Annotated in this window: 57 protein-coding genes, 2 tRNA genes, 2 rRNA genes and 2 riboswitches (1 of these 63 only partly in view); of the genes, 3 read left to right on the top strand and 58 right to left on the bottom strand. The window is 47.7% G+C overall.

The window, feature by feature from the left end:
* Positions 1–68: 68 nt before the first annotated feature.
* The 44 genes from ACSQ8P_RS00350 to ACSQ8P_RS00135 form a co-directional block, all read right to left on the bottom strand.
* Entirely contained in the window at positions 69–290 is a 222-nt protein-coding gene (locus ACSQ8P_RS00350) for a DNA-directed RNA polymerase subunit beta (protein WP_436233412.1), read from the bottom strand.
* Between the two features lie 23 nt (positions 291–313).
* Positions 314–1,180: a flagellar hook-basal body protein gene (locus ACSQ8P_RS00345; RefSeq protein WP_436233411.1), complete on the bottom strand. Its 867-nt coding sequence runs from the start codon at positions 1,178–1,180 to the stop codon at positions 314–316.
* 24 nt (positions 1,181–1,204) lie between these two features.
* On the bottom strand, positions 1,205–2,098 hold the full coding sequence (locus ACSQ8P_RS00340; protein ID WP_436233410.1) for a flagellar hook-basal body protein: 894 nt from the start codon (positions 2,096–2,098) through the stop codon (positions 1,205–1,207).
* Positions 2,099–2,126: 28 nt separating this feature from the next.
* Positions 2,127–3,125, bottom strand: coding sequence for a rod shape-determining protein (locus ACSQ8P_RS00335; RefSeq protein WP_436233409.1), 999 nt, complete (start codon positions 3,123–3,125; stop codon positions 2,127–2,129).
* A gap of 173 nt (positions 3,126–3,298) precedes the next feature.
* The gene (spoIIID, locus tag ACSQ8P_RS00330) at positions 3,299–3,589 is read right to left on the bottom strand and encodes a sporulation transcriptional regulator SpoIIID (RefSeq protein ID WP_056611628.1); all 291 of its coding nucleotides are present in this window, start codon (positions 3,587–3,589) and stop codon (positions 3,299–3,301) included.
* Between the two features lie 247 nt (positions 3,590–3,836).
* Entirely contained in the window at positions 3,837–4,574 is a 738-nt protein-coding gene (locus tag ACSQ8P_RS00325; RefSeq protein WP_436233408.1) for a peptidoglycan DD-metalloendopeptidase family protein, read from the bottom strand.
* Between the two features lie 82 nt (positions 4,575–4,656).
* Positions 4,657–5,703, bottom strand: a complete 1,047-nt coding sequence (gene spoIID / locus ACSQ8P_RS00320) for a stage II sporulation protein D (RefSeq protein ID WP_436233407.1) — start codon at positions 5,701–5,703, stop codon at positions 4,657–4,659.
* 695 nt (positions 5,704–6,398) lie between these two features.
* Positions 6,399–7,718 carry a UDP-N-acetylglucosamine 1-carboxyvinyltransferase gene (gene murA, locus ACSQ8P_RS00315; protein WP_436233406.1) on the bottom strand — a complete coding sequence of 440 codons (1,320 nt, stop codon included), beginning with the start codon at positions 7,716–7,718 and terminating at the stop codon, positions 6,399–6,401.
* 198 nt (positions 7,719–7,916) lie between these two features.
* Positions 7,917–8,177 carry a DUF1146 family protein gene (locus tag ACSQ8P_RS00310; RefSeq protein ID WP_436233405.1) on the bottom strand — a complete coding sequence of 87 codons (261 nt, stop codon included), beginning with the start codon at positions 8,175–8,177 and terminating at the stop codon, positions 7,917–7,919.
* A gap of 19 nt (positions 8,178–8,196) precedes the next feature.
* Positions 8,197–10,704, bottom strand: coding sequence for a S8 family serine peptidase (locus tag ACSQ8P_RS00305; RefSeq protein ID WP_436233404.1), 2,508 nt, complete (start codon positions 10,702–10,704; stop codon positions 8,197–8,199).
* A gap of 956 nt (positions 10,705–11,660) precedes the next feature.
* A complete protein-coding gene (locus ACSQ8P_RS00300) occupies positions 11,661–13,172 on the bottom strand; it encodes an NADH-quinone oxidoreductase subunit N (RefSeq protein ID WP_436233403.1) in 1,512 nt (503 codons plus the stop codon).
* A gap of 4 nt (positions 13,173–13,176) precedes the next feature.
* Entirely contained in the window at positions 13,177–14,799 is a 1,623-nt protein-coding gene (locus tag ACSQ8P_RS00295; RefSeq protein WP_436233402.1) for a complex I subunit 4 family protein, read from the bottom strand.
* Positions 14,789–16,711 carry an NADH-quinone oxidoreductase subunit L gene (nuoL, locus tag ACSQ8P_RS00290; RefSeq protein WP_436233401.1) on the bottom strand — a complete coding sequence of 641 codons (1,923 nt, stop codon included), beginning with the start codon at positions 16,709–16,711 and terminating at the stop codon, positions 14,789–14,791. The genes ACSQ8P_RS00295 and nuoL overlap by 11 nt, the downstream gene beginning before the upstream one ends.
* 15 nt (positions 16,712–16,726) lie before the next feature.
* On the bottom strand, positions 16,727–17,038 hold the full coding sequence (nuoK, locus tag ACSQ8P_RS00285; RefSeq protein ID WP_056611652.1) for an NADH-quinone oxidoreductase subunit NuoK: 312 nt from the start codon (positions 17,036–17,038) through the stop codon (positions 16,727–16,729).
* A gap of 2 nt (positions 17,039–17,040) precedes the next feature.
* Positions 17,041–17,571: an NADH-quinone oxidoreductase subunit J gene (locus ACSQ8P_RS00280; RefSeq protein WP_436233400.1), complete on the bottom strand. Its 531-nt coding sequence runs from the start codon at positions 17,569–17,571 to the stop codon at positions 17,041–17,043.
* Positions 17,564–18,016, bottom strand: a complete 453-nt coding sequence (nuoI, locus tag ACSQ8P_RS00275; protein ID WP_056611658.1) for an NADH-quinone oxidoreductase subunit NuoI — start codon at positions 18,014–18,016, stop codon at positions 17,564–17,566. The genes ACSQ8P_RS00280 and nuoI overlap by 8 nt, the downstream gene beginning before the upstream one ends.
* Before the next feature lie 105 nt (positions 18,017–18,121).
* Complete coding sequence (nuoH, locus tag ACSQ8P_RS00270; RefSeq protein WP_436233399.1) at positions 18,122–19,126, bottom strand: NADH-quinone oxidoreductase subunit NuoH; 1,005 nt, start codon at positions 19,124–19,126, stop codon at positions 18,122–18,124.
* Positions 19,126–20,226 carry an NADH-quinone oxidoreductase subunit D gene (locus ACSQ8P_RS00265; protein ID WP_436233398.1) on the bottom strand — a complete coding sequence of 367 codons (1,101 nt, stop codon included), beginning with the start codon at positions 20,224–20,226 and terminating at the stop codon, positions 19,126–19,128. Before ACSQ8P_RS00265 ends, nuoH begins: the two co-directional genes overlap by 1 nt.
* 3 nt (positions 20,227–20,229) lie before the next feature.
* Positions 20,230–21,099, bottom strand: a complete 870-nt coding sequence (locus tag ACSQ8P_RS00260; RefSeq protein ID WP_436233397.1) for an NADH-quinone oxidoreductase subunit C — start codon at positions 21,097–21,099, stop codon at positions 20,230–20,232.
* Positions 21,096–21,614, bottom strand: coding sequence for a NuoB/complex I 20 kDa subunit family protein (locus ACSQ8P_RS00255; protein WP_056611667.1), 519 nt, complete (start codon positions 21,612–21,614; stop codon positions 21,096–21,098). The genes ACSQ8P_RS00260 and ACSQ8P_RS00255 overlap by 4 nt, the downstream gene beginning before the upstream one ends.
* Complete coding sequence (locus ACSQ8P_RS00250) at positions 21,599–21,964, bottom strand: NADH-quinone oxidoreductase subunit A (RefSeq protein ID WP_436239417.1); 366 nt, start codon at positions 21,962–21,964, stop codon at positions 21,599–21,601. Before ACSQ8P_RS00250 ends, ACSQ8P_RS00255 begins: the two co-directional genes overlap by 16 nt.
* A gap of 497 nt (positions 21,965–22,461) precedes the next feature.
* Positions 22,462–22,866, bottom strand: a complete 405-nt coding sequence (locus tag ACSQ8P_RS00245; RefSeq protein WP_436233396.1) for a F0F1 ATP synthase subunit epsilon — start codon at positions 22,864–22,866, stop codon at positions 22,462–22,464.
* 46 nt (positions 22,867–22,912) lie between these two features.
* Positions 22,913–24,310 carry a F0F1 ATP synthase subunit beta gene (gene atpD, locus ACSQ8P_RS00240; RefSeq protein ID WP_436233395.1) on the bottom strand — a complete coding sequence of 466 codons (1,398 nt, stop codon included), beginning with the start codon at positions 24,308–24,310 and terminating at the stop codon, positions 22,913–22,915.
* Between the two features lie 48 nt (positions 24,311–24,358).
* Positions 24,359–25,216 carry an ATP synthase F1 subunit gamma gene (gene atpG, locus ACSQ8P_RS00235; protein WP_029195659.1) on the bottom strand — a complete coding sequence of 286 codons (858 nt, stop codon included), beginning with the start codon at positions 25,214–25,216 and terminating at the stop codon, positions 24,359–24,361.
* Positions 25,217–25,343: 127 nt separating this feature from the next.
* Positions 25,344–26,858, bottom strand: a complete 1,515-nt coding sequence (gene atpA, locus ACSQ8P_RS00230) for a F0F1 ATP synthase subunit alpha (RefSeq protein ID WP_068669599.1) — start codon at positions 26,856–26,858, stop codon at positions 25,344–25,346.
* Between the two features lie 32 nt (positions 26,859–26,890).
* A complete protein-coding gene (locus ACSQ8P_RS00225) occupies positions 26,891–27,424 on the bottom strand; it encodes a F0F1 ATP synthase subunit delta (protein WP_056611679.1) in 534 nt (177 codons plus the stop codon).
* Positions 27,421–27,906, bottom strand: coding sequence for a F0F1 ATP synthase subunit B (gene atpF, locus ACSQ8P_RS00220; protein WP_056611682.1), 486 nt, complete (start codon positions 27,904–27,906; stop codon positions 27,421–27,423). The genes ACSQ8P_RS00225 and atpF overlap by 4 nt, the downstream gene beginning before the upstream one ends.
* Positions 27,907–27,984: 78 nt before the next feature.
* Positions 27,985–28,209, bottom strand: a complete 225-nt coding sequence (atpE, locus tag ACSQ8P_RS00215; RefSeq protein ID WP_028556930.1) for a F0F1 ATP synthase subunit C — start codon at positions 28,207–28,209, stop codon at positions 27,985–27,987.
* A gap of 79 nt (positions 28,210–28,288) precedes the next feature.
* The gene (atpB, locus tag ACSQ8P_RS00210; RefSeq protein ID WP_310501116.1) at positions 28,289–28,996 is read right to left on the bottom strand and encodes a F0F1 ATP synthase subunit A; all 708 of its coding nucleotides are present in this window, start codon (positions 28,994–28,996) and stop codon (positions 28,289–28,291) included.
* 37 nt (positions 28,997–29,033) lie between these two features.
* Positions 29,034–29,414, bottom strand: a complete 381-nt coding sequence (locus ACSQ8P_RS00205; protein ID WP_436233394.1) for an ATP synthase subunit I — start codon at positions 29,412–29,414, stop codon at positions 29,034–29,036.
* Complete coding sequence (locus tag ACSQ8P_RS00200; protein WP_056611689.1) at positions 29,414–29,635, bottom strand: AtpZ/AtpI family protein; 222 nt, start codon at positions 29,633–29,635, stop codon at positions 29,414–29,416. Before ACSQ8P_RS00200 ends, ACSQ8P_RS00205 begins: the two co-directional genes overlap by 1 nt.
* Before the next feature lie 223 nt (positions 29,636–29,858).
* Positions 29,859–30,995 carry a non-hydrolyzing UDP-N-acetylglucosamine 2-epimerase gene (wecB, locus tag ACSQ8P_RS00195; protein ID WP_436233393.1) on the bottom strand — a complete coding sequence of 379 codons (1,137 nt, stop codon included), beginning with the start codon at positions 30,993–30,995 and terminating at the stop codon, positions 29,859–29,861.
* Positions 30,996–31,148: 153 nt separating this feature from the next.
* Positions 31,149–31,778 (bottom strand): uracil phosphoribosyltransferase, encoded by a 630-nt coding sequence (gene upp, locus ACSQ8P_RS00190; protein WP_436233392.1) that lies wholly within the window; start codon positions 31,776–31,778, stop codon positions 31,149–31,151.
* 821 nt (positions 31,779–32,599) lie between these two features.
* Positions 32,600–33,850: a serine hydroxymethyltransferase gene (gene glyA / locus ACSQ8P_RS00185; RefSeq protein ID WP_056611727.1), complete on the bottom strand. Its 1,251-nt coding sequence runs from the start codon at positions 33,848–33,850 to the stop codon at positions 32,600–32,602.
* A 35-nt stretch (positions 33,851–33,885) separates the two neighbouring features.
* A complete protein-coding gene (locus ACSQ8P_RS00180) occupies positions 33,886–34,491 on the bottom strand; it encodes a TIGR01440 family protein (protein WP_436233391.1) in 606 nt (201 codons plus the stop codon).
* A gap of 15 nt (positions 34,492–34,506) precedes the next feature.
* Entirely contained in the window at positions 34,507–34,965 is a 459-nt protein-coding gene (gene rpiB / locus ACSQ8P_RS00175) for a ribose 5-phosphate isomerase B (RefSeq protein WP_436233390.1), read from the bottom strand.
* Positions 34,966–35,069: 104 nt separating this feature from the next.
* Positions 35,070–35,150: riboswitch (ZMP/ZTP riboswitch) on the bottom strand.
* A gap of 109 nt (positions 35,151–35,259) precedes the next feature.
* Complete coding sequence (locus tag ACSQ8P_RS00170; RefSeq protein ID WP_436233389.1) at positions 35,260–35,832, bottom strand: low molecular weight protein arginine phosphatase; 573 nt, start codon at positions 35,830–35,832, stop codon at positions 35,260–35,262.
* Between the two features lie 146 nt (positions 35,833–35,978).
* Complete coding sequence (locus ACSQ8P_RS00165; protein WP_436233388.1) at positions 35,979–36,539, bottom strand: manganese efflux pump MntP; 561 nt, start codon at positions 36,537–36,539, stop codon at positions 35,979–35,981.
* A gap of 65 nt (positions 36,540–36,604) precedes the next feature.
* Positions 36,605–37,672: an L-threonylcarbamoyladenylate synthase gene (locus ACSQ8P_RS00160; RefSeq protein WP_436233387.1), complete on the bottom strand. Its 1,068-nt coding sequence runs from the start codon at positions 37,670–37,672 to the stop codon at positions 36,605–36,607.
* Positions 37,673–37,718: 46 nt separating this feature from the next.
* Positions 37,719–38,525 (bottom strand): stage II sporulation protein R, encoded by an 807-nt coding sequence (gene spoIIR / locus ACSQ8P_RS00155; protein WP_436233386.1) that lies wholly within the window; start codon positions 38,523–38,525, stop codon positions 37,719–37,721.
* A 131-nt stretch (positions 38,526–38,656) separates the two neighbouring features.
* Positions 38,657–39,547, bottom strand: coding sequence for a peptide chain release factor N(5)-glutamine methyltransferase (prmC, locus tag ACSQ8P_RS00150; RefSeq protein ID WP_436233385.1), 891 nt, complete (start codon positions 39,545–39,547; stop codon positions 38,657–38,659).
* Complete coding sequence (prfA, locus tag ACSQ8P_RS00145; protein WP_436233384.1) at positions 39,547–40,611, bottom strand: peptide chain release factor 1; 1,065 nt, start codon at positions 40,609–40,611, stop codon at positions 39,547–39,549. Before prfA ends, prmC begins: the two co-directional genes overlap by 1 nt.
* 33 nt (positions 40,612–40,644) lie before the next feature.
* On the bottom strand, positions 40,645–41,745 hold the full coding sequence (gene ychF / locus ACSQ8P_RS00140; RefSeq protein WP_436233383.1) for a redox-regulated ATPase YchF: 1,101 nt from the start codon (positions 41,743–41,745) through the stop codon (positions 40,645–40,647).
* Positions 41,746–41,823: 78 nt separating this feature from the next.
* Entirely contained in the window at positions 41,824–42,564 is a 741-nt protein-coding gene (locus ACSQ8P_RS00135; protein WP_436233382.1) for a PilZ domain-containing protein, read from the bottom strand.
* 103 nt (positions 42,565–42,667) lie between these two features.
* Positions 42,668–42,754, bottom strand: a riboswitch (cyclic di-GMP riboswitch).
* Between the two features lie 279 nt (positions 42,755–43,033).
* On the opposite strand from ACSQ8P_RS00135, the gene tadA reads away from it, so the two are divergent.
* Together tadA and ACSQ8P_RS00125 are read left to right on the top strand one after the other, a co-directional pair.
* Positions 43,034–43,492 (top strand): tRNA adenosine(34) deaminase TadA, encoded by a 459-nt coding sequence (gene tadA / locus ACSQ8P_RS00130; protein ID WP_436233381.1) that lies wholly within the window; start codon positions 43,034–43,036, stop codon positions 43,490–43,492.
* Between the two features lie 83 nt (positions 43,493–43,575).
* Positions 43,576–43,649: transfer RNA gene (locus tag ACSQ8P_RS00125), tRNA-Arg, on the top strand.
* A gap of 131 nt (positions 43,650–43,780) precedes the next feature.
* On the opposite strand, the gene ACSQ8P_RS00120 is transcribed toward ACSQ8P_RS00125, so the two are convergent.
* Positions 43,781–44,113 carry a hypothetical protein gene (locus tag ACSQ8P_RS00120; protein WP_436233380.1) on the bottom strand — a complete coding sequence of 111 codons (333 nt, stop codon included), beginning with the start codon at positions 44,111–44,113 and terminating at the stop codon, positions 43,781–43,783.
* A 149-nt stretch (positions 44,114–44,262) separates the two neighbouring features.
* Between ACSQ8P_RS00120 and ACSQ8P_RS00115 the strand changes: the two genes are divergently transcribed.
* Positions 44,263–45,468 (top strand): MFS transporter, encoded by a 1,206-nt coding sequence (locus ACSQ8P_RS00115; protein WP_436233379.1) that lies wholly within the window; start codon positions 44,263–44,265, stop codon positions 45,466–45,468.
* A 305-nt stretch (positions 45,469–45,773) separates the two neighbouring features.
* On the opposite strand, the gene ACSQ8P_RS00110 is transcribed toward ACSQ8P_RS00115, so the two are convergent.
* From ACSQ8P_RS00110 to ACSQ8P_RS00050, 13 genes are all read right to left on the bottom strand, one after another.
* Positions 45,774–45,947 (bottom strand): small acid-soluble spore protein P, encoded by a 174-nt coding sequence (locus tag ACSQ8P_RS00110; RefSeq protein WP_436233378.1) that lies wholly within the window; start codon positions 45,945–45,947, stop codon positions 45,774–45,776.
* Positions 45,948–45,970: 23 nt separating this feature from the next.
* Positions 45,971–46,120 (bottom strand): hypothetical protein, encoded by a 150-nt coding sequence (locus ACSQ8P_RS00105; protein WP_436233377.1) that lies wholly within the window; start codon positions 46,118–46,120, stop codon positions 45,971–45,973.
* 20 nt (positions 46,121–46,140) lie between these two features.
* A complete protein-coding gene (locus tag ACSQ8P_RS00100; protein WP_436233376.1) occupies positions 46,141–46,488 on the bottom strand; it encodes a hypothetical protein in 348 nt (115 codons plus the stop codon).
* Between the two features lie 121 nt (positions 46,489–46,609).
* On the bottom strand, positions 46,610–47,014 hold the full coding sequence (locus ACSQ8P_RS00095) for an S-layer homology domain-containing protein (RefSeq protein WP_436233375.1): 405 nt from the start codon (positions 47,012–47,014) through the stop codon (positions 46,610–46,612).
* A 271-nt stretch (positions 47,015–47,285) separates the two neighbouring features.
* Positions 47,286–47,372, bottom strand: a tRNA-Ser gene (locus ACSQ8P_RS00090).
* An 83-nt stretch (positions 47,373–47,455) separates the two neighbouring features.
* On the bottom strand, positions 47,456–48,736 hold the full coding sequence (gene serS, locus ACSQ8P_RS00085; protein WP_436233374.1) for a serine--tRNA ligase: 1,281 nt from the start codon (positions 48,734–48,736) through the stop codon (positions 47,456–47,458).
* A gap of 91 nt (positions 48,737–48,827) precedes the next feature.
* Positions 48,828–49,406 carry a pyridoxal 5'-phosphate synthase glutaminase subunit PdxT gene (gene pdxT / locus ACSQ8P_RS00080; RefSeq protein ID WP_068669666.1) on the bottom strand — a complete coding sequence of 193 codons (579 nt, stop codon included), beginning with the start codon at positions 49,404–49,406 and terminating at the stop codon, positions 48,828–48,830.
* Positions 49,406–50,287: a pyridoxal 5'-phosphate synthase lyase subunit PdxS gene (pdxS, locus tag ACSQ8P_RS00075; RefSeq protein ID WP_436233373.1), complete on the bottom strand. Its 882-nt coding sequence runs from the start codon at positions 50,285–50,287 to the stop codon at positions 49,406–49,408. Before pdxS ends, pdxT begins: the two co-directional genes overlap by 1 nt.
* Before the next feature lie 120 nt (positions 50,288–50,407).
* Positions 50,408–51,778: a D-alanyl-D-alanine carboxypeptidase family protein gene (locus tag ACSQ8P_RS00070; RefSeq protein WP_436233372.1), complete on the bottom strand. Its 1,371-nt coding sequence runs from the start codon at positions 51,776–51,778 to the stop codon at positions 50,408–50,410.
* Positions 51,779–51,946: 168 nt separating this feature from the next.
* Positions 51,947–53,404 (bottom strand): IMP dehydrogenase, encoded by a 1,458-nt coding sequence (guaB, locus tag ACSQ8P_RS00065; RefSeq protein WP_436233371.1) that lies wholly within the window; start codon positions 53,402–53,404, stop codon positions 51,947–51,949.
* Between the two features lie 163 nt (positions 53,405–53,567).
* Positions 53,568–54,773 carry a putative glycoside hydrolase gene (locus ACSQ8P_RS00060; protein ID WP_436233370.1) on the bottom strand — a complete coding sequence of 402 codons (1,206 nt, stop codon included), beginning with the start codon at positions 54,771–54,773 and terminating at the stop codon, positions 53,568–53,570.
* A 102-nt stretch (positions 54,774–54,875) separates the two neighbouring features.
* Positions 54,876–54,992: ribosomal RNA gene (gene rrf / locus ACSQ8P_RS00055) — 5S ribosomal RNA — on the bottom strand.
* A 71-nt stretch (positions 54,993–55,063) separates the two neighbouring features.
* Positions 55,064–57,671: ribosomal RNA gene (locus tag ACSQ8P_RS00050) — 23S ribosomal RNA — on the bottom strand; it runs 307 nt beyond the window's last position.

Below are 57,671 nucleotides of genomic sequence, written 5' to 3'. Positions count from 1 at the left end.
GGCAGATTAAGTCTTTCTTCATTATACCGCTGCTCTTACAAAAATAAAACTCCCATACGGGAGTTCGATTAATTTGCAAAAACGAGATCGTATAAATGCCGCCATGTGCTGATATGTAAGATTTCTGATGAAGGTTGATTTCCGAGCTTCGTGTAACCTACCCATAAGCCAATATAGATAGCTAGAATAGCCAGCACGGGAATACGTACAATTTTGAAAATAAGCCATAAAATCTTCTGCCATCTCGGCCTTGGCTTCTTCTTGACTGGAGCAGGCTTGTCTGCCACCATAGCCTATCCCTTCCTTTCTACGATCAAGCACGTAAATTGTTAGCCATGTTCATCATCTGATCAGAGGATGTGATGGCCCGGGAATTCAGCTGTAATGCTCGTTGCACAATAACCAGGTCCGTCATTTCATCCGAGAGTGTCACATTCGATTGTTCCAGAAAGCCCTGCATTAAGCTTACGCGAGTCGCCTCTGTTGCGGCCACACCGTTCACATCTTGCAGGATATTCGCTCTCTCACCGTCAGTAATCCCCGCTGGAAGTGTGTATAAATTATCTCCCACATCTTGAAGCAACTGTGGTCGTACTACACGAACCAGCTTGATTTGGCCTATTGTCACGGGTGCTGCTGCTGGATCCTGTTCATTGTAGCCTTGGATTGTACCATCTTTCTCAACGACTGGGCGAATACCTGATGGTACGTTAATCGGGCTTCCATTGATATCTGCGATATAATGGCCCTCTTTCGTCGTAAGAACCGTCCCGCCTTGTCCGTTCGGCGTTAAGCTAAATGCCCCGTTACGTGTCCAAGCTGGCTGAAATACTTGGTCACCATTCTCGTCTACCTTGCTGACAGCTACTTCAAACAAGCCATCGCCTTGAATAGCGAAGTCGGTTGTATTGCCTGTCGGCTGAATCGGTCCTTGTGCCAAATTCGTCTGAATTTGCACAAGCCTCGAGCCCCAGCCTTGATTAAAACCGAGCGGCGAGAAGCGCCCTTGCTGACGGAACCCTTCAGGCTGTGCTTGAACGTTCGTCAATACATCTTCGAAGGAAGCTTCCTTCTTCTTAAAGCCGTTGGTATTCACATTTGCTATGTTATTGGAGAGAATATCCAGCTTTTGCTGTAAGCTGTGCATGGATACCGATGAGTTGATCATGGAATTGTTCATGGCTGGCTCCTTCGCAAGCTAGATTTAGACGCGTCCTACTTCATTTGCTGCTTTATCCATACTTTTATCATACGATTGGATCACTTTCTGATTCGCTTCATAGGCGCGCAGCGCCGACATCATATCCACCATGGATTGCGCGGAGTCCACGTTCGAACGCTCGATAAAGCCTTGACGCACTTCAACTTGGTCGCCTGGCGCTACTTGCGTGATCGTCGCTTCATCCCCTGGATTAATACGCAATAAACCATTCCCCTCACGGAGCAACAGATTCGGGTTCTCTGCACGCGAAAGCATCAAACCGATCGGTGCGCCTGCCGCATCCAGAATCGGGCGGCCGTCGCTGTCCATGAATTCACCCTTATCCGTTACTTTGAAATTGGATATCGGTTGTCCAGCTCCATCCAACAAGACCAAGGGTTGTCCATCTCGGCCCAACACTTGTTCACCATTGGCATTAACAAGTTGACCTGCTGCATCGACGGTGAACTTCCCGTTTAAGGAGTAACGCTGCTCACCATTCGGGTTCAACACGGTGAATAGTGCCTGCGGTTGGAACGTTCGCTCCCCTTCTGCATTTACGTATTTGCCCGTTGCATCAAATGTAACTCCCGCTACCTGAATGTTAGAGACCAATGCGAAATCAAAGGGGTTCTGCGTTTCCTGCAGATCACCCTGGGTGTGGACCGAGATACTTTCCTCAGAGAACACACCTAAGCTCATCCTTCCAAGCGGCGCTGGAGAGGCACCTTGTCCACCGCGAATCGTAGAGATCAGCATTTCTGGAAACGAACGCGACAAGGCATTACCCTGTTTAAAGCCTGGGGAATTCAAGTTGGCAATATTATTCGTTATGGTATCGTGTCTGCGTTGCTCAGAAATCATCCCTGCCGCCGCGGTATACAGTCCTCTTAACATCTAGTCACCTCTTAGATAGTCTATCTAATTAAAATTTGCGTTTGGTTACTTTATCTAAATTATCCAACATAATCCCTGTGCCTTTAACAACACAAGACATTGGATCTTCAGCGATAAGTACAGGCACTTTCAATTCATCCGCAAGCAATTGATCAAGCCCATGCAACAATGCGCCGCCACCTGTCAGAATAACGCCACGGTCAATAATGTCCGCAGATAACTCAGGTGGTGTCCGCTCAAGTACGCTCTTCGCCGCAGTGACAATGGAGGAAACCGGATCCCATAGTGCTTCCTGAACCTCACTGGAGTGAATTGTAATCGTCAAAGGAAGTCCAGAAACCATATCTCTTCCGCGAATATCCATCTCTTGATCACGCCCATGTGGATATACCGTTCCAATTTTCAACTTAATGTCTTCGCTTGTCCGTTCACCGATCAACAGCTTGTACTTATTTTTGATATACTTCATGATCGCTGTATCGAACTTGTCGCCAGCGATCTTGATGGAAGAGGAGGTGACGATGTCGCCCATGGATAATACGGCAACATCCGTCGTCCCTCCACCAATATCAACAACCATGTTACCGCTAGGCTGGAAGATGTCCATACCGGCGCCAATTGCCGCCGCCTTCGGTTCTTCTTCCATGAATACCTCTCGGGCACCGCTGCGCTCAGCTGCTTCGCGAATCGCTTTCTGCTCAACTGAGGTAATGTTGGTAGGGGCGCAGATCAGTATTCTCGGATGAGAATACCAATTCTTGCCCCCAATTTTTGCAATGAAATGCTTCAACATCATTTCCGTAATATCAAAATCCGCGATAACACCATCCTTAAGAGGACGAATCGCAATAATGTTACCAGGCGTTCTACCTACCATGCGGAAGGCTTCTTCCCCAACAGCCAACACGCGTTTCGTATCGCTTTCAATCGCAACTACGGATGGCTCATCAAGCACAACTCCGCGACCTTTTACATGAATAAGCACATTTGCCGTGCCGAGATCTATTCCAATATCCTTGCTGAACATTTCTAATTAATCCTCCTAAACCTACCGTCCATCCCGTGAAGAATCGGCGCTCTGATATACAGTTCTAATTATAAGCTAAATTCGCTATAAATGCATGTTTTCCTCTTTTTCCGTGAAATTTCGACACGCCCAGTTTAAGGAAACATAGGAAACATCTCGGGATGAAGGGTATCTTAGGACTTAACCGTAACCAGGATTTCGGAAAGCTTAGGATTACGGGTCTTACGATACTTAATTTTCGTCGCTTCTCCTCCCCTAAGGTGCCGAATTGACTTGTGATACTCCAAAATGTGCTTCACCTGATTGGCCAGGTCTGGGTTGATTTCCGGTAGTCTTTCCGTCAAATCCTTATGCACTGTGCTTTTGGAAACGCCGAATTCCTTAGCAATGGTGCGAACCGTATTCTTGGTCTCGACGATACAGGTACCAATCTTAATGGTTCGCTCTTTGATGTAATCGTGCACTCCCCTCGCCTCCCTACTCGAGATAGTTTGGTAAAGTATATGAGGGGCATGACTAGATATTCTACGTAACCAAGCCTGACAAGCTCATTTCCCATATTTATTTTCAAAATAATCACAGAAAATCAGCTTTAGGCGCCCAAAAGGGTCAAATGTTCAAGAAAAATGTGAAAAAGCAGCAGGAATATACCCGCTGCCCTTCACTGTATGTAGGCCTTAGCCTCATGTATGGTAATGCTCGAAATGCTGCTTATTGCTTCACGTTCAAGAGGCTTTCTGGGTTAACGGCTGCATTGTCGCTAACTTGACGTACTTCAAAGTGTAAATGCACGCCATCTTCCTTCTCGAAATCGTTACTGCCTGCTTTGGCGATGATATCGCCTTTCTTCACTTCTGCACCCTTCGTTACCTTCACATCGGATAAACTTTGGTAAATACTGATCAAACCGTTGCTGTGTGTAATCTCAACTAGCTTACCAACAACAGGGCTTTGCTCAACCGCTGTAACTTTACCACCTAGTGCCGCTAGAACATCGAATGCTGCGCCATCTTTGGCTTTCAAGTCAATTGCCGTGTGCGGTGTCAGTTGATCGAGGTACTCGATCATTGCAGCTGCCTTCACATCATTGGATGCATTCGTGTCATAGTAAGGAATCGCCACTTCAACAGCAGCTCTGTCTTTCACAGGCCATTGCATCGCTTCCGTGGTTCCGTTAACCGCGAGAGCCCCATCAAGTGGTGCTTTCGGATTATCGGTTTGTTCGTTACTGCTAACCTTAAGACCTGGTTCTTCTAGGCTGACTGATTTCGTTCCTGCTCCCTGGTACACCCACATTAAGGTTAAGATAATTGCTGCTGCTGCCACATACGTCGCTGGGAATACCCATTTCTTAGCAAGCAACCTCTTCCATGCAGATGTTGGACCTTGTGCTCCTTGAACAGTTTTAGGAGCTTCTTCTTTCTGAAAACCTTTGTTATTATCACTCATGGTTATCACCTCATCAACCATTCTTGACACATTCCAAGGTTTTATACTTACAGAAAGATATTTTTATAGAAACAATACAAGTTTACGATTTGTGGAGAAAAGAGGCTGCATTTTCAATAGAGATGCCCGTGTAATAATAGGTTACGATCTCCTCCGCGGTTTTCCCTTCCTTCGCCATTCCGTTGGCGCCCCATTGACTGAGACCTACTCCGTGGCCGTATCCATACGTCGTAATCGTGATTTGAGAGCCCGCCCATTTCCAAGCGAATTGAGAGGATGCTAGGCCTAGCTTCTCTCTTACTTCGCGTCCTGAGAATACCTTGCCTCCTATCGTCATGCTTTTAATGCGATGTCCGGTAGACCAAGAGAGTACTTTCATGCCTTTGGCGCTTGTATCTGTTGTCGCAATACTCGCCACACCTAACTTCTGAAGCATTGTCTTATAGCTGATTGTGACACTTTCTTGATAGCGAGAGGAAAGCTTAATATCCCATGGACTAGGCACGCTGCGTAAATAAGGACTTTTGAAAGGCCAATATTCTTCCGAATTCTCGGTATAACCATTGCTTGTTGAGAAAAAAGTCGCGTTGATCGGTACATGCCCATAGGTAAGTATTTTATCCTTGGTCTCATTGACGGCTCTATCAATCTTAGCCATATTGGTTTCGTACTTGGTCTTGTCCCACTTCACTCTAAGCTCTTCGTCAGTCAGATAGGCCTGATGAGCTGTCGTGTCTGTCACAAGTGCGTCATTCACTGGCATATTGCTATAATCTTTCTCTATGACTCTACGCACAACATACGTTCTTGCCGCCATCGCTTGCGCCTTGAGTGCCTCAAGCTCGAAATCTACGGGCATTTCGGCAGCCAGCACACCTCTTACATACTGTTCTAGTGGAACGGTCTGCACAGTTGCCTGTTTCGTCAAATACACAGGAATCATCAACTCTTGTTCTGCGCTAGTCTCTTGCAAGAATGAACCTTCAATTGGAATCGGGTACACCTCATCGGTCGGAATCTTCTTGACTAGCAATCCAGGCACAATGATAGTGACACACAACATGGAAGATAAACAAACAGCCATCCACAGGATGACTTCTTTTCTGAGCACGCGTTTCTTTTTGAACATATGTCTGAGCAGCCTCCATTAGCGCGTTTACTAGCAGCAATTTTGGTATGTCTTAGCTTATGAGAGGGGTTGCTAGAATAGAACACGAACGAGGCTAGGATCGGGAATTGATAGTGCCGATTCGCTTCGCCCCGGCGGCTACGGTTTAACTGGGAAACCTCCAACTATTTTCGCCGGAAATGCCCGAAATTGCTGATTAGATAGAAAACATACAGGTAAAATCGCCGTAATCGGCCATATCAGCGAAATCTCGCGAAACTAACTGCAGGAAATCCAGTTAGTTTATTTACTGCGAGAAAAGCGAAGGAATTAACTGTAGATTTTACACTTAAACGTGTGAGAGGGTAACGTTGCATGTAATAGAAGCAGGGAGAGAGGATACGAGTTGGGTAAAATCTAGCTCTAAGGTAGGTGTAGATTCTATGTAGTGGTAGGGAGATAAAGTATAGTGCTAGACGTAGATAAAGTGTAGTGGCAGGAGTGGATCGAGGAGTGGATCGAGATATTTAGGTAGGTGAGGTGTAGTGGTAGATTGAGAAAACCTCTATCGAGGCCATTCAAAGATGAGCGACCGCGTTTGAGTAGTAGGTTTTATCGCCAATCAGAAAGCAGTTTCGGTAACCGAAAACTTATACTTTCTGATGTGGTCAAAAAAAAAGAACCATCAGGTCCGTTCCCTGATGATTCCTCTTGTTTTACGCTAGCGTTGGCTGGATATTGAAAAATCCAAGCTCAGCTACTTCCTGCTCAATTTCTTGTGGGACCGAGCGATAAATATCGGCACCTAGTTCACGCAGAACGTCCGTGATGTCAACATAGCCACGATCAATGTGGTGAATACCCGTGATCTCCGTCTCACCTTCTGCCGCCAATGCAGCGAGAATGAGCGCCGCACCAGCGCGCAGGTCTGTTGCACAAACCTTGGCTCCACGCAGCTTTGAGTTACCGCTTACGATCGCTGTGCGACCGTCCACCTTAATGTTTGCATTCATATTCGCGAATTCATCTACATGCATGAAACGGTTCTCGAACACAGTCTCCGTTACAAGGCTCGTTCCGTCCGCTACCATCAACAGTGCCATCATTTGCGACTGCATGTCGGTTGGGAAGCCTGGGTACGGCAACGTTTTCACGTCTACCGCGCGCAGCGGGCCTGTAGCTCGAACGCGAATGCCGTTCTCATCTTCTTCAATCGTTACACCCATTTCCTGCATTTTGGAAATAACAGGACGAAGGTGGTCTCCAATCGCACCCTCCATATACAGCTCACTGCCTGTAATCGCTGCAGCGATCATGTACGTGCCGGCTTCTACGCGATCTGGGATCACCGTATGTACGCAACCACGAAGCTTCTCTACGCCCTCAATACGAATAACACCTGTTCCCGCACCGCGGATCACAGCGCCCATCGCATTCAGATAATTGGCCAAATCAACAATTTCCGGCTCTTTTGCCGCATTTTCAATCGTTGTCGTACCTTCCGCAAGCGTTGCGGCCATCATAATGTTCTCGGTTGCACCTACGCTGGCCACATCCAAATAAATCTTGGCACCCTTCAGGCGCCCTTTCACTTTGGCTTCGATATAGCCTTGACCTAGTTCAATATCGGCACCCATCGCTTCAAAGCCTTTGAGATGCTGGTCAATCGGTCTTGTGCCAATCGCGCAACCGCCTGGAAGCGAAATTCTCGCTTGACCCAACCTAGCTAACAAAGGACCCATCACGAGGAAAGAGGCTCTCATTTTCCGGACAAGATCATAGGAAGCTTCACAGGTATTAATCTGCCCAGCTCTTACTCGAATCACCTGACGGTTGTATTCGACTTCAATTCCTAAGCTTTGTAATACTTTATTAATGACTAGTACATCGTCAAGGGGAGGCGCATCATGGATGACGCTTTCACCTTCCGACCCCAGAATGGAAGCCGCAATAATCGGCAGTACCGCATTTTTTGCTCCGTTGATTTTTACATTGCCAGCTAGCTTTCGGCCACCGCGGACGATAATTTTGCTCATCATGGTCCCTCCGCGCACTTATTTTAAAAGACAGGTTTTGCACATTTCCTAAGTTTATCATTTGAAGCTACATAGATACAACTGTGTTCTTTTGGCAGTCAGAGATGCCCTACATAGAGTTCGAAGCGTAATGTGATTTTCATTCCGTTCTATTATCCATTGTTGACAACAAACTTCTGCATTATTCGGGAAATCGCATTAAAACATCTTACTGAAGCTCATGGAGAGACCTAAATACTGAATGAAAAAGCCCGCAACCAGCTGTCCGAGTCCGATCGAAAGCAAAATTTGCAGCATAATCGCTTGTGCACCTTTGGGCCTTCGCAGCAAAACATCAAAGCGGAACGCTTGCAGGGACCACCACGCCAACCCGATGCAAAGAATATAGACAGCTATACTAACCATGTTCATCAACGACGCGTATTGCGCCACTTCACTCCATTTGTCCGTCTCGCCCATAGGTCACTCCTCTTCCCTGTTACCGATTTACAACTCTGGCCAGCAAGGTTACAAATTCAGCCCGTGTTGCCTGATCTTCTGGATGGAAAGTACCATCGGGAAATCCGCTGATCCAACCATCTGCCGCCATCTGTTTCAGTATGCCTATACCCCAGTACGATTCACTCACGTCGCTAAAAGGTGTATTGCCTCTCAGCTTGCCTGTCATATTCATACTGCGCGCAAGCATTTGCGTCATTTCCATACGGGTCAGCTTGCCGTCGGGGTCAAATGTCCCATCCGGGTAACCGTCTACGATAGAGGCTTGAACGGTTTTGGCAATATCAGCGTAAGCCCAATGCGAAACGGCCAAGTCGCTGAATCGCAAATCCCTGCGTTTCGATAAACGCAAAGCACGCGATAGCACAGTAGCCGCTTCAGCCCTTGTGATGGATTGATTCGGTGCAAAGCGATAATTCCCGTAGCCGCTAATCATCCCTTGCTCGGTAAGTTTGCTAATGGCATCCTGTGCCCAATGTCCAGCAATATCAACATATCCGCTGACCAGCCCATAATTATTCAACTGCAAACGATACATCTGACTCATGAACCACTGGTTCGCCTGGAGTTTAATATAGTACGTTCCTTCGGGCAACGGCTTCTCGAAACCCAGCTGACTCGAACCCATCTCACTGCGATAGGTGCCTTGCTCCTGCAACGAATTATTATACAAAGTAGCATACAACGTACGCGAGGTAGGGATATTCGTTAATCTGACTTGGGCTAAACTATCGGAAGTCAATCGGAATTCGAACCAATCCACGTCTTCATTTTTATGAAAAACACCTTCATACCCGGCGTTCATCGCCGCAAATGTAGCTTGATATGATTTGTCATTCGGTTCGTTCGCGTCTATCAATTTAGGCGTATACTCAATCTCTAGCGTGTATTCACCTGTAATTGATCCGGCATAATCCTTCACATTACTAACACGAATATAATATTGCCCAGGAAGCACTTCCATCTGGGAGCTCACTTCTATACCGCCATCGCCAGCTTGGTCGATCGTCGTCGACTTCTCCCCTTCTTTCTGAAAAAGAAGCATAGGATCGATCCGCCCCGTATCTGTCGATAGTCTAAGGCGCATCGTGCCCGAGTGTTCAAGCGTTAGAGCGAACCAATCGATATCGCCTTTTTCATGAAACGTACCTCGGATAGTCTGACTGCGTTCTGACAATGTAAAAGCTTTATACTGCTTATCATTATCCTCAAAAGGGTCCGTGTAAATCACAAAATCCGTTCGCAACGTGTAATTAAGCAGGGTCTTTCGTGCACGATCAACATTCTCCAACTGTACATAGGTAACGCCTTTGGTCACAGCTACAGTAAACGACTGGTTTCCTCCAGTAGTATCACTAGCCGCGACAAAGCTCTGTCCCGAATCAAACTTCACGCGAATACCTGCGCCATCTTCGGGCTGTACCGCTAACTGAATGTAACCGTCATAAGCTGCATCAATCGCATACCAGTCCTGGTCCTGCCCCGAGCTGAGGTTCGCTTTGACTAACGTATGATTCGGAAGCGCAGCCGCCTGACTCGCAAGATCATTCGGCTCGAAGCGATCTTGCTTATAAGTTTCAGTCAGTGCCTTTTCGATATTCAATAAGCCATTACCCGTCTTAGCGTCCCACCCTCTGGACATTAAGTCCGTGGCTGTTTGCTCGATCTGTGAGCGCACCTGGTACGCCGACATTGCCGGATATTTCCCCCAAACCAGCGCAGCGGCAGCTGCCACTTGGGGGGCAGCCATCGAGCTCCCATCCTGATACTGATAGCCACCGCCAAGCGCCGTCGTGTATACGTCCCAAGGAGCCATGATATCGAGCTCTGGGCCGTAATTCGATCGTGGGTCAGCCTGTTTATTAGGGCTTACACCACCAACAGAAAGCACAGTTGGATACGCCGCGGGGTATTTCACACTCGTGCTTTCATTACCAACAGCAGCGACAAGTAATACGTTGCGATCCTCTGCATATTGCACAACACCTGCTAGATAATCCGAGTATTTGTTCAATCCCAAGGAAAGTACAACGATTTTCGCACCATGATCAACCGCATATTTAATACCTTCGCCCAGCTTAGCTTCGCCGCCAGTTCCATCTGCTTCCAGTGCCTTAATTGGCATAATTTTGGCATTGGGGGCAATTCCCGCGATGCCTTTATCGTTATTAATCGCAGCGGCAATCAAGCCGGCTACGTTCGTTCCATGTCCATTATCATCAAAAGGCTTCCTCGAAGCCTGAAGCAAATTCACACCATCCACTAAATTGCCAGTTAAATCTGGATGTCCAAGGTCAACGCCTGTATCAACAACGGCGACAACGATCGGCGTACGGGCATCTCCTGCCGCAGCCCATGCTTGATCAACGCGAATCATATCCAGATAAGTTTGCTTCACTCTCATGGGATCGGAAGACACCGCATAAGCCGCATCTACGTTAGGCACGAAACCCGTTAGTCCTAGGACTAGCATTGTCATCAGTATCATGGGGCCTACGTATCGAAAATAAGTCATCACATCAGGTCCTTTATCCCAAATTAAATCTCTTCGTCATTTACTTACCACATAAGAAAGTATACGTTTTCGGTGTCCGAAAACAGCTTTGTTATTGGCGATAAAACTTACATCTCCTGGGGTCCCCACAAAGTAATGTCTAAACTTTTTATCAAATCTCATTAGGTAAGTTTAGACGCCGAACGAGTTATCACTCGTTGCGGACGGACTTTGCTTCGAAGCTTATCGTCACTTTGTGGGGTGGAATAGCGGTCGCTCATCTTCGAGGTGCCTCGATAAAAGTTTTCTCATATATCTATACCATATTAAACATCTTCTCGATACCTATAACGGCTCAACTTCGCAAAAAGTTCAGATCTTACATGATATTTTTTAAAGTATTTTCTGGGAGTTGTCCGGAACTCATCTAAATGATGTGTAATTTGGGGGCCATCGGACTTATATGCCTTTATTTCCGGGGAAATGAGATGGAAAAAATTGGTACAGGCGCACGGGATGCTAGCATGGGATCTTTGGGCTCGGACAGTGTTGTTGGTGTTAGTTGGGTTTGGAGGGTCTCATTCTCTACACATTTGTATTAACTGGATAATGTACAGCTATTTAAGTGAAATTTCCTCGAAAACTTGATTTAACTGTAGAACATGTAGTTAAAATTGCCTTTTTTGTTCAGACCGGGTAAATTGGTCAAAATTAACTGCAGGTTTTCCATTTATTCTGTGTTTGGGCGGAAAACCCCAATATTAAACTGGATAAAATCCATCTATTCATCTGGCACAAAGGAGAATTACGAAACTTACATCCGATCAACTCACCATTCTGACTTATCAACTCATGCTCATACTTCTACTTTCTCCACTCACATCATCTCTACTGGCAGCAAGAAAAAGCCCTCCCTACATTTACGTAGGAAGGGCCTCTTAGGGTACGGATTATTGAATAATAAAATCCTTCGTCAAAGTAAAGACGCTCTCTATGCCTTTCAGCACCAAGTGCGGAACCACACCAAGCGCCACGCTGATTAGCGCACATAACCAAACGGTTATGCCTAATGGCACGGACACTTTGATCGCGGCTGGCTCGTAATCGCTGCGCATGAACATTTGACGCACGATGCTGAAATAGTAGTAGAACGAGACCACGCTGGTAGCAATCATTAGGGATCCAAGCCAGTATTGCTGCGTCTGCATCGTCCCTAAGATAATGTAGAGTTTACCGAAGAATCCACCTGATAAAGGAATACCAGCTAAGGATAGGATCAGCAAAACCATAGCTACAGCTGTTAAAGGTGCGCGATAGTACAGACCCGCGAAGCCCTTGGCTTCGGTATGACCCTCAGCCTGCTCGATTATCATCAGCACGGCGAAAGCTCCGATGTTCATAAACATATACGCAATTAAGTAGAAAATGAATTCCGAGAAATTGGCATAATGCGTGGCCGAAAAGTACGTTCCAATCGGAACGAGTAGATAACCGGCATTCGCAATTCCCGAATAGGCAAGTAGCCTTTTCATATTCGTTTGCTTCAGCGCAATGAAATTCCCCACTACCATCGCAATAGCCGCCATAACGGATATCGCTAGGAACACATCGGATTGCAACTTACTCTCTCCGAAGTCGCTAAATCCGAACAGGACATAGAAGACACGGAACAAGATGGCGAATCCGGCCGCTTTGGACACGACAGCCAAAAATGCCGAAACAGGTGTTGGCGCGCCTTCATAGACATCCGGCGCCCAGCTGTGGAAAGGCGCTGCGGCAATTTTGAAACCGAATCCTGCCAGCAGCAAGAAGAAAGCAACGTAGAGCAATGGCTCATACGATGTGACCAACGTTGGGAGGGCTGCGCCAATCTCTTGCAGATTCGCAGAACCGGCCATTCCGTACAGGAAGGACATGCCATACAGGATAATCGCGGATGAAATACCGCCCATCACCAAGTATTTGAATGCTCCTTCATTGGATTTCTTGTCTTTCTTCTTCATTGCAACCATCAGGTAAGAAGTAATACTCAGTAGTTCCAACCCCACATAGAGTGTAATCAAATCACCCGATGACGACATGATCATCGCCCCTAGCGCAGCAGGCAAATAAAAGTAATAATACTCCCCGACATGCGGGATGCTATCCTCTTTCACGAAGCCTAAGCTCATGAAGACGATCAGCCCCGTACCGACGAGAGTAAACAATTTAAGTAAATTCGAGAAATCGTCGACGCGATAGCTTTGATTCAAAAGTTGAATCGCTTCTTCCGGATTCAGCTGCAAGACAACGAACACGGCAGAAATCGCGATGCCGACTAGGGTCAGCCATCCGATAATCGAACGACTGAATCGGTTCGGCAGAACCAAATCCAAGAGAGATAGGATGATCGCGGTTGCAACCAGCGCAAGCTCAGGGAGCAGATGCAATAAATCACTAGCATGGAGTCTAATCTGTTCCACTGGACTAACCTCCTATCTTCCCGGCTACGCTATGGATCAATTGATCCAAGCTGCCAATGGTTTGTTGAAGCGGCTGACTCAGCACGCTTGGGTACACGCCCAGCAAGAGAATGAACGCGACCAAGGTAATCATCGGCACAGCCTCGATGAGACGCGCGTCGCGCATCCCTTGCTGCAGTAAGCTCGGCTGCTTAGGGCCGAACGTGATGTTCAGTACCCCGCGCAGCACGTAAACCGCTGCGAAGATAATACCCAGTGTACCGACAATCGCGTACACACGGTGGGTTTCAAAGAGTCCGACGAACGCGAGGAACTCACTGATGAAGCCGGATAAGCCTGGCAATCCGAGCGAGGCCATGCCCCCAATCAGCAGAATACCGCTGATGAAGGGGATATTGCGAGCGAGACCGCCCAAGCGATCGAGCTGCGTGGTTTCGGTGCGCTCGTAGATGCTGCCGACGAGCAAGAACATCAGGGCTGAGATCAGACCGTGTGAGATCAGCTGGAACACGGCGCCTTGCAGACCTGCAATGTTGAACGCGGCAAGTCCCAACAGGACGATGCCCATGTGGCTGATACTCGAGTAGGCGAGCACGAGTTTGAAGTCCTTTTGGACCATCGCGAGCAATGCACCATACACGATGTTAATAACGCCGAGGAGCGCGAGCACCCACGCCCATTGCTGGGCTTCCGCTGGGAAGAACAGAATGCCGAAACGGATGAGGCCGTAGGCCCCCATTTTGAGCAAAATCCCAGAGTGAATCATAACGACAGCAGGCGGAGCCTCTGTATGTACTTTCAGCATCCACGTATGAAACGGGAAGATCGGCAGCTTGATCCCGAAAGCGACCAGCAGCATGATGAACACAGTCCATTTCATCGTTTGACTCATAAAGAACGGCGTACCGCTCTGATTCACATAAGCCTCAGGAGCCTGCAACAGATTATGCGCAATCGTATGAATGTCGCCGCTATAGTAAATGATAGCCTCTGTCTGCGATGGATCTTGGTTAAATCCTGCAGTCGTAACCAGAATCAGGAAGGCAATCAGCATAATCGCTGAGCCTAGACCGTTATACAGCAAGAACCGATTAGCCGCCTGTTCTCGGTTCATATACCCCCAAATTCCGATCAAGAAGAACATCGGCACGAGGGTAATTTCAAAGAACAGGAAGAACAAGAAGAGATCCTGTGCCATGAATACACCGAACATACCCGTTTCTAGCAAAAGGAACAAAATGAAATACGTTTTCCAGCGTTTCTTAATGTAAACGGAGGCTAATGCAGCCATCGACGAGATTAGCGCTGTTAGAAAGACGAGCGGCAACGAAATGCCATCGACAGCTAACGAATATTTAAACTCGAAGAAAAATTGTGTGATTTGCTGAATACCCTCGTGGTTTAATGGGACTTTGATCCAACTCAGCTGTTCTTTGTACTGAAGTGGATCCCCTTGATAGTTATAGTCCACATACAACCATGCTGCCAAAATCAGCGGAATTAGCGTCGTGACGATACCAACAGTTTTGATCAGACGTCCACGATCTCCTCGAAGGAAGAGCAGGACAAGCACACCAAGCAGAGGTGAGAAGGCAATCATACTAAGAATGGGTAAGTTAGCCGGCATGTATGAACCTCCTTCCTGCAATGGCAAGTGCCAGAATCAGCATCCCGAGAAGCATGATGACCCCGTAGGACTGCAGTTGACCATTTTGGAGTCGGGAGCCTAAGCGTCCAAGACTAACCACCGTGAAAGCAACTAAGCGAACAATCCCGTCAATGATGTAAATATCAATCAATTCCAGGATGAAGCCTAGACCGCGAAGCGGTTTGACTACTATGACATCATAGATTTCATCAATGAAATATTTGCGATTAAGCAGCGTATATAACCAAGGCATTTTACCTGAAACAATGTCCCGAGGAATGGTGCGTTTGAGGTAAATCAGATAGCCCAGTCCGATTCCTAACAAGCCAGCTAAAGTGGACAAAATAATAACCGTCCAATTGGCCGTCTCCTCATGCTCCTGCCCTGTCAGCCAGTGACCCAGCCATTCGTTGAATGGTGTATTCACGAAGCCTGCAACGACAGCAAGCACAGCAAGCACGATAAGCGGTGTCGTCATGGAAGCCGGTGATTCGTGCGGCTCATGCGCGTGATCATGCTCATGAGCATCGTGATCCTCCGAAGCCACTGCTTTCGGTCTAGGCGAGCCCATAAACACGAGGAAGAACAGGCGTGACATATAGAAAGCGGTGAAGAATGCCGCAATCACACCGACCCAGAACAGAAGCTGATTATGCTCGTACGCTTCGGTGAGAATCATATCCTTCGACCAGAAACCTGCGAATGGGAATATTCCGGCTAATGCCAGCGTTCCGATCGCGAAGGTCCATGTCGTGATTTTCATTTTGCGGGATAAGCCGCCCATTTCGTTAATGTCCTGCGTATGTACCGCGTGAATCACACTACCTGCACCCAAGAAGAGCAGCGCTTTGAAGAAGGCATGTGTAAACAAGTGGAACATTCCTGACGTAATTGAAACGCCAATCCCCAGCGCCATCATCATATAACCGAGTTGACTCACCGTCGAGTAAGCAAGAATTCGCTTAATATCGTTCTGCGCAATACCGATTGTTGCTGCAAAAATGGCGGTAAACCCACCTACATAAGCAACTACCATCAACGCATCCGGTGAGGCGTGGAAAATATCAAACGTCCGTGCCACAAGGTACACCCCAGCAGCAACCATCGTTGCGGCATGGATCAGCGCCGAGATTGGCGTTGGCCCTTCCATTGCATCTGGTAACCATGTGTGCAGCGGGAATTGACCAGATTTACCCATCGCCCCGATAAAAATCAAAACTGCGATCCATGTGACGATCGTAGGGTCAATTTTGCCTGTGGTAAAGGCGTTATGTATGGATGTGAAATCTAGCGCGTGTCCTGGCATGTATAGATACAACAACAGGATCGCGATAAACAAGCCCACATCCCCGATGCGGGTGACGATGAATGCCTTTTTGGCGGCAGCCTTCGCCTCTGGCTTGAAGTACCAGAATCCGACGAGCAAGAAGGAACATACTCCTACTAACTCCCAGAAGATGTAAAGCTCTAGCATATTTTCAGAAATAACAAGACCTAGCATGGAGAAGGAGAACAGCGCAATATAGCCGAAAAACACGTGAATACGCTCGTCGCCTTTCATGTAGCCTTTGGAATAAATGTTCACCAACAGTGAAACCAGCGTGACGATTACGAGCATCAGGGAGTTAAGATTGGTAACCTCAAACCCCATTTTCAGCGTAAAATCGCCCACTTGCAGCCAATTCATTTTATCCCATGTGAAATCCTCAACATTGCCGCCAATCCGCTCCACGAAAATGAGCAAAGCCACAATGAACGAAAGCAGCATCGCAAAAATGCTAATGTAAATCCCTAAATCTTTCAGTTGACGCCCCATTGCCGTAAGCGCTAGAAAAGCAAGCAACGGAAACAATGGAATGAGCCAGGCGTACTGTGAATAGTCCGATACCATAGCCTTGTTAGCCTCCTAGCGCTTCATAGAATCCAGATCTGTCACTTCAACAGTGCCTTTATTCCGGTAAATCGTGATCAATATGGCAATCCCCACAGCTGCCTCAGCCGCTGCAATCGTAATGTTAAAGAGGGAGAAGATATGCCCCGTTAATGCTGGGTGATCTCCTAGCTTCGAGAAGGCAATCAAATTCAAGTTCACCGCATTGAGCATAAGCTCGATGGAGAGCAAGACGATAACCCCGTTTTTCTTCGTTAATGCACCGTACAGTCCAATGCAGAATAGGATCGCCGCCAATGTAAGATAAGGAGTAATTAAGTTACCCAACGCTAATCCTCCTCTCTCTTCGCAACTACGATGGCACCGATGAACGCTACCGTCAGCAGCACAGACATGATTTCGAAGGGAATGACATGCACGTTATACAGCAGCTTCCCAATTTCGAGGGTATTATCCTTGCCAGCATCCAATGCCCCTGAAGAGACGAAGGTCGATTTCTGAATCGCATAGAACAAGACGCCGAACAATCCAACCGCTCCGAGAATGGCCAAGCCTTCATGCCATGGGCGCTTAGGGCCCTCGTCTTCACCCTGTCTATGCTTCGTCATCATAATGCCGAAAATCATCAGAATCGAGATGGCGCCGGCATAAATCAAGACCTGCACGAAAGCGACAAACTCCGCTTCAAGGATGACATACAAGCCAGCCAAGCTGATAAACGTGAGGGCCACTGCAACAACCATGTGCACGACTTTCGTAAAAGAAATCATAAAGATCGCCCCGCCGATCGCGAGTAACGCGAAGATGAAGAACGCCCAGCTCGTACCGCTGGTTAAGAAATCGCCGAGTCCACTAAACATCTTTCTTCGCGCCCCCTTTAGGCATCGCAGAATTGTTTTCTTGACGAATGTTTTGTGTGTTGTTGCTCAGCCATTCCATATTTTTGAACAAATCATCCCGACTGTAGCTGCTGAGCTCAAAATTGTTAGTCATTACGATCGCTTCTGTCGGACACACTTCTGTGCAAAGGTCGCACAGAATACAAATTTCGAAGTTGATGTCATACGTATCAATGACCTTCCCCTTTTTCTCAGGGTCTGGGTTCGCTTTTCCAGTTAACGTAATACACTCCGTCGGGCACACACGCGCACATTGATTGCACACAATGCATTTCTCGGGATCAAAGTATTGAATACCACGAAAGCGATCCGGCATTTTAATCGGAACTTCCGGGTATGCGTACGTTACTTTCTTCTCAGTCAAATGCTTGAACGTGAAGCCTAAACCTTTCATAATGCCCTTCATGTGTTTCAACTCCTTCAAGTTTTGCGTTAGCAAAACTAACTTCGAAAGCATGGACTTAAAGTTTTGCGGAGGAAAGATCCGACCATGATCAGCTATCTAGCTTGCTTAAAAAATGGTCATGATAATCGCCGTCACCAGCATGTTGACCAGTGCCAGTGGAAGCAACACTTTCCAGCCGAACCCCATCAATTGATCAATTCGAACACGTGGCAGTGTCGCCCGCAACCAGAAGAGGAAGAACACGACCGATGAGAATTTCAACAGGAACCAGATGACGCCTGGAATGAAATCAAGGAATCCGAACGGCGCATGCCATCCACCAAGGAAAATCAGACTGACGAGTGAAGCAATGACGAAGACGTACACATACTCGGATAGCATGAAGAAAGCGAAGCGGAAACCGCTGTATTCCACATGGTAGCCCGCAACGAGCTCAGATTCTGCTTCTGGCAAGTCAAACGGCGTACGATTAAGCTCCGACACACCTGCAATCACGAAAATAATGAAACCCAGGATCTGTGGAATGAAATTCCAGTGCCAGAAGCCGCCTGTTTGATGATCGACAATCGTATGCAGATTCAGGCTGCCCGTCATCATAATTACACCAACAACCGAAATAACTAACGGAACTTCATAACTAATCATTTGAGCTGCCGAACGCATTCCGCCCAGCAACGCATATTTATTGTTGGATGCCCAACCGCCCAGAATAATTCCGATGGTTGAGATCCCTGTTAGTGCCACGTAATAAAGCAATCCCACATTTAAATTCGCACCAAACATCCGATCTGAGAACGGAATGGTCGCAATAATCGTAAAGGACGGGATAAAGGTAATAATCGGTGCGAGAATGAAGAGCTCACGCTCGGCTTTCCGAGGAATCGTATCTTCCTTGATGAGAAGCTTGAGTACGTCGGCGACGCTTTGCAGCAGCCCAAAAGGTCCAGTCCGGTTTGGCCCGATCCGCAGCTGCATCCAGCCGATGACCTTACGCTCGAAGTAGATCGCGTAGGTAACGAACCCTAACACGAGCATGAGCATCACGATGCCCCAGAATAGGAATACGAAGAAGTTCGTCCATGTCAGACTCTCCTCCAATAAATTGACCATTAGGCATCCACCTCCCCAACGACAATATCGATGCCGCCCAGAATCGTAATTAGATTGGTCATCGATTCCCCGACCAGAAGCTTGGGCAATATTTGCAGATTCACGAAGGACGGCCTGCGGAATTTCAAGCGGTACGGCTCTTGTTTACCTCGGGAAATAATATGGCAGCCAATTTCCCCACGCGGAGACTCAATTGCTGCATAAATTTCGCCTTCTGGCGGGCGAATGACTCTAGGCACTTTGCCCATCGTCTCGCCGCCCTCAGGAAACACATCTAAAGCTTGCTCCAAGATGCGGAGGGATTGTTTTATTTCTTCCATTCGGATTAAATAGCGGTCATAGCAATCCCCGCCACTGCGGACAGGCACATCGAACTGGAAGCGGCTGTACAGGCTGTAGGGCTGCGTTTTGCGAATATCCCAGTCTACACCCGTACAACGCAGGTTCGCCCCGCTAAGGCCATACGCAATGGCTGTCTCAGCGTCATATTTACCTACACCCTTGATCCGTGAGAGGAATATCTCATTTCCAGTTACAAGCGTGTGATACTCTTCTAATTTGCCGTACATATACGGCACGAATTTCCGTACCTTCTCGATCCAACCGTCTGGTGCGTCCCATTTCACGCCGCCTACACGCATGTAGTTGTACGTTAAACGCGCTCCACACAGTTCGTTGAATAGATCGATAATGATTTCGCGGTCACGGAACGCATACAAGAACGGACTCATCGCTCCGATATCCAGTAGGTACGTTCCCCACCACACCATGTGAGAGGCGATACGCTGCAGCTCCATCACGATTAAGCGAAGAAATTCCGCTCGTTCGGGTATTTCGAGTTGCATCATTTTCTCTACGGCGTTAACTAACGCATAGTTGGTCGTCATCGCCGATACATAATCCATACGGTCGGTATATGGGATGATTTGGGTATAGCTGAGGTTCTCAGCCAATTTCTCTGTTCCTCTATGTAAGTAGCCCATAACGGGTATTGCTTCTCGAATGATTTCACCATCCAGCTTTACAATCACGCGGAAAACGCCGTGTGTACTTGGATGCTGAGGACCAACGTTTAACAGGAGCTCTTCTGTCCGTAACACGTGCTACACCTCCGGGTCAAGCGGTTCGTAGTCTTTGCGCAGTGGATGACCCACCCAATCATCAGGCATCATGATCCGTACTAAGTTCGGGTGGCCAGGGAAGTCGATGCCGAAAAGGTCAAAGGCTTCGCGCTCGTTCCAGTTGGCCGTCGGCCAGACATCAGCTACCGAAGGTATGCTAGGTTGCTCACGGTCTGTCTTCACCTTCACACAATACTCATGCTTGTGTGTAAGGGAAAGCAGATGATACGCCACCTCGAGGTGCGTTTCTTGGTCCACACCGGAGAGATTACGCAAGTAATCACAGCGCAGCTCGGCGTTATCTCTCAGCGTAAGCGCGGCCTGCGGCCAGCGCGAGCTGTGAATGACAACGTAAGGACGATGCGCGTCCCTTTCGTTGATGAAGGATTCGACGACGGCGTCTTCGCCTGCCTCGGCCTTCAAGATCGCAACCAGCCGGTCCAGCAGCGGCTGGTTCGGTGATGGCTCCTTCGGCGTGGCTGGATCCGCCGATTCGGGCTTCGCTCCGCGTGCTGCGGCTCGCGCGGCGCGGGCTTCTGCGGCGGCCTGGGCTTTGGCCGCCTTCTCTTCGTCAGAGCCAGCGTCTGCGGACGCTGGCGTTGCTGCCCCAGCGGGGGCAGGCTCGCCCGCCTCAGTGGCCGCGCGCGCTGCGAGGCGCGCGGCTCTTGCCGCGGCGCGCTCTGCCGCCGCGTCCGTGGCTGGCGTGCTTGCGCCAGCAGGCGGCTCGCTAGCTTCCGCTTTGCTCTCTACACTGCCCTCAGAGGTGCTGCCCGCATTGCATTCCTCTTTCTCATCCTCACCAACAGGAGGAGTCGGAACCGTGGTTTCTTCCGGCTTGTTCTCCTCGCTCATCGATTGATCACCTGCTTCCCAGTCTTCGCTTCATAACGAATCTTCTCCTGAAGCTTGTTGATACCATAGATAAGCGCAGCTGGATTCGGCGGACAACCTGGGATATACACGTCCACAGGAACGATTTGGTCGACACCCTTCACGACCGAATACGATTTCACATATGGTCCGCCTGCTGTTGCACAGGAACCCATCGCGATAACCCACTTCGGTTCAGGCATTTGTTCATAAAGACGGCGCAGCAAAGGAGCCATTTTCTTCGTAACTGTCCCTGCTACAATCATGACATCTGATTGTCTAGGTGACGTACGGAAGATGACTCCGAATCGGTCTAAATCATAGTGAGAACCGCCTGTTCCCATCATTTCGATCGCGCAACAAGCCAAGCCAAAGGTTAATGGCCAAAGCGAATTACTGCGAGCCCAAGCTTTTACCTGCTCCAGTGTTGTCATAAATACATTACGGTTTATTTCTTCCCGTTCCTCGGGAGAGATTGACTCTAGACTGAAGTCCATCGCAGCACCTTCTTCTTCCAAGCGTATATTAATCCTATGGCAAGCAAGGCAACAAAAATACACATTTCAATTAAAGCAAATAAACCAAGTTGATTAAAGGCAACTGCCCACGGATAGAGGAATACGGTCTCCACATCAAAGATGACAAACATCAAAGCGTACAAATAATATCGAATGTTAAACCGGATTTGTCCCTCACCTACAGGTTCATTCCCACTTTCATACGTCGTATACTTCTCTTCGATGGGTTTACTCGGTCTTAACCATTTGCCAATCGTCAGCGCTGCTATGGGGAGGAAAATACCTAACCCTAGAAAAACCGCTACGATTACATAGTTATTTGTATACATCATGTGAATGTAACCGCCTCCATTTCTTATTTGCATTCCTTACGATTTCGGTAGTTTTGGTAATAATCACCTTTATTAGTATAACAAAAAGGGGTTTAGGCGTCGACATTAATTCTTTCCATGTATGAGTAGCATTTCACAAAAGTGAGTAATACTATTCACTGGGCATTCAGGTCTTGTCCAAATTCCCTATTATGATATGCGAAAGGACTGATTTTTAATGGCAAATGCATCGAACGCTAATCACCAACATAGAACCAATGACAAAGTTACCGAGACAGGTCGCTATCGCGATGCTGACGGGCAAAGCATTCAACTCACCGCAGGCGAAACCTTCCCTCCTTGCCCGAAAACAGGTGAATCCACCATTTGGCATCACGCATAAAAGGAAATCCATGACGAGCTGTTCCTCTCCTCCGAGAGGGGCAGCTTTTTCTTCGCCATTTAAATGCAAAAAAGCGAAAGAACCGAAGTTCTCCCGCTTTTATTCTATATATTTATTTCCCGGACACACCGATACGATTCAATGCTCTTTGTAAAGAAGCTTCAGCGCGTTTGAAATCCACGTTATCTTGCTTCGTTTCTGCAAGACGTTTCTCCGCACGCTCTTTCGCTGCTCTCGCACGATCAATATCAATTTGTTCAGGCAGCTCGGCGCTTTCCGCCAAAATAACCACCTTATCCTTGCGCACTTCCATGAAACCGCCGTTCACTGCGATGACTTCGTCTTTGGAGCCCGCTTTCTTCACAGTAATCGGAGCAATTCTAAGTGGAGTGACCAATGGAATGTGATTCGGCAGAATTCCAAGCTCCCCTTCAGTACCCTTCACGCTAACCATGTCCACTTGCTCAGCGTACACTTTGCGCTCCGGTGTTACAATTTCCAGTAGGAATGTACTCACTTGGATTCTCCTTCCTAAGCTAACTTAGCGAGTATGCAAATGCAACTTACAGCGTTTTAGCTTTCGCGATCGCATCCTCAATTGTTCCCACGTTGTGGAAAGCAACTTCAGGAAGATTGTCGTGCTTACCTTCAAGAACTTCTTTGAAGCTGCGCACGGTATCTTTCATTGGTACATACAAGCCTGGGAATCCGTTGAACGGCTCAGCAACGTGAAGCGGCTGAGACAAGAACAAACGAAGACGACGCGCACGAGTAACGACCAATTTGTCCTCATCAGACAACTCATCCATACCCAAGATCGCAATGATATCCAGAAGCTCTTTGTAACGTTGAAGAATTTGTTTAACGCCTTGTGCTACTTTATAGTGCTCTTCACCAACGATTTCTGGTGTCAAAACACGGGAAGATGATGCTAGTGGATCTACCGCAGGGAAAATACCTGCAGCCGCGATGCTACGCTCCAAGTTCGTTGTTGCGTCCAAGTGAGCGAAAGCCGTTGCTGGAGCCGGATCCGTGTAGTCATCGGCAGGAACGTAAATCGCTTGAATGGAAGTAACGGAACCTTTTTTCGTGGAGGTAATACGCTCTTGCAATTGACCCATTTCTGTAGCTAGGGTTGGTTGGTAACCTACCGCGGAAGGCATACGGCCTAACAAAGCGGAAACCTCGGAACCTGCTTGTGTGAAACGGAAGATGTTATCGATGAAAAGAAGAACGTCTCTTCCTTCTTCGTCACGGAAATACTCAGCCATTGTCAAACCGGACAAAGCTACGCGAAGACGCGCGCCTGGAGGCTCGTTCATTTGACCGAATACCATCGCTGTTTTTGCGATAACGCCGGAGTCTTTCATCTCGTGGTAAAGGTCATTACCTTCACGAGTACGCTCACCAACGCCTGCAAATACGGAGATACCGCCGTGCTCTTGTGCAATGTTGTGAATTAGCTCTTGCATTGTTACCGTTTTACCTACGCCGGCACCACCGAAGAGACCAATTTTACCACCTTTTGCATAAGGAGCCATCAAGTCAATAACTTTAATACCTGTTTCAAGAATCTCTGATTTTGTCGACAAGTTGTCGAATGCAGGAGCTTCTTTGTGGATCGGGCTAGTAAATGTACGGTCAACCGTTTCGTTACCATCGATCGGATCGCCCAATACGTTAAATACACGACCAAGTGTTGCTGCACCTACAGGTACAGTAATCGCTGCGCCAGTATCTGTTGCTACGGCACCACGTACAAGTCCATCTGTTGAGGACATTGCTACGCAACGTACGAGGTTGTCACCAAGGTGAACAGCCGCTTCAACCGTCATAGTGGAGGATACTCCACCTTCGGTTCTTTCAATTTTGATTGCATTCAGAATTTCAGGGAGTTGTCCGCGTTCGAACTCAATGTCGACGACAGGCCCTGTAATATTCACAACGCGCCCTTTGCTCATGGTTTCCCTCCTAAGTAAAGCTTGTGTCTCCATCGAGACCGTTTATCATTATGCGTTCGCGTTTGCTCCAGCGACGATTTCCGAAATTTCTTGCGTAATCGAAGCTTGGCGCGCACGGTTGTAAGCCAATGTGTAGCTGCTGATCATCTTCGTTGCATTCTTCGTAGCGGAGTTCATCGCTGTCATTCTCGCGCCAAACTCACTCGCTTTACCTTCCAGAACAGCACTGTAAATAAGCGTCTCAGCATATTTAGGGAGCAGTACTTCCAGAACGCCTTCCGGTGACGGCTCATACTCATAGCTAGCTGCAGCCACGCCGGATACATCTTCCATAGGAAGCAGACGAATCATGGTTGGAATTTGGGTAATCGCGTTTTGGAACTTGTTGTAAATCAAGAACAGTTGGTCATACGTGCCGTTAACGAAATTAGCAACCGCTGCAGTGGCAACAGGCTTAATATCCGAGAATTTCGGGGTATCCGGAACACCGGTTACTTCTTCAACAATCGGAATATTTCGTTTCGAGAAGAAATTGCTTCCTTTACGTCCGATTACGAAGACGGAGTACTCAGCTGTAGATTTATGATTTTCACGAATTTCAGTCATTGCTTTACGCAACACGTTGGCGTTGTAACCACCAGCGAGACCACGGTCGGAAGTAATGACCAAATAGGCCGTTTTCTTCACTTCACGTGATTGTAGCATCGGGTGCTTCACGCCTTTGGTGCCAGCTGCAATGCTTGCAACCACTTCTTTCAACTTCTCGGAGTACGGACGTGCCGCTTCCGCTGATTGCTGTGCTCTACGTAAGTTAGCTGCTGCAACCATTTCCATTGCTCTCGTGATTTGCTTCGTGCTTTGTGTGGATTTAATTTGGCGCTTAATCTCGCGCATTCCTTTTGCCATACCTGCTCACCTCTCTTTTGAGGCTTAGAAAAGCCTTCATTCGAAGACCTGAATTCAGGCGTCCGCCTGCCTCAGGATTCACATGGTAGCAAGAGCTTCACTTCACATGAAGCTCTGCCATCATGAATTATTCTGAAACTGCAAAGCTCTTTTTAAATGTATTGATTGCATCAACCAATGCTTTATCGTTATCCGCAGTAATATCTTTCGTGTCACGAATGCTATGCAGAATTTCAGGACGGTTGGATTCCAAGAAAGCCAAGAATTGTGCTTCGAAACGCGTTACATCTTGAACTGGAATATCATCCACATGACCTTTAACAACCGTGTATAGGGAAGCAACTTGCTTCTCCAAAGACATTGGTTGGTGAACGCCTTGTTTCAAGATTTCAAGCGTACGAACCCCACGATCCAAACGAGCTTTAGTCGCTCTATCCAAATCGGATCCGAATGCGGCAAACGCAGCAAGCTCACGATATTGTGCCAAGTCTACACGAAGTGTACCGGCAACTTTTTTCATCGCTTTCGTTTGAGCGGAGCCCCCTACACGGGATACAGAGTTACCAACGTTAACCGCTGGACGCTGACCGGAGTAGAACAAATCGGATTCCAAGAAGATTTGACCATCTGTGATGGAAATTACGTTCGTTGGAATGTATGCAGAGATATCGCCTGCTTGTGTTTCAATGAATGGAAGCGCCGTAATGGAACCGCCGCCAAGCTCATCGTTCAATTTCGCAGCACGCTCTAGCAAACGGGAGTGCAAGTAGAATACGTCCCCTGGATAAGCTTCACGACCTGGTGGACGACGAAGCAAGAGGGACAACTCACGGTATGCGGCAGCTTGTTTGGACAAGTCATCGTATACGATAAGAACGTGCTCGCCTTTGTACATGAAGTACTCAGCCATAGCACAACCGGAGTATGGAGCTAACCATAGCATCGGTGAAGGCTCGGAAGCGGAAGCTGTTACTACGATTGTGTAGTCAAGCGCACCAGCAGCACGAAGGGTTTCAACAACACCTACAACTGTGGATTGTTTTTGACCGATAGCAACGTAGATACATTTCACGCCATTGCCTTTTTGGTTGATGATTGCGTCGATCGCAATCGCCGTTTTACCTGTTTGACGGTCACCAATGATCAACTCACGTTGACCACGGCCAACTGGTACCATAGCGTCAATCGCTTTAATACCTGTTTGCATTGGTTCATGTACGGATTTACGAGCCATTACGCCTGGAGCCATGTTCTCTACAGGGCGGAACGCTGTTGTATTGATTGGACCTCTGCCATCGACAGGTTGACCCAAGGAGTTAACTACACGACCTAGAAGTTCTTCACCAACTGGAACCTCCATGATACGGCCTGTACGTTTAACTTGGTCTCCTTCACGAATATCTCTGTAAGGTCCAAGAATAACGATACCTACGTTGCTTTCCTCAAGGTTAAAAGCATAGCCTAGTACGCCGCTCGGGAACTCAAGCAGCTCGCCTGCCATAACGTTTTCCAAGCCGTGAGCACGAGCAATACCGTCACCTACTTGAATGACTGTACCTACATCAACTACTTGGATATCGGAATTATAGTTTTCAATCTGTTGCTTAATCAATGAGCTGATTTCTTCAGGTTTGATACTCAACGAACTTCACCCCTATTCTTACAGTGGTTATATTAAACTAACGCTTTGGCCAAACGATCAAGTTTGCCTGCCAAGCTTCCATCATATAAACGATCACCGATACGCACTTGAATGCCGCCGAGCAACTTAGGCTCAACTACAGACGAAACACGGATCGTTTTACCAGTTACTTTACTGAAATGTGAAGCAATCTCAGCTTGTTGTGCATCCGAAAGTACGTATGCAGAGTATACAGTCGCACTCGCTTGACCAAGCGCTTCATTTGCAACTTTGGCATAATCGTTCGCCAAAGCAGAAACAATGGACTGTCTACCTTTATCAATCAAGACAAGCAGCGTGTTCCACACCGGTTCGGAAACTTTGCCTTCGAAAATCTGCTTCAGCAGGTCCGTTTTAGCGGTATTCCCGATGTTCGGATGGTTCAGGAACTTCTGCAAGTCTGCATTATCCCTAATCGCACTAGCTACAGATTTAAGCTCATCTTCAACTTGGGAAATAATATTCTTTTCCTTCGCTACTTCGAATAAAGCTTTGGCATAACGCTTCGCTACGACGATGTCACTCATACGTTGCCTCCTACCTCTTTGAGGTAATGCTCAACAAGTTCTTCTTGTGACTTTTCGTCGATTTGTTTCTCAATAATTTTGGATGCGATCAGAACGGACATCGCGCCAACTTGGCTGCGAAGAGCGGCAACCGCTTTGTTCTTCTCATTTTCGATATCTTTAAGCGCTTCGTCTTTCAGACGGTTTGCTTCTGCACTAGCTGCATGAATAATATCATCCGCTTGCTTGGAGCCTGTGTGCTTCGCTTGCTCAATGATGTCGTAAGCTTCCTTACGAGTTTGTTGCAGCGCTTGCTTTTGTTCCTCCAACAGTTGCTCTGCCTGTTTACGGCTAGTTTCAGCTGTTTGAATTTGGTCTTTCACCAATTGTCTGCGTTTCTCCATCATGCCGAACAGAGGACCGAACGCAAATTTAGAAAGCAACAAATATAAAATTAAAAACGCGACAAGTTGTATCCAAAATGTGGACCATTCAATATGCAAGTAACGTCACTCCCTTCTGATAACATGGGCAAAACGAAGGCGTGGTGGCGACTTCGGCCATCAACGCCAAGCGGTTTCTTAAGCTTTTCCCATAAAGATGAACGCAAGAACCAATGCAACGACCGGCATTGCCTCAACTAGACCTACCCCGATAAACATTGTTGTTTGAAGCGTACCACGAAGTTCTGGTTGACGAGAAATACCTTCCAAAGCACGACCTACGATCAAACCGTTACCAATACCTGCACCTAGTGCTCCCAAACCGAATACGATACCTGCTGCTACTAATGCTATTGCTCCCATTGATAAAATCCTCCCTTAAACTCTTAGGTTTTTTGTTGTTTTATAAGTGACTCGAGACTTCCCGAGGTAAGTCTAATGCTTAGTGCTTTTCTTCATGAATCAATGTTTGTGAGATATAAACCATGGTCAACATCGTGAATACGAAGGCTTGAATCGCACCTACGAACACACTGAAGCCCTGCCATACGAAGAGAGGCGCAATTCCAAACCAACCTGCTCCAATAATGACAGATATCATGATTTCACCTGCATAAATGTTACCGTAAAGACGGAACGCAAGCGTAAGCGGCTTAGATACAACTTCAATTAAATGAAGGATCAACATTGCCCCTTTGAACTCAAAGTAATGCGCGAAGTAATGCTTCGTGTTACGAGTTATCCCTAAGTAATGACTTAGTACGATAACAACTACCGTTAGTGCTCCTGTAACAGCGATATCAGCTGTCGGTGATTTCCACCAAGATACATGATCTTCCGTCACGATTGAGAAAGGAAGGCCGAGCATGTTGCCGATAAAGATATACATGATGAGTGTAAGACCAAGTGCGATAAATCCTTTGCCATGCTTGGAACCGATCGTGCTTCCAATAATGCCTTCTACGAATTCAATCGTCCATTCCATGAAGTTTTGAAGTTTCGAAGGATTTGTTACGGATGCTCGGCTCGCTCCTGCAATAGCAAGAATTAGCACGATAACTGTGGTAATCCCGATCATCAGTAGTGCTGATGCATCGAAATCAATACCAAACCAATTATATATTGGCGCGTGATGTTCCATATTTTCCATTTTCACCCCTTTCATCCGTTGAAGTTACATCGTGGAATTACTTCTTAGACTTCTTAATAGAAAGAATACCCAGTACGAGTGTTGCCAATTGAGCAAAAAAGTATCCAACAATCGTCGTAGTTAATGCAACATGTTCAGGATACCTAACGGCAATCAAACCTACAAACCCCGCGATTGCTGCCCTTGTCAGAAAGCCAAGGGTTACCTTGCGCCCTGACTGCTCTATCGCAGCTGCTGCCAGCTTGTTAATCTTCCAAGCTAGGAACCTTGCATTGATCATACTCGCACAAGCCCCAAGCATTATCCCCGCAACGTAAACCCGGTAATCGACAAGAAGCGCCCATGCAGCCAAACAAAAGGATAAAAAGAAAAGAAATACATTTTGAACCGTTTTCAGAGTGGCTGAAAAGTCGTCCATCATAGCCCTCCGTACCGCTTAATCATGAAGTAAATGCTCATGATGCCGGTTACAAGCCCAAGTAAAAACCCGACTAACAACCAGATCTGTCCGCCTAGTGCGCCACTTAACCAATCACCGAAGAAATATCCGGCTGCCAAACATACGACAAGGTCTATGCCAATTGCACTAGTTAACGCTACTGCCCGCCAAGGATTATCATTGGAATTTGGCCGTTTCATTGCACCCTCCTGGGTGTTTTCCACATGGGAAAACGCGTCTCGTAGCTCATCTGCTACGAATCCTCATTCATTGTATCGAAGCCATGCTAAGTTTGTCAATTGACGGAACTTCATTTGTCACATCTCACAAAACTCCTTAGAGCCTTGCGGCTCTAGGGTTTGCGCTTTTTGAAACCGAACAGTCCAACTGTACGCTGTAGCGTTTGTCATGATTTTGTCACGGTTAGAAAGATTCAGGACGTTCCGTAGTCCTGCCGAAGTGATGAAGAATCGCTTGAACAATGCGTTCAGACGCTTTTCCGTCTCCGTAAGGGTTCGCAGCTTGGCTCATTTTATTGTACAAATTGGCATCCGTTAACAACGCGCGAGCACGCTCGTACACCGCTTCTTCATCCGTTCCAACTAGCTCCAAAGTCCCGGCTTGAATGCCTTCTGGACGCTCTGTTGTGTCACGCAGTACGAGAGCAGGAACTCCGAAGGTCGGCGCCTCTTCTTGAAGACCACCAGAGTCTGTGAGAATCATATACGTATGTGGATAGAAATTATGGAGTTCGAAGACGTCAAGCGGATCAATCAGTTTGATTCGTGGATGATTACCAAGAATTTCATTGGCAGGCTCCACAACCACCGGATTCGGATGCACCGGATAAACAATTGCAATGTCCTCGAATTCATCGGCGATACGTTTCACAGCACGGAAAATTTGACGATGCGGTTCCCCTTGTGCTTCCCGGCGATGTGCTGTCATCAAGATCAACTTGCGGCCCGCCGCCCATTCAAGAATGGGGTGCTCGAAATTCTCCTGCACGGTGTACTTGAACACATCGATAGCCGTATTGCCCGTCACATAAATTTGGGACTCTGATTTATTCTCTTTGCGCAGGTTATCTGCGGATTGTTGTGTCGGCGCGAAATGAAGATCAGCGATAACGCCCGTTAATTGTCGGTTCATTTCCTCTGGATATGGAGACAATTTGTTCCACGTACGAAGACCCGCTTCCACGTGACCCACTTGGATCTGCTGCATGAATGCCGCATAGCTTGCCAGGAACGTTGTTAGTGTATCCCCATGTACAAGAATCAGATCTGGCTTCGCCTCTTGGAATACAGGTTCCAAGCCTTGCAGCACACGCATGGTAATCTCATTCAATGTTTGGCGATCCTTCATGACATTAAGATCAAAATCCGGTGTGATTTTGAAAATATCGAGCACTTGGTCCAACATCTGACGATGCTGTGCGGTTACGCATACCAGAGACTCAATCTGCTCAGGATGCTTCTCCAACTCGAGAATGAGCGGAGCCATTTTGATAGCTTCAGGTCTTGTTCCGAAGATCGTAATCACTTTTAAACGTTTCATCGGTTTCTTCTCCCCTTAAAGCTTTCCGTAGGAAAGCTATCTTCGTAAGCGTTGACTTTAACGTTTTCTGTTAAAGAAAACTGATTTCGTAAGCATTAGCTAGTTTTCTTACAGGAAAACTGACTTCGTAAGCTTTACTTTTGTTCAAAAAAATTAATCCGTGCCGTACAGACGATCCCCAGCATCCCCGAGACCTGGCACAATGTAGCCATGATCATTCAAATGATCATCAACCGCAGCGACGTAGATATCTACATCTGGATGTTCTTTTTGTACGGAAGCTACGCCCTCAGGTGCTGCAATGAGACACATTAGCTTGATACGTGTACAGCCTCTGCGTTTCAGCACTTCAATGGCTGCGTTAGCAGATCCGCCTGTAGCGAGCATTGGATCAATAACGAGTAAATCCCGCTCCAATACATCGGTAGGCAACTTCACATAGTACTCCACAGGTTGAAGTGTATCCGGATCGCGATAGAGGCCGACATGGCCTACTTTTGCAGCTGGCATGAGCTTTAACACACCGTCAACCATCCCAAGTCCAGCTCGTAAAATAGGAATCAAACCTAACATTCTACCCGAAATGACTTGGCAATCCGCTGTTGTAACCGGCGTTTTCACCTGTACTTGCTGTAGTGGCAGATCTCTTGTAATTTCATACACCATTAATGTAGCAACTTCATCGACAAGCGCTCTGAAATCCTTCGTTGTCGTGTTCTCATCCCGAATATAAGTAAGCTTATGCTGGATAAGCGGATGATCGCAAATATGTACTTTACCCATATGTTCCTCCTAATTAAGCTTATAGGTCAGGCAAACCTCGTCCATTATATCATATGTTATCCAACTTATCTGCTGTAGAACCGAACAATATGCATGGTTTTCCTCCTGATATAAAATCATGACAAAAAACCCTCGTGAGCCGCACACTCCAGTTGGGCCTGACTGCTTCGGAAAGTGCCCAACGAATGATCGGCAAAGGCAACGCCTGCGTTAACCGCCCCGCCCTTCGGCGGATGACCCTCGGCCACACCTTTGTACATTATCAGGATACGGCCGTCTACGGTCTCGCACACCGTAGGGTTGCTCGTCATGAGACCATCCCACTCTCCTGGGGAGACATCGATCACGGGCGACGTCCCACGGGTCCATGGACCTGTAGGATGGTCAGCCACAGCCACGCCGATACGTTGAAGATTGCGGTACGCCCACCATGTTACCTCATCCACGGCACTTTCCAGATCGGAGATGTCCGGTCCATGCGTCCCCATGTAATACATGTTTAGATGTATAAACTACAGCTAATTTGCTCGATTCAGATGTGTTTTCGTGAATAAATGGAGAAAATCCAGTTAGATTGCGGGGCGGCAGGGATGGGGTATGGGACGGCGGTCGGGAAAGCTAGTTTAGGGGTAGGGATGGAGGTAGGCGTAAGGCAGCAACGGAAGCTAGCTTGAGGGGACGGACTAAGGAAGGTAGAGGTAGAGATAGCGAGGCGGCAGGAGCTAGTTTAGGGGTTGGGTGGAAGGTTGAAGTAGCCTATGGGGTTGGACGGAAATAAAAAAAAGACCAGCTCCTATGAGCTGGCCCTATAAAAGTAGCTATTAGTAAGTCAAACCTGGATAAAGTGGGAATTGTGCCGTTAGATCGGATACCATGCCACGAGCTTTCTCCAGCGTAGCTTCGTCTTTCGGATTTTTCAAAGTAAGACCGATAACTTTCGCGATTGTTTTCATCGCTTCTTCGTCCATACCACGGGAAGTAACAGCCGGTGTACCCAAACGGATACCGCTTGTTACGAACGGGCTAGTTGGATCGAAAGGAATTGCGTTTTTGTTCGCTGTAATACCGATCTCATCCAAAACGTGCTCTGCGTCTTTACCGGAAATGTTCAGGTTACGCAAGTCAACCAACATCAAGTGATTGTCCGTACCGCCGGAAACAAGGTTGATACCTTCAGCTGTAAGAGCAGTCGCCAATGCTTGAGCATTGTTGATGACGTTTTGACCGTACACTTTGAAATCTGGTTGAAGAGCTTCACCAAAGGAAACAGCTTTCGCTGCGATCGTGTGCATCAAAGGTCCACCTTGGGAACCAGGGAATACGGCTTTATCAATCGCTGCAGCCCAAGCTTTCTTCGTAAGAATCATACCGCCGCGAGGACCACGAAGCGTTTTGTGTGTTGTAGTTGTTACGAAATGTGCGTGTGGCACTGGGTTCGGGTGCAAGCCAGCTGCAACTAATCCAGCGATATGCGCCATATCAACGAAGAACAATGCGCCTACATCGTTAGCGATCGAAGCCAATGCTTCGAAATCAATTGTACGCGGGTAAGCACTTGCGCCAGCAACTAACATGCGAGGCTTATGTTTGAAAGCTGCTTTGCGAACATCGTCATAGTCGATGCGGAAATCTTTTTCGCTTACGCCGTAAGCGACGAAGTTGTAAAGGATACCGGAAGCATTAACAGGGCTACCGTGTGTTAAGTGACCACCATGCGCAAGGTTCATACCCAGAACCGTGTCACCAGGGTTTAGCGCAGCCAAGTAAACTGCCATGTTCGCTTGCGCACCGGAATGCGGTTGAACGTTCGCGTGCTCAGCACCGAAAAGCTCTTTCGCGCGGTCACGAGCGATGTCTTCCACGATGTCTACGTACTCACAGCCACCATAGTATCTTTTGCCTGGGTAGCCTTCTGCATATTTGTTCGTAAGTACAGTACCCATAGCTTCAAGAACCGCTTGGCTCACGATGTTCTCGGAAGCAATTAGCTCAATTTTGTCGCGTTGACGGCCTAGCTCAAGGTTCATCGCTTCTACGATTTTCGGATCTTGCTTGCTCAAAAAGTTTGTCATATGGAATTCCTCCTAAAGATGATAGTTAAAATAAATTAGCAATCTGCATCAGGTGCAGCTTGTTGATAAAGTTGATCCGCCAAATCCGCGGAATATACAGCTCTTGTACCACCGATGAGCTTCGGCCTTGCGAAAGCCATCGTGACATAAGCCTGGCCAATATGGCGAACCGGCGGCCTTACAGGAACAGCAACTCTGCGCAGATGCATCCCAATCAGCGTTGAGCCAATATCAATGCCCGCATGCGCCTGAATCGTTTCGACAACGACCGGCTTCACGAAGTGCCTGTACGCATAGGAAGCCATCGAACCCCCGGCCTTCGGCACGGGAATCACAGAAACCGCCTCAAGCTGTGGAATTAACCCCAGCAGCTCTTCTTCTACGACCAGCGCACGATTCAAATGCTCGCAGCACTGATACGCGGCATGCAGCCCGAACTCGCTGCAAATACGCGCAACCGTCTCGAAAATCGGCTTTGCTGCACCCAACGTACCCGATGTTCCAATTCGATGTCCGAGAATTTCACTCGTGCTCGTACCGATCACCAAGATATGGCCGGGACGCAGGCTACCAACAGTAACCAGCTCACGCAGATTCGCTTCCAAAGCTTCTGCGATAGGATCATACATAGAATCTGTCATTGCGCAACCTCATTTCTAGGGGTGAACCGTGAAACGATCTTCGATGCTCTGCACTTTGTTGATTCGATTCTTATGGCGGACACCTTCCGAAAACTCAGTTTCCAACCAAATTTTGACGATTTCTTCTGCTACGCCAGGTCCAACAACTCGCTCACCCATTGCTAGCACATTCGTATCATTATGTTCACGGGTCGCCTTCGCGGAGAAAAGGTCATGCACAAGTGCACAGCGGATTCCCGGAACTTTATTGGCAGCAATGGACATCCCAATACCAGTTCCACAAAGTAGAATACCTTTATCTGCGTCTCCTGAAACGACTTTTTCGCAAACCTGAAGTGCATAATCCGGATAATCGACGGAGTCGCCGCAGCTGCATCCGAAATCGATCACTTGATGACCTAATGATTCAATAAAAGGAATGATAACATCTTTCAAACGATAGCCTGCATGATCTGCACCTAAAGCAATTTTCATGAATAAAACGCTCCTTTTTGACTGTTCGAATTCGACCATCCTATTATATCCCAAAGCTCACCAAAAACGAAAAAAAGAGCGCACACGCTAAAAAACGCGCGTTGCTCTTTTGCCCAGGCGACCGGCCGTATAGCTCAATGCTCCATTGTGGTTACTCCCACTCGTCGCCAGTTACATTGAGTCTTGCTTGTTACTTGTATTTTATCGCATTCCCAGCAATGTGTAAAGCTCTATTGACCTATCCTACCGAGGACCTTTATGGAAAAAGCAAACGTCATCTTTAACCTCGGAATGCTAGCGTAATTTTTTCACCAATTTATCCAAGCTCCGATTAATTTCCTCGGCTGTATAACGATAATCGGCTAGTGACCCGCCATAAGGATCTGAAATATCATAATCTGGAATCGCATTTTCCAGCGCATACATGCGGCTTTTTTCTTCCACAGATACCGTCTGAGATAGCGCTTGTTTGAGCTGGAGCTCTGTCGCAAGCTGCTCTCGCTCTTCTATAGCCTTCAGAATGCGAGCATCGTCCTCTACATACTCTTTGAGCGTATACGTCTTCTCGACCGCATGAGGAAAGCGCCCAATCACTTTACGTTTATGCCCCGTCGTCATCGTCAAAACCAGATCAGCCCAATCGACATCCGCAGTGCTAATCGCTAGCGAACTGATAGATTCCTTGAAACCCGCTTCATGAAGAAGTGACTGGCTGTTTCTCGATATCGGACCACCCGTCATCGCAGATACACCTGCCGAACGAACCTCCGCCGCAAGCCCCTCTTGATGCACCCTCATACGCAGCAAACCTTCAGCTAACGGACTGCGGCACGTATTTCCTGTACAGACAAATAGAATTCGCAACATGAAATCCTCCCGAAATAAACGACTACACCCTCCTCTTAGGAGGATGCGTTTATATAGAAATTTAGCCAACATTTTGTGTGAAACCTATAAATTCTAAATTTTTGAAATAAACGACTATACCGCCGTCCGTAATTACCCGTATTGTATCATAGTAAAAACTTGATCCCAAACCCTAACAGGATAAGTCCACCGAATGCCTCACCATATTCCCCAATCCAACCGCTAACTCGTCTGCCAAGCAGCAAACCTGCTATCGAAAGCAAGCCGCCAAATAGACCAAAGATAAGTACTGTAAGCACAATGTCCGTGGCAAACATCCCGAGAGAAACACCCACAGAGAACGAATCTATACTAACACTGAGGGCAAAAATGATAAGCCCCCATAACGTTCGATGATCGAATGCCGTAGCCTCTTCCCCACGTATCGAGCTATATACCATATGTGCGCCAAGCAAAATAAGTAAACATCCCCCTGCCGCCGTTGCGACATTCCCCAGAAGGAGGGAGACATACTGCCCCATAAACATCCCCATCAATGGCATGAGCACGTGAAAGAGACCGATGACAATGCTGATTTTCAAAATATCCACCAGACGAATGCCCTTCATCCCAATGCCAATTCCCAACGAAAAAGCATCTAGGCCCAAAGCAATCGCCATTATTCCAATTGTCATGAGTTGCCCAACTTCTACCCCAGATGCGAGCATAGCACGATCCCCCTTGTCCACGATTCTTTCTCAAGATATGCGGACAAACTGGGAATCATGCTACTTTAGAGGCGGACCCGCTCATGACCCGCTGCTTTGAGCAGTCGATTCATAATGGCGCTACCAATCCCTGCATCTGGAACGCCCTCTGCGACAATATAGCTAATGCCTTTATGATCAAAATTCCGTAGAGCGGCATAAAGCTCCCGAGCTATCGTTTCTGGTTGTGCTAAGGAGCCGCATGCGACAACGAGATCCGCTCGGTATCCGCCTACTCTTTCTTTAAAAGTGAGAATCCCCGTCGACTCTCCCCGTGACTTCGCGGCATCGATATCGCGCTGAATCCATGCTGAGACTTCCAGATCGTCTTCTCCTTGAACGATGTGCATATAGCCCTTCGGTGCATAATGCGTGTACTTCATACCTGGCGCACGAGGAGTATCCGCAGCTTCTACCTCAGTTGGCTCAGCCAAATGAATAAGCAGGTCTGGCAAAACCGCCTGCAACTGCTCCGCAGTCACACCACCTGGTCGCAACACATATAACTCTTCGTCTATAAGTTGAATAACCGTTGATTCTACACCGACACCCGTTGCACCACCGTCTACAATTCCACCAATTTTGCCATCCAAATCATCGCGTACATGCGATGCCAGCGTCGGGCTCGGTCTACCCGAACTATTCGCACTTGGTGCTGCTATCGGAAGCTCCGCTACTCGCAGCAGCTGTAGAGCCACCGGATGATCAGGTATACGGATACCGACGGTTTGCAGTCCTGCTGTAACCAACGGCGAAAGGCTACCTGCAAGTACAGGTAGCACAATGGTTAAAGGTCCGGGCCAGAAAGCCTTCATAAGCACCTGATGATGAGCTGTGAGACTATCTGGCTGAACAAGGCCTGAGAGCTGCGTCGCGTCAGCTATATGCACAATCAGAGGATTATCGGAGGGCCTCCCCTTCGCGGCGAAAATCTGTTTTACCGCTGCCGTATTCGTCGCATCCGCACCAAGTCCATACACCGTTTCAGTCGGAAAAGCAACTGTATCCCCTTGCTGCAGAAGGTTCGCTGCCTCTGTTATATACTGCGCTGTCGCGCTCTGTTCCCCTTGATCCACGTTCCAGTAGGTTGTCACAATCACTCTCATCCTTACTTATATGAAATAAATGTATGTATAGCGGTTAGCTAAACCACGAAAATATCGCCTTAAACATTTCCCAAATGAAGAACTTTACTTTCGGTTGAGCTGGCTCTTCGGATGTGGAAACCGAAGCTGCTACAACTTCAACTTTAGCGTCTTTCTTGGCAACTTTCTCCGTGGAAGCTGCTTTATCCTTGCTAGCAACTTCGTCTTTCTTCTTGGCAGACGGTGTTTCACTAACATTAGCTTTAGCCTTATCTTCTTTAACCGGCTGCTTTTCCTTGCCATTCTCGTCCGTCGTTTTGGCCACCACAACTGCAGCCGAAGCAACCGCTTCACCTGATACCGAATCTACAAAGCATAACGGTGGAAATAAGACGCACCACCAATTTTGTCCTTCACCAGAACCAATTACAACACGCAAAGCTTCATAATCCCCAGCGGGGTAGACGTCATTTCCGTACATTTTGGTTGGAAAAGGGACAACACCTAGCTCCACTGTATGCGGATAGTTGTAGCCGCGGGATGCAATCATCTCGCCAACCAGTTGATCGAATTCAGGCAAATGCGCACTCACGACCGCTCTGGCCTCGTCCAAGGAATGTGGTCCAACAACCCACTCCGTCATACGGGCAATAATCGCATCGCGAATCTCGCGTTTCAAAGCTTGGTCCTGCGCAGAATCGGAATTTGCTAGAATACGCAAACGAATCGATTCTTCCGGTATCGTAGGCGAAATAACCGCCGCGTTCGTACGATTGGATTCCCAACACATAATCATAAGGATAAGTGCAAAAACAATGAATAATAGGCTATTAACTGAGTGGCGCTCCGTTCTCTTAACCATGGAGAGTAGCCCCTTTCCCGTCATCTACTAGCCAGTATGGACAATAGTGGGAGGGGCTAAACCTATGAATCTATGATTTTTTGCAAAATGATAGAGTTGGTAGAAAGATGCAGACGATCTCTGAGAATCGGCTACTCGGGAGAGCGGATCGCGACCACGTGGCGTTCGATTCCCTGGAGATCCTGCACGAAGCGGATCTCCGTCCATTCCGCGGCGGCACGCAACAACGCCGCAACCGCCTCCGCCTGCCCGATGCCCACCTCGAACCCGACCACAGTCGGGATTCGTGGTAGCCGGTGCAGCTGCGAGATCATGCGGCGGTACAGGTCGAGTCCCTCGACACCGCCGAATAGAGCAGTGTGCGGCTCGAATAGCCGCACCTCAGGCATTAGCGCCGGCAGGTCGCCATCCGGGATGTATGGTGGGTTCGACACCAATATATCCGGCGCGAGCCCGCGCTCAATATAAGGCTCGAGGAGGTCGCCCTCGAGCCACTCCACACGCTCAGCCACCCCGTGGCGCTGCGCATTCTTGCGGGCCATCTCCAGCGCTGCCGCGGAGATGTCGCTGGCCGCCACGCGCCATGTAGGGCGCGCGTGTGCGATCGTCACCGGGATGATACCACTCCCGGTGCCCACATCCGCAAGCAGCGGAGCGCCTTGCGGAAACAGACGCGAGCCCTCGTGGAGCAACGCCTCCACGAGCAGCTCGGTCTCCGGCCGCGGGATCAGCACGGCCGGCCCGACTTCAAACGGAAGGCCGAAGAAATCCTGCTCACCGGTGATGTACTGCACCGGTTCACCCACGGCCTTCCTTGCAACTAGCTGGTCCCAAGTGGCGACCAGCTCTTTCGGCATCTGTTCCTGCCACCAGCGGAACAGCAGCTCGGTCCGACTGCAGCCGCCTAAGAGGTGCTGCAGCAGCAGTTCCGTGCAAGACGAAGCCTCTGCGACGCCTTGCTCCGCTAAAAAAGAAGAAGCCTTCACAAAGGCTTCTCTCACACTCATGTTTGCAGTCGTCATTACATCGCCTCTAAGGCATCGGATTGTGCAGCAATCGTTAATGCTGACACAATTTCCGCCATATCGCCGTTTAATACCGTTTCTAGACGGTGTAACGTCAAGCCGATACGGTGATCGGTAATCCGGCTTTGCGGGAAGTTGTAAGTACGAATACGCTCTGAACGGTCGCCCGTTCCGACTTTGCTTTTACGCTCGCCCGCATATTTCGCTTCTTCTTCTTCACGCAATTTATCTGAAATCCGCGTACGAAGTACGCGAAGCGCTGACTCTTTATTGGAGTTTTGCGATTTTCCATCCTGACACGTTGCGACGATACCAGTTGGTACGTGAGTTACACGCACAGCGGATTTCGTTGTATTAACGGACTGACCGCCCGCTCCACTGGAACAGAACGTATCGACGCGAATATCGGCATCATGAATCACGACTTCCACATCTTCTGCCTCTGGCATAACAACAACCGTCGACGTGGAGGTGTGGATCCGTCCACCGGATTCCGTTACTGGAATACGTTGAACACGGTGCGCACCGCTCTCAAACTTGAGCTTACTATAAGCACCTTTACCCGTAATCATGAAAATAATTTCTTTAAATCCGCCCAAATCATTCACGGAAGCATCCAAAATTTCCGTTCTCCAACCTTGCGCATCCGCATAACGCGTATACATCCGGTAGAGATCGCCTGCGAACAGCGCAGCTTCATCGCCGCCTGCAGCGCCGCGAATTTCCACGATGACGTTCTTGTCATCATTAGGGTCTTTCGGCATCATCAAGATGCGGAGATGTTCTTCTAGTTTAGCGGATTGTTCGCTAAGCTCTTCGATCTCCATTTTGACCATTTCGCGCATCTCATCATCCAGCTTCTCATTCTGCATCACTTTCGCATCAGCTAGCTGTTCACTCACGCTCTTATACTCATTATAAGCATCGTAAGCTTCCTGAAGATCAGATTGCTCTTTGGAATACTCTCTTAGTTTCTTCGTATCACTCGTTACATCCGGGTCACACAATAACTCGCTTAGTTTTTCATAGCGGTCCACAATGGACTGAAGTCGATCCAACATAGGGGATCACTCCTTTCTTATTTTTATAATCAATTAAACGTTGAAACGGAAATGCATAACGTCGCCGTCATTTACCACGTACTCTTTACCTTCAAGACGTACTTGACCTTTTTCTTTCGCACCCGCCATGGATCCAGCAGCAGCCAAATCGTTATAAGAAACAACTTCTGCACGAATAAATCCACGTTCGAAATCCGTATGAATCACGCCAGCTGCTTGCGGAGCTTTCGTTCCTTTACGAATCGTCCATGCTCTAACCTCTTGAACCCCAGCCGTGAAATACGTGTACAAGCCGAGTTTACGATAAGCAGCTTTAATTAATCTATTCAAGCCGGACTCTTGAAGTCCCAACTCTTCCAGGAACATCGCTTTTTCTTCATCTTCCAGCTCAGCGATTTCGGATTCAACCTTCGCACTGATGGAAACAACTTCGTTGTTTTCTTTTTCTGCGAATTCCTTCACGATTTTAACGTAAGCATTCTCGTCCGCCGTTGCAACTTCATCTTCACTCACGTTTGCCGCGTAAAGCACTGGCTTCATCGTTAGCAAATGTAGATCGCGAACCAGGAGGCGCTCATCTTCTGTCAAATCCAAGCTGCGTGCTGGCATATCATTATATAAGGCTTCTTTGATACGTTCCAAACACTCAACTTCAGCAACCACTTTCTTGTCGCCACCTTTGAGGTTTTTGCGTGAACGCTCGATCTTTTTATCAACCGACTCAATGTCTGCCAAAATCAATTCAAGATTAATCGTCTCGATGTCGCCAATCGGATCGACTTTCCCAGAAACGTGAGTAATATTATCATCCTCAAAACAACGGACAACATGCACAATCGCATCAACTTCGCGGATGTGTGCTAGAAATTTATTTCCAAGGCCTTCGCCTTTGCTCGCACCCTTAACCAAACCCGCAATGTCAACGAATTCGAAGGCTGTCGGCACGATGCTCTTAGGCACAACGATTTCCACCAGCTTCTGCAATCTCTCGTCTGGTACTTCTACTACCCCAACATTCGGATCGATCGTACAGAACGGATAATTCGCAGATTCTGCCCCCGCCTGTGTAATTGCATTAAACAATGTCGATTTTCCTACGTTCGGTAGACCGACGATACCTGCTTTCAAAGCCATTGTCGTTACAACTCCTTAATTTTCGAAAATCATCCTTCTTATTATATAGTACTTAGCGGGCAAAAAAAAGCCTGCAAGCTATTGATTGGCTGCAGACTTTTTTTCCATTGCTCTTTTGAACTCTTCATCCCGCTTCTGCTCGAAGTAAGTTTGGATCTGATTTCGCAGAATAAAACCGCGCAGCGCATTGCTTTGTTCCTCTGGATAGCTTTCGAAGCTGGCCCCGTAGTAGTAACCGTCTTCTTGCTTTTCTTTCCTTATAATTTCCAACATACAAGGCATCTCAAAGCCTAAATCCAGCTCGAGTTGCAGCAGACATTTTTTGTGAAGAATACCATCGATCATCGAATTATCATTAATGATAAAGCCAATTCCGTTCATGGAAATGTTTTTTATCGAAATTTCAATTGGATTTTCCAAGTGATGCTGCTCTTTTTGGGTTATATTTTGAAATCCTGCAATGTGTCCTATGTTCTTCACATCTACCCGCGGGAATTCCCGTTTCTCCGAAAATTTCTTCCGATTCTCAGGTGGATTGATCACGATCAGTGAACCAGGCTCTCTAGCTACGACTGTCGAATGAAAAACGAATAGACCCGATTTCGTGTATAACGTCATTTTGATCTTATCACCAAGCTGAAATATCTCGTATTCCGGCAACTCGATCTCCATGATATCGCCTTGTGCATAGGTAAGAATACCTGTCGACACGAAATCATCCTTGGCCACAACAGCTCGGCAATGAATTAATACCTCCGCATCATATCCTTCTTTACTCCCATATCGCTTCAAAGCATCCTGCTTCATCGCCATGCTCATCTTCACCCTCCCTTAATGATGGATTTCATAGCACTTTTCCGCACAAAATAGACTGCCCCCACACAGGGACAGCCTATCACCGCAATCAAAAAAAGCATCGATTTTCGGTAACCAGGCTGCCATAGTTCATACGAACCGTAGACCCTCAGCTTTGCGTCCTTGCCTTTCAGCAAGTTTGCCATTGTCGAACCCTGCTATTCATTTATATATCGTTACTGGTCTAAATGATCTATCTTTGGTCCAAACTGGTCTAAAAGACCCACTGTAATCATTATTATACGTAGCTTATGCACTTCTTTCAACTAAAATCCTTGCATGGACGATGTTTTTATTGTATGAATGTGTAGTGGAATTGAATATCCACAGGTTTATAAGTTATCCACATTGTTATCCACAGCTTGTTAACAACGAATATTTGTTCGGATTTTTATACACATGTGGATAAACTATTATTGCGAGGTGTCCCCCTGTGGATCAACATATCCCTTGGATGAGAGAAGCGATCGGTGAGGCACTGAAAGCGGAAGCTATCCGTGAAGTTCCGATCGGCGCGGTCGTCGTCCATCAAGGTCAAATCATTGGCCGCGGCTACAATTTACGCGAAACAACCCTAGATCCTCTTGCGCATGCGGAGATGATTGCTATTAAACAAGCAAGCGAGCATTTGCAGGCTTGGCGCCTTCTGGATTGCCAACTCTATGTGACATTGGAACCTTGTCCAATGTGCGCGGGTGCGATCGTGCAAGCACGAGTGCCTCAAGTTATTTATGGTACGGTAGATCCGAAGGCCGGCTGTGCGGGAACATTGATGAACTTGCTACAGGAAGACCGATTCAATCACCGGGTCGATGTGGTTAGCGGCGTTTTGCAAGCGGAGTGTTCCACAATGTTGACGCAGTTTTTCCGAAAATTACGGGGGAAAGCGTAAGGGTTTGGCCGTTCTGGCTGCTTGTACATGGTTTAAAATGGGTTGCAACTCGAAATCATCTCATGTTAGAATGACGATACTATGCGCCCGTAGCTCAGCAGGATAGAGCAACAGTTTCCTAAACTGTAGGTCGTACGTTCGAATCGTATCGGGCGCGTATACGAATAAAATTCGCGTTAAAAAAAGACGAAAGCTCATCGGATGATACCCGACTGCGATCGTCTTTTGTTTTATGTTGATATAGGTGTAAATTTGGCGCGATTGGTGCAGCCGTATTGCCTTTGTCTACTAATACCAAGGATAGTAAGGATAAAATGGGCGGTAGTACGGGTAAGGTCTAAAGAACGGAAATGCAAAAAGAAAAAACGGAAAATGCTGCCGACGAAACCGGCGATATCCGTAACCAAACGGTTGTCTGTATGGATCCGTTTCCCTTCCCTCGCCACCAACCTCTTCTGGAACTAACATCGTTACGCCTTCATTATCCATACCATCAATAATTCCCTCAATTTGTGACCCATCTTTCATATGTGCAATAACATGGTAATTCATATATTTGTTACAATGTGCCTTTACGTCGCCACTTATTTGACTAGCTTGAATAGGATTCATTGCGGACACGCCTATCCCTCCTTCTTTAACTATCCATAGGATATTCGCCCACTAAAAAACGGTTACAGCTTTTTTGCCTTAGCATATTCCTTTTGACGCCCAGCTAACAAAAGAACGATAATAGAGTTATCACTGATTAGAAAGGAGTCCTCACTCCGATGACGACTCGCCCTATTTCATCTTATCGCATCCCGCTCTTCTGTGCGGTCACAATGCTGTTCTGGATGTCGATGTACACCAGTGTTCCGATCATGGCGCCTTACGTAGAATTCCTCGGGGGAAGCCATCAACTGGCCGGCTGGATTGTCGGTATGTACGGCATCTCGCAGATGCTCCTTCGCATCCCCGTAGGCATTATGTCGGATCGTTTTCATAAAAGAAGGCTGTTCATCACCTTCGGTCTTCTCTTCACCGCCATTACGGGACTCGGGCTGTGGTTTACGCACGATTTTACGTGGATCTTAATTCTCCGCGCACTTGCAGGCGCAGCCGCAGCGACTTGGGTTGATTTTACGGTGCTATTCACAAGCTATTACAAGCATGAAGAGTCTACGAAGGCGATCGGTACGATCTCCTTTTTCAACTCACTCGGTCAGGTGCTGGGCATACTTAGTGCAGGCTGGGCAGCAGACAAGCTAGGGTGGGAATCTGTGTTCATTCTCGGTGCAGTGCTTGGCGTACTAGGCATGGTCGGTTCTTTCTTCCTCATCGAAAAAGTAGAGAAAGACGCACCCAAAATCACTATGCGCGGAATCGGAAACGTGGCGACGGATCGCACACTCCTCTTTGTTTCTCTGCTCGCTATCTTATCGCAGGTGCTGATATTTGCTACGGTGTTCGGCTTCACGCCGGTTTATGCGATGCAGCTTGGTGCAGATAAATTCTCGCTCTCCTTGCTTTCCTTATTCGCTAACGTACCTGTTGCGCTAGCCTCTTTATTCGGCGGAAGGCGTTGGGCCATGAAATATGGGGAGAAACGCATGGTTGTAGTCGGCTTCCTGCTCATGGGGATCTTCACCTTTACGGTACCGTTCACCCATCATCTCTGGCTGCTCATGGTCACACAGGCATTCGCAGGGTTTGGTCGTGGACTTTCATTTACCCTACTCATGGGGATGAGCATTAAGCATATGCCTGCAGATAAGCGGGCGACGGCGATGGGTTTTTTCCAAGCGATTTATGGACTCGGTATGTTCGTAGGACCTGTTCTTATGGGTATCATTGGCGACTATTTCTCTCTGAATGAGGGCTTTATTGTACTCGGCGTACTCGGTGCCATAAGTGCGCTACTCGCTTATATATTCGTTCAAGGCTCAGCTAAGAAACAGCCGCTGGGAACTAACAAATCTACACTAGCGCAATGATACGCCAAAAACTCCCTGGAGCGAATCACAACGAAAAAAAGAACCCCTAAGGGTTCTTTTTTCGTCGGCATTGATGATATTTCTTTGAACCTTGTTACACGTAAACCTAAGTTAAATCTGCGTATAAAACACGGTAAGTGTCTTTAGCACATCGCCCTCCAGCCTGATTATAACAGGTAGAAAAGTCCTCTTTGCAATGGTTGTTTCCCTTTCGCTAATTGCTCCAACGGAACCACACCTCTCTGCTTGCCGACAATAATAGTATGGCCGGTTTTTGTTTTTTTAAACAAGTTTATTAAAAAAAATTAATCGCCGCCGTGTCCATGTCCTTCTGCAGCGTGTCCACCGGAATGATTCTGATTCTTCACCTTTTTGGATCCAGATAAGGGCTCTTGATTCCCACCATGATTATTTCTGTTTTTAACAGAACCATTGTTCACCAGATTATCGCCTGCTGAGTATGATTTCGGTTTAGACATGAATGCCCATCCTCCTTTACGAACTAGTTTCCGTCGTGATTAAGCGCATCCTGATGCCGATGGTCATTGACCTTCTGCTGAACCTGCTGTGCATTATGGGCGTTGACCGGATTGGCATCCAAATCCTTGGCTACATTTTGCAAATTCTTATCTGGACTCTTTTGCTTTGTCATCACGGTGTCCTCCTTCTTACTTAAGCGTTGGTGACCTTCTGCAATGCCTGTGCACACTCATGAATATGACGCACATAATCGTCGATTAACGACTGTACGACATCGCCACGCTCGTCAATATGCGTTGTTCCTTGCTGCACATCGGTTAGTTCAACTTTCACTTCTCTGGCATCCATATACGTCACTTTAAAATCAAACGAATAGCCGGTATGCCCCGCCGTCATAATGTGCACGCGGACGGCCTCCGCATCACCTTCATCTGCCCATACCCTCGTCTGATCGGCAGGCTGCAGAACAGTGGGCATGACGCGCATCCACTCTTTCACGATTTCAGCTTGATCCACGCTAGGCTTATCTGATTTGCTCATAGGTAACACCTCCACATGATTAAAATGCGGAAGCCGCCCGTGTTTTATCCATGTAAAAAAACACCTACTCCCCAGCACGAATCGAATCCGTGTTAGAGAGTAAGTGCTATCCGCTTCCGGTTTATTTTACGATTTGCTGCAGGAGCATACCCAACATCTTCGCTGCTTCTTCGCGCGAAGCGAAATCCTTGGGCGCAAATCGATTTCCCGATTTCCCGGAAATGATCCCAGCCTGTTGCATCGCTTTCGCTGCTTCTACGGCAAAGGCAGGGATCTCAACACCGTCTGCAAAAGGTACCGCGGCTACTACTTGCGGTAAGCTGAGCTTCTGTAGCGCAGCGAACCGAGCGATCATCGTGACGATTTGCTCACGCGAGATGTTGGCAGCAGATGCAAACACTCCCTCGCCTACACCGCTTGTAAGCCAGTTCTCAGCTGCCCACTGTACAGACTGGGCATAATAGCTGTCCGCCTTCACATCGCGGAAACTAGACGATTTGTAGCCGCTAAGGTTCACACCAGCCATGCGAGCCGCTAGGTACGTGATATAGCTCTTAGCAAAGCTTGCTGACGTATCACTGAACGTAATAGGTGAAAGCCCTCGTCACCTCCTCATATTGGATGAGATGATCTCGTCCATTATAAGAAAAGCTCCTGCTACGAAATACCCACTTTTTGTTAAAATATGATATTAATTTTGTAAAGGTCGCCACTCGATGCCCCTGAAAAAGAAAAACAAAAAAAGCCACACGATTTCAACAATCGCATGACTTTTTGGTTGGGTATTACCTTGGCTACGGAGAGGGTGGGATTCGAACCCACGGAGACCTTGCGACCTCGGCGGTTTTCAAGACCGCTGCCTTAAACCACTCGACCACCTCTCCACGATAGGCGTCTCCGATTAGGGAGACGACCTTGTGCAGTGACAAAAAGCATTGTAGCACATAATCGCCACTCGATGCAAGTGCTATTTTTTCGTGATGACTTTAACGTTGTTCATGTAAGGAACAAGCACATCTGGAACGATAATCGAACCATCCGCTTGCTGGTAATTTTCAAGAATCGCCGCCACTGTTCGACCAAGCGCTAAGCCTGATCCATTCAGTGTATGCACGAACTCCGGCTTCGCCTTCGCATCACGGCGGAAGCGAATGTTCGCCCTGCGCGCTTGGAAGTCTTCGAAATTGGAGCAGCTGGAGATCTCGCGGTACGCACCGCTGTTAGGCAGCCATACTTCCAGATCATACGTCTTCGCTGACGTGAAGCCAATATCACCTGTGCAGAGTGACAGCACGCGGTAAGGCAGCTTCAATAGCTGTAGAACGCGCTCAGCATGCCCTGTAAGCTTCTCTAACTCCTCGTAGGAGTCTTCGGGCTTCACAAGCTTTACAAGCTCAATTTTGTTGAATTGGTGCTGTCTGATTAAGCCACGTGTATCACGACCAGCGGATCCTGCTTCCGAACGGAAACAAGCACTGAACGCCACGAAATTAACCGGCAGCTGTTCATTCGTTAGAATATCTTCACGGTGGTAATTCGTGACGGGTACTTCCGCTGTTGGAATTAGGAAATATTCCGAATTCTCCAGCTTGAACACATCTTCCTCAAACTTCGGAAGCTGACCTGTACCTGTCAGGCTATCACGGTTGACGATATATGGAGGCAGCATTTCTTCATAACCATGCTCATCGCTGTGCAAGTCCATCATGAAGTTGATCAATGCGCGCTCTAAGCGAGCGCCAAGCCCTTTGTAGAACACGAAACGCGAACCTGTTACCTTTGCGGCCGCTTCGAAATCCAAAATGCCCAGGTCCTGCGCAACTTCCCAATGCGGCTTCACTTCAAAATCGAACGATGGAATGTCGCCAATTCGGCGTACTTCTACGTTCTCTTCTTCCGTACGACCCACAGGAACGCTGGCATGCGGCATATTTGGAATGGAGAGAAGAACTTGTTGTAAGGACTCGTCCAGGACACGGATTTCGTCATCAAGCTCTTTAATGCGGTCTCCGACCACTTTCATTTCTTGAATCAGCTCATCCGCGTTTTCACCGGATCTCTTGCGCCCCGCTACCTCTTGGGAAACGGTATTACGACGGTTTTTCAGCTGTTCCGTTTCTTGCAGCAGCTCTCTGCGCTTCACATCTAACTCTGTGAAACCATTAAGCTCCTCAATCTGCTTGCCGCGGTTTTGCATGGCAGCTTGTACAGCTGCTAAATCACTTCGAAGTAACTTTACATCAAACAAGGAGATTCCTCCGTTAGCGCAAAATGGTTTGTATATGGAAGCAAGCACCCAAACCGGCAATCCGGTTAACTCGGGGTGCTTGAACCATTGGTTATGCTTGGCTTTGCTTTACCATGTCTAAGAAATAACTATGCAGACGGAAATCATCCGTCAGCTCCGGGTGAAACGACGCCGCAAGGAGATGTCCTTGCCGCGCGGCTACGATCTGGCCGTCATACGTGGCCAGTACATCCACATCTGGTCCCACTTTCTCAATGAGTGGGGCTCGAATGAATACCGCGCGAACGTTCTCGTCAATGCCTTTGATCGGCAAGTCCGTCTCAAAGCTTTCGCGTTGACGACCGAATGCGTTGCGAGCCACCGTAATATCCATTAGCTCGAGATGAGCTTCCGGTTGTCCGGTGATCTCTTTCGCGATGACAATCAACCCCGCGCAGGTGCCGAAGACGGGCTTACCTGCCGCGGAGAACTCACGCAGCGCATCGATGAAGCCATACGTACGCATGAGCTTACCGATCGTCGTGCTTTCGCCGCCAGGAAGGATAATACCATCAAGCTCAGCAAGCTGCTCAGTGCGTTTGACAACGACTCCTTCTGCGCCTGCCTTTTCTATCCCACGAATGTGCTCCGCTACCGCGCCTTGCAGCGCGAGAACCCCAATCTTCGTCATTACCAGCCGCGCTCCTGCATACGCTCGGAAGCTTGAAGCTTAGAAATTTCGATTCCCTTCATAGGGGCACCTAGATTTTTGGAGATTTCAGCGATCATTTTGTAATCTGTGTAGTGCGTTACCGCTTCAACGATTGCTTTCGCAAACTTCTCTGGGTTATCGGATTTGAAAATACCAGATCCAACGAATACACCATCAGAACCAAGGTGCATCATAAGCGCTGCATCAGCAGGTGTAGCAACACCGCCAGCTGCGAAGTTAACAACAGGCAATTTACCTGTTTGGTGAATTTGCAGCAATAGCTCGTAAGGGGCGCCAAGCGTTTTCGCTTCGAACATCAACTCGTCCAAAGACATGCTTTGAACTTTACGAATTTGACCTTGAATCGTACGCATGTGACGAACCGCTTCAACAATGTTCCCTGTTCCTGGCTCACCTTTGGTACGAAGCATGGAAGCTCCTTCGCCAATACGACGCAAAGCTTCGCCAAGATCGCGGCAACCACAAACGAAAGGTACAGTGAAATCACGTTTGTTGATGTGGAATACTTCATCCGCAGGTGTTAATACTTCACTCTCATCGATATAGTCAACGCCTAGGGATTCAAGAACTTTAGCTTCAACGAAGTGTCCAATTCTTGCTTTCGCCATGACTGGAATGGATACAACTTTCATCACATCTTCAACAATAGTTGGATCAGCCATACGGGATACGCCACCAGCAGCACGAATGTCTGCAGGTACGCGCTCAAGCGCCATAACAGCGGACGCGCCAGCTGCTTCTGCGATTTTAGCTTGCTCAGCGTTCATAACGTCCATGATGACGCCGCCTTTTTGCATTTCGGCCATACCTGTTTTAACGCGGGAAGTTCCTGTTTCCATTCTTGATTTCCTCCTATAACTTCTATGCAATTTCGGTGTAGTTCCCTACACGATTCGATAATAAACTTCTAAACAACAATTTTACATGAAGGAGGGGTAATATACAACCCATTTTCTGGCCTAAGAGCCGCCTTTAATCCCATTGAACATATCGCTGAAGAAGTTTTTAATGGAGCGGAACAGCAACCTGATCCAGCTGCCTTTTTCAACATCGCCATCAGCAATTAGATCTACCGTTTTTTCTTGACCGTTGTAACTTACTTTAACTTTCCCCAGCGTGTCGCCTTTCGCAATAGGAGCTACTAGCTTGCTTTCTTCAACAGACTCTGTCTTCACTTGGAATTCGGTATCTTTCGCGCCTTTTCTAGCAACGAACGTTAACCCCGTTTTCGTAACAAGAGGTACATCCAACTGTACACCCTTCTTAATGTTCACACTTTTCAAAGAATCTATCGTCTGTTTCGCATTCAAGAATGGTTTTATCTCAAAATTATTAAATGCATAGTCCATCAGCTTGCGTGTTTCATTGAAACGTTCTGGTTCTGTTTTCGTCCCCATAACAACTGTAATCATACGCATACCGTTACGTTCTGCCGTTCCCGTGAAGCAGTAGCCTGCATCATCGGTAGAACCTGTTTTCAAACCGTCCAACCCTTGATACGCATACTTCTTAAAATTGGTGTTCGTTGAATTCCCTTCGAGCATCCAGTTCCAGTTGATCATAGGTGATTTATCTGTCGCTCTCAGCTTCAAGGAAGGGATTTTCGTAAATTCTAGAATTTCTTTATGGTCCTTCAAAATATTATAAGCAAGAATCGCCGCATCGCGAGCTGTCATCTTCGTCTCACCTTCAATGGAAGCAGGTGGATTCTTGAGATCAGCACGTGAAAGTCCAGTCGCACTAATAAAATGGGCCTTATCTGACATGCCAAGCTGTTTCGCTTTGTCATTCATCATTTTCGCAAAATTCTCTTCCGTGCCTCCAAGCAGCTCAGCAAAAGCCACAGAAGCATCGTTCGCGGAATAAATGGACATCGCATTAAACATATCTTTGAACGTTAGTGTCTCGTTCTCGGCAATCAACTGCCCGGAGCCAATAACATCTGCCGCATTCTTAGTGGCTGTCACAGGTGAGTCCCACTTGAATTTGCCTTCTTTAATGCTTTCCATTGCCAAATACTCCGTCATCATCTTCGCCATACTTGCCGGAGGGAAGGCTTCATCTGCATTCAATTGATACAGGACTGCTCCTGTGCTGGCTTCCATGATTATCGCAGATTTCGCTGCTACTTGAGGTTCATTCAGTGCGGGTGCTGGTGTTGTCCCTGCATTAGGAGCAGGCGTTGTTACCGCCGCTGGTGATGGTGAAGCTGCTGGCTTCTTCTCATCTGCCGCGTAGGTTGGCTGTATATGTAAAAGTAAGGATTGAGCAATTAAGCTAATACCTAACACCAAAGCAACCTTTTTCTTTGTAAAACGTAAAAATCTCACAATTTCACTCTCCCTAAATGATGTTTGGTTAAGACATATGACACGTTATATTGTAACACACCCCATTAGACAAAAAAAAGAAAACGTGGGTTCAACTCCCACGCCTCCAATTTCATCCATATTGTGACAATATATAGGGACCTTTTAGCGGAGCTAAAAGTCTCTCATCTACATCGAGTAATTTGGTGCTTCTTTTGTAATTTGAATATCATGCGGATGGCTTTCTTTCAAACCTGCTCCCGTAATACGAACAAATTGCGTATCATGAATAAGTTCTTGAATGTTGCGCGCCCCACAATATCCCATACCTGAACGAAGTCCGCCCACTAGTTGATACACCGTATCCGCCATTGGCCCTTTATAAGCCACACGACCCTCAATGCCCTCTGGAACAAGCTTGCTCTCGTTCTCTTGGAAGTACCGATCCTTGCTGCCTTCCTTCATAGCACCTAAGGAGCCCATTCCACGGTAAACCTTGTATCTGCGACCTTGGAAAATCTCAGACTCACCAGGACTCTCTTCTGTCCCTGCAAAAAGACTACCAATCATAACCGCGCTAGCTCCCGCTGCGATCGCTTTAACCACGTCACCTGAGTACTTGATACCGCCATCAGCAATAATCGGAACACCAAATTCGGCAGCTGCTTGTGCGCAATCATAAATCGCTGTAATTTGTGGAACACCAATCCCTGCAATAATGCGAGTCGTACAGATTGATCCAGGTCCGATCCCGACTTTTACCATGGAAGCTCCCGCTTTGATCAAATCACGTGTTCCATCGCCTGTCGCTACGTTTCCTGCAATAATCGGCAGTTCCGGATATTGGGCTCTCAGTTTCTTCACAGTCTCTGCAATGTTAATATGATGACCATGTGCAGAATCTACGACGATGACATCAATCCCAGCAGTAACAAGCGCTGCGGCTCTCTCCAGCACGTCTTTAGACACACCAACAGCGGCACCAACAAGTAAACGCCCTTGAGCGTCCTTAGCCGAGTTAGGGAATTGAATGGCTTTCTCAATATCTTTAATCGTAATTAACCCTTTTAGACCAAAATTCTCGTCTACCAAAGGCAACTTCTCAATTTTATGTTTCTGAAGGATGCCCTCTGCTTGCTGAAGAGTCGTGCCAACTGGCGCTGTTACAAGACCTTCCTGCGTCATCACTTCTTTGATTTTAATCGAATAATCATGAACAAAGCGTAGATCGCGGTTCGTCAAAATACCCACCAAACGATTATCCGCATTCACAATTGGAACACCGGAAATGCGGTATTTCGCCATTAGCTCTTCCGCATCATACACGTGGTGCTCAGGTGTTAGCGAAAATGGATTGGTGATAACGCCGCTCTCCGACCTTTTCACACGATCAACATGCTCAGCTTGCAGCTCAATTGGCATATTCTTATGAATAATCCCGATGCCACCTTCACGGGCCATAGCAATTGCTAGCGCAGACTCCGTCACCGTATCCATAGCGGAGCTAATGAAAGGGATATTTAATTTCACACCAGGCGCCAGTTGCGTCGAAACGTCGATCTCCTTACCGAACACTTCGGACTTTCTCGGCACTAACAAAACATCGTCAAACGTTAAACCTTCCTTGCCAAACTTATCTTCTCTCACAGCGTACCATGTCCTCCTTAAAGCCCTCTACCTGAAGAAAGCTTGATTCATTAGCTTCAGCTCATTCTTTCGTATGATTGCAATCTTAACAAAAGCCTATTTTTGGTGTCAAGGAAAAGGACGAGTAGACAGCTCCCACCATGCCTCGAATAAGTCAATTCGGTTAACGATAGGAGTATGTGCTGCTTGGATTCCAGAGTAGGAACTGCTCAATCCCTTGCTCCTTCGCTGCCTTAATCTGCTCCTTAACATCGATCACACCATACTTCTTATGCGGTTTGACCCATGTTGCCGTAAAATCCTGATACCAAGGCCTGATCTGTGCAACCTGACTACTTGATTTCGCTAGCTGATGGTTTTTCCATTTGGCGTCGTTAATGGCTTGATGAATGATCGCGTATGGCTGCAAATCTGGGTATTTCACCCCATAAATTCCTGTCGTGTAGTGTGACGGATACAGCATCGGAGAAATAAAGTTAACCTCTTTACTAATCATCGCCCAATCTTGTCCAATGCCCATATCATTAGGTAAAGACGTCGTTAATCCGAATACATCTGCCGAAATATACGCCTTATTGCCGATCTGTTCCTTCGCTTTATGCAAAAACGTTGCAATATCCTGAGCCTTACTTAGCTTCTGCGGGTTGTCGAAAAGGACCTCCTGGTCCACCTTCTGACCATTTTCCGGAAATCTCACATAATCAAACTGAATCTCATCAAAACCCAGATTAGCTACCTCATTGGCGATTTGAATATTATAGTCCCACACATCCATCTTAAAAGGGTCTACCCACGCGATTCCTTTCGCATCCTTCCAGACACTACCGTCTCTGTTTTTCATAGCGTACGTACTCTTCTTCTTACTTAAATAAGGATCCTTAAAAACAACAAGCCTAGCTATCGTATAAATATGCTTCTGCTTCAATCTCTGCAGCTTCGCTTTCATATCTTGTATAATGACGTGGCTATTCGCCCCGATTTCATTGACCAAAGGAACCGTTGAGGGATAGGTTACTTGGCCGGAATCGTTCTTAACATCAATCACCATCGCGTTTAAATCCGTATGTTCCACCAGTCCAATTAATTGCTCGAATTTGCTGCCTACGGAGGACCAGGCGGATACATAAATACCTTTCACGATCGGTTTAGCAGGCATGGAAAAAGAAGGATTTACAGCCACAGCCTGCGGCATCTTCTTGGGTTCTTGATTAGGCGCGAGCCCAATGCTTCCTACATGACTTAAAGAGTGAAGTGGATTTGCCTCTTCTTTCACTTCGTCGATTTTGGTTGAGCAACCATTCATCATCAGCGTTACTAACGAACAAAGACACACCCTGTTGATCCATCTCATGCTGCTTGTTGTCCTCATCGTCATCCCTCCTCGTAGGATTAGTATGGTTAAAAAAGCAATATTTACAGATACAAAAAAAAGAGTCTTTCTGGAAAAAATCCAGAAAGACTCTTACTGTGTGCTTGGCAACGTTCTACTCTCCCAGAACCCTGCGGTTCAAGTACCATCGACGCTGGAAGGCTTAACGGTCGTGTTCGAGATGGGAACGCGTGGATCCCTTCCGCCATCATCACCAAACAGTCAAAGCGTTTGTTTGCGCCTTGAAAACTAGATACGAAACTTCACGTAAAGTACTATACTCAGGAATTTTGGTTAAGCCCTCGACCGATTAGTATTCGTCAGCTGCATACGTTGCCGCACTTCCACCTCGAACCTATCAACCTCGTCGTCTACAAGGGGTCTTACATACTGGGAAATCTCATCTTGAGGGGGGCTTCGCGCTTAGATGCTTTCAGCGCTTATCCCCTCCGTACATAGCTACCCAGCGATGCCTCTGGCGAGACAACTGGTACACCAGCGGTACGTCCATCCCGGTCCTCTCGTACTAAGGACAGCTCCTCTCAAATTTCCTACGCCCGCGACAGATAGGGACCGAACTGTCTCACGACGTTCTGAACCCAGCTCGCGTACCGCTTTAATGGGCGAACAGCCCAACCCTTGGGACCTACTTCAGCCCCAGGATGCGATGAGCCGACATCGAGGTGCCAAACCTCCCCGTCGATGTGGACTCTTGGGGGAGATAAGCCTGTTATCCCCAGGGTAGCTTTTATCCGTTGAGCGATGGCCCTTCCATTCGGTACCACCGGATCACTAAGTCCGACTTTCGTCCCTGCTCGACTTGTAGGTCTCGCAGTCAAGCTCCCTTATGCCTTTGCACTCTGCGAATGATTTCCAACCATTCTGAGGGAACCTTTAAACGCCTCCGTTACATTTTAGGAGGCGACCGCCCCAGTCAAACTGCCCACCTGACACTGTCCCCATACCGGATCACGGTACTAGGTTAGAACTCCGATACGATCAGGGTGGTATCCCAACGGCGCCTCCACCCAAGCTGGCGCTCAGGCTTCAAAGGCTCCCACCTATCCTGTACAGATCGTACCAAAGTCCAATATCAAGCTGCAGTAAAGCTCCATGGGGTCTTTCCGTCTTGTCGCGGGTAACCTGCATCTTCACAGGTATTAAAATTTCACCGGATCTCTCGTTGAGACAGCGCCCAAGTCGTTACGCCATTCGTGCGGGTCAGAATTTACCTGACAAGGAATTTCGCTACCTTAGGACCGTTATAGTTACGGCCGCCGTTTACTGGGGCTTCAATTCATAGCTTCGGGTTGCCCCTAACCACTCCTCTTAACCTTCCAGCACCGGGCAGGCGTCAGCCCGTATACTTCGCCTTGCGGCTTCGCACAGACCTGTGTTTTTGCTAAACAGTCGCTTGGGCCTTTTCACTGCGGCCCCCTCGGGCTATTCACCCTACCGAGGCACCCCTTCTCCCGAAGTTACGGGGTCATTTTGCCGAGTTCCTTAACGAGAGTTCTTCCGCGCGCCTTAGAATTCTCTTCTCACCCACCTGTGTCGGTTTGCGGTACGGGCACCTTCGCCTGGCTAGAAGCTTTTCTTGGCAGTGTGAACTCATGACCTTCGGTACTTAAATTTCCCTCCCCATCACAGCCCAGCCTTACGGTTAGCGGATTTGCCTACTAACCAGCCTCACTGCTTGGACGAGCATCCATCAGCTCGCGTCACTATCCTTCTGCGTCACTCCATTGCTCATAACGGCTACGGTGGTACAGGAATTTCCACCTGTTGTCCATCGACTACGCCTTTCGGCCTCGCCTTAGGTCCCGACTTACCCTGAGCGGACGAGCCTTCCTCAGGAACCCTTAGGTTTTCGGCGGATCAGATTCTCACTGATCTTTTCGTTACTTATACCGGCATTCTCACTTGTATGCGCTCCACCTGTCCTTACGGTCAGAATTCAACGTACATACAACGCTCCCCTACCCATGCACATACGTGCAAGCCATAGCTTCGGTGGCGTGTTTAGCCCCGTTACATTTTCGGCGCAGAGTCACTCGACCAGTGAGCTATTACGCACTCTTTCAATGGTGGCTGCTTCTAAGCCAACATCCTGGTTGTCTGTGCAACTCCACATCCTTTCCCACTTAACACACACTTGGGGACCTTAGCTGATGGTCTGGGCTGTTTCCCTTTTGACAATGGATCTTAGCACTCACTGTCTGACTCCCGGATTTAAGTTTGTGGCATTCAGAGTTTGACTGGACTTGGTAACCCTTGGCGGGCCCCGCACCCAATCAGTGCTTTACCTCCACAACTCAACATCCGAGGCTAGCCCTAAAGCTATTTCGGGGAGAACCAGCTATCTCCGAGTTCGATTGGAATTTCTCCGCTACCCCCACCTCATCCCCGAATTTTTCAACATTCGTGGGTTCGGGCCTCCAGTGAGTGTTACCTCACCTTCACCCTGGACAGGGGTAGATCACACGGTTTCGGGTCTACGTCCACGTACTAAAGCGCCCTATTCAGACTCGCTTTCGCTGCGGCTCCGTCTTTTCAACTTAACCTCGCACGGGAACGTAACTCGCCGGTTCATTCTACAAAAGGCACGCCATCACCCATATAGAGGGCTCTGACTTTTTGTAAGCACACGGTTTCAGGTTCTTTTTCACTCCGCTTCCGCGGTGCTTTTCACCTTTCCCTCACGGTACTGCTTCACTATCGGTCACTAGGGAGTATTTAGCCTTGGCAGATGGTCCTGCCGGATTCCGACGGGGTTTCACGTGACCCGCCGTACTCAGGATACCTCTAGGGGATTCGTTTGGTTTGGGCTACAGGGCTTTTACCTTCTATGCCGGACCTTTCCAGATCACTTCGCCTACCAAACTAACCCCATATCGA

The organism is Paenibacillus sp. LjRoot153, from assembly GCF_964253085.1.
Lineage (GTDB): Bacteria > Bacillota > Bacilli > Paenibacillales > NBRC-103111 > Paenibacillus_E.
This window is presented reverse-complemented; position numbering and strand designations above follow the sequence as displayed.

Excerpts from the sequence above, each read along its gene's own strand:
- nuoI (WP_056611658.1), bottom strand. The coding sequence starts at position 18,016 with ATGAAGGGCATTATGAAAGGTTTAGGCTTCACGTTCAAGCATTTGACT.
- ACSQ8P_RS00325 (WP_436233408.1), bottom strand. The coding sequence starts at position 4,574 with ATGAGTGATAATAACAAAGGTTTTCAGAAAGAAGAAGCTCCTAAAACT.
- ACSQ8P_RS00225 (WP_056611679.1), bottom strand. The coding sequence starts at position 27,424 with ATGAGTGACATCGTCGTAGCGAAGCGTTATGCCAAAGCTTTATTCGAA.
- wecB (WP_436233393.1), bottom strand. The coding sequence starts at position 30,995 with ATGAAACGTTTAAAAGTGATTACGATCTTCGGAACAAGACCTGAAGCT.
- murA (WP_436233406.1), bottom strand. The coding sequence starts at position 7,718 with ATGAGCAAAATTATCGTCCGCGGTGGCCGAAAGCTAGCTGGCAATGTA.
- ACSQ8P_RS00340 (WP_436233410.1), bottom strand. The coding sequence starts at position 2,098 with ATGTTAAGAGGACTGTATACCGCGGCGGCAGGGATGATTTCTGAGCAA.
- rpiB (WP_436233390.1), bottom strand. The coding sequence starts at position 34,965 with ATGAAAATTGCTTTAGGTGCAGATCATGCAGGCTATCGTTTGAAAGAT.
- ACSQ8P_RS00170 (WP_436233389.1), bottom strand. The coding sequence starts at position 35,832 with ATGTTGCGAATTCTATTTGTCTGTACAGGAAATACGTGCCGCAGTCCG.
- ACSQ8P_RS00200 (WP_056611689.1), bottom strand. The coding sequence starts at position 29,635 with ATGAAACGGCCAAATTCCAATGATAATCCTTGGCGGGCAGTAGCGTTA.
- upp (WP_436233392.1), bottom strand. The coding sequence starts at position 31,778 with ATGGGTAAAGTACATATTTGCGATCATCCGCTTATCCAGCATAAGCTT.
- ACSQ8P_RS00095 (WP_436233375.1), bottom strand. The coding sequence starts at position 47,014 with ATGGCTGGTGTGAACCTTAGCGGCTACAAATCGTCTAGTTTCCGCGAT.
- ACSQ8P_RS00110 (WP_436233378.1), bottom strand. The coding sequence starts at position 45,947 with ATGTCTAAACCGAAATCATACTCAGCAGGCGATAATCTGGTGAACAAT.
- ACSQ8P_RS00350 (WP_436233412.1), bottom strand. The coding sequence starts at position 290 with ATGGTGGCAGACAAGCCTGCTCCAGTCAAGAAGAAGCCAAGGCCGAGA.
- nuoL (WP_436233401.1), bottom strand. The coding sequence starts at position 16,711 with ATGGTATCGGACTATTCACAGTACGCCTGGCTCATTCCATTGTTTCCG.
- ACSQ8P_RS00100 (WP_436233376.1), bottom strand. The coding sequence starts at position 46,488 with ATGAGCAAATCAGATAAGCCTAGCGTGGATCAAGCTGAAATCGTGAAA.
- ACSQ8P_RS00335 (WP_436233409.1), bottom strand. The coding sequence starts at position 3,125 with ATGTTCAGCAAGGATATTGGAATAGATCTCGGCACGGCAAATGTGCTT.
- spoIIR (WP_436233386.1), bottom strand. The coding sequence starts at position 38,525 with ATGGTTAAGAGAACGGAGCGCCACTCAGTTAATAGCCTATTATTCATT.
- atpE (WP_028556930.1), bottom strand. The coding sequence starts at position 28,209 with ATGGGAGCAATAGCATTAGTAGCAGCAGGTATCGTATTCGGTTTGGGA.
- ACSQ8P_RS00305 (WP_436233404.1), bottom strand. The coding sequence starts at position 10,704 with ATGATACTGATGACAATGCTAGTCCTAGGACTAACGGGTTTCGTGCCT.
- atpG (WP_029195659.1), bottom strand. The coding sequence starts at position 25,216 with ATGGCAAAAGGAATGCGCGAGATTAAGCGCCAAATTAAATCCACACAA.
- ACSQ8P_RS00060 (WP_436233370.1), bottom strand. The coding sequence starts at position 54,773 with ATGAGGACAACAAGCAGCATGAGATGGATCAACAGGGTGTGTCTTTGT.
- pdxS (WP_436233373.1), bottom strand. The coding sequence starts at position 50,287 with ATGGAAACAGGAACTTCCCGCGTTAAAACAGGTATGGCCGAAATGCAA.
- ACSQ8P_RS00345 (WP_436233411.1), bottom strand. The coding sequence starts at position 1,180 with ATGAACAATTCCATGATCAACTCATCGGTATCCATGCACAGCTTACAG.
- atpD (WP_436233395.1), bottom strand. The coding sequence starts at position 24,310 with ATGAGCAAAGGGCGCGTTGTGAATATTACAGGGCCTGTCGTCGACATT.
- ACSQ8P_RS00250 (WP_436239417.1), bottom strand. The coding sequence starts at position 21,964 with ATGTATACAAATAACTATGTAATCGTAGCGGTTTTTCTAGGGTTAGGT.
- ACSQ8P_RS00180 (WP_436233391.1), bottom strand. The coding sequence starts at position 34,491 with ATGACAGATTCTATGTATGATCCTATCGCAGAAGCTTTGGAAGCGAAT.
- prfA (WP_436233384.1), bottom strand. The coding sequence starts at position 40,611 with ATGTTGGATCGACTTCAGTCCATTGTGGACCGCTATGAAAAACTAAGC.
- ACSQ8P_RS00135 (WP_436233382.1), bottom strand. The coding sequence starts at position 42,564 with ATGAGCATGGCGATGAAGCAGGATGCTTTGAAGCGATATGGGAGTAAA.
- nuoH (WP_436233399.1), bottom strand. The coding sequence starts at position 19,126 with ATGGTCAATTTATTGGAGGAGAGTCTGACATGGACGAACTTCTTCGTA.
- ACSQ8P_RS00105 (WP_436233377.1), bottom strand. The coding sequence starts at position 46,120 with ATGACAAAGCAAAAGAGTCCAGATAAGAATTTGCAAAATGTAGCCAAG.
- ACSQ8P_RS00255 (WP_056611667.1), bottom strand. The coding sequence starts at position 21,614 with ATGGACTTCAGTCTAGAGTCAATCTCTCCCGAGGAACGGGAAGAAATA.
- ACSQ8P_RS00280 (WP_436233400.1), bottom strand. The coding sequence starts at position 17,571 with ATGTTTAGTGGACTCGGCGATTTCTTAACCAGCGGTACGAGCTGGGCG.
- spoIID (WP_436233407.1), bottom strand. The coding sequence starts at position 5,703 with ATGTTCAAAAAGAAACGCGTGCTCAGAAAAGAAGTCATCCTGTGGATG.
- ACSQ8P_RS00310 (WP_436233405.1), bottom strand. The coding sequence starts at position 8,177 with ATGGGCGAGACGGACAAATGGAGTGAAGTGGCGCAATACGCGTCGTTG.
- ACSQ8P_RS00260 (WP_436233397.1), bottom strand. The coding sequence starts at position 21,099 with ATGAGCGAGGAGAACAAGCCGGAAGAAACCACGGTTCCGACTCCTCCT.
- prmC (WP_436233385.1), bottom strand. The coding sequence starts at position 39,547 with ATGACGACTGCAAACATGAGTGTGAGAGAAGCCTTTGTGAAGGCTTCT.
- glyA (WP_056611727.1), bottom strand. The coding sequence starts at position 33,850 with ATGACAAACTTTTTGAGCAAGCAAGATCCGAAAATCGTAGAAGCGATG.
- ychF (WP_436233383.1), bottom strand. The coding sequence starts at position 41,745 with ATGGCTTTGAAAGCAGGTATCGTCGGTCTACCGAACGTAGGAAAATCG.
- ACSQ8P_RS00295 (WP_436233402.1), bottom strand. The coding sequence starts at position 14,799 with ATGCCGGCTAACTTACCCATTCTTAGTATGATTGCCTTCTCACCTCTG.
- atpB (WP_310501116.1), bottom strand. The coding sequence starts at position 28,996 with ATGGAAAATATGGAACATCACGCGCCAATATATAATTGGTTTGGTATT.
- pdxT (WP_068669666.1), bottom strand. The coding sequence starts at position 49,406 with ATGACGAAGATTGGGGTTCTCGCGCTGCAAGGCGCGGTAGCGGAGCAC.
- ACSQ8P_RS00165 (WP_436233388.1), bottom strand. The coding sequence starts at position 36,539 with ATGCTCGCATCTGGGGTAGAAGTTGGGCAACTCATGACAATTGGAATA.
- ACSQ8P_RS00115 (WP_436233379.1), top strand. The coding sequence starts at position 44,263 with ATGACGACTCGCCCTATTTCATCTTATCGCATCCCGCTCTTCTGTGCG.
- ACSQ8P_RS00205 (WP_436233394.1), bottom strand. The coding sequence starts at position 29,414 with ATGGACGACTTTTCAGCCACTCTGAAAACGGTTCAAAATGTATTTCTT.